Genomic DNA, 46310 nt, shown 5'->3' on the forward strand with positions numbered 1-46310 from the left:
CTTCAATGTAATTCAGTATATTGCTCATGCTTCTGTGTAAAAATAACTCTTTAATCTTCTTTTATCACAGAATAATACTATTTTGGAGATGTCTACTAGTTTCGATGTAGACAGTTTCACTCATACGAAATAGGTTAGGAGCCTTCCTAATAAGACTTGATTTTATATGAATTTCTGTGATAATCTGCCTTCATATATAAATTACAGTTAATTGATAAACTAACCGTAGTTTGTAATTACACAGTGTGCATCAAACGGGAATCACGCATTATGCCAAAAGATTGGTATGAATGGCACGACCTATACGACACTGAGCTAAAATTGCAGCAGCGTCTAGAAATCGTGCGGGAATATATTGCTTATAGCTTGAATGCCTCACCAGATGGCGCTATCCGAATAGTGAGTGTTTGCGCGGGTGATGGACGAGATTTATTAGGAACTTTAAAAAATCACCCCCGTGCAAAGCATGTTTCTGCACGACTGGTTGAAATAAATTCAAATCTAGTTGAGCGTGGACGAGCAACTATAGAGTCTTTGGGTTTAGCCAAGCAAATTGAGATTATCAATGGTGATGCAACTCTTGCTACTAACTATGTAGGAGCAGTACCAGCAGATATCGTGATTGTGTGTGGTGTCTTTGGCAATCTGGCTGATGAGGCTGAACTCAATCGCTTACTAGATAACCTAAGTTTTCTGAGTAAACCAGGTGCTTTTGTCATTTGGACTCGTGGACACTCCAACGGTATTACCTACTCTGACAATGTGCGGAAAATTTTAAGTGCATCTGGATTTGAAGAAGTAAACTTCAAGCTTACCGCCACGGGAGATATGGGTGTTGGTCTTCATCGATACCTTGGTGAAAACTTGGCTGCACCTAAAGAACAACAGTTATTTGTGTTTTCCGGCATTCCTAGTAAAGCGAGGTAAAAAATGTCTATTCAAAACACAGTGTCAACTTGGGAAGAAGTTTTAGAGACTGCTAGAAAAAATACCTCTGCGCGTAGGGTAAAGAGGACAGGACAATCTCCTTCTACTGCACCAATACCCAGCAGTTTACATAAACTTCCTCCAAACACAGAACCGCCAGTCTTGCTTTATCGAGATACTAATTCCTGGTGTCCTTTCTGCGAGAGAGTTTGGTTTGCTCTGGAAGAAAAGGAAATTCCCTTTGCAACGGAGTTTATTGATTTAAGTAATAAACCTAAATGGTACACTGACCTAGTTCCCACAACCCTTGTCCCAGCAGCAAAAATTGAGGGAAAGTTAGTATATGAATCCAAAGATATTCTCTTAGCTTTAGAAGAAAGGTTTCCACATCCAGCATTATTGCCGGAAAATCCAGAGGAAAATGCTGTTGCTAGGCAGTTAGTTGAAGAAGCTGAGACTAACGGTTTTAGAGAGATTGCTTACAAATTCCTGAGAGAAGCACCTGTAGATGCTGATGAGTTGGCAAACTTACAAGCAGTATTTGAGGCAAAGTTAGATGAACTTGAGCAAGCTTTAGCTAAATACCCTGGCCCCTACTTTGTAAGTACGTTTAGCTTAATTGACATTCTGTATAGCCCCCATCTAGATAGATTGGCGGCTAATTTACCTGTGTATCGAGGATATCACCTCAAAGGAAATCCTCGTTTTCCTCGTATCAATGCTTGGTTTGATGCACTTAATCAGCGTCCTGCTTATCACAGGGTGAAGTCGGATAATACTACCAACAATTTACTGTTGCGTCGTAGATGGGGTGTTGAACCGATTGGAAATCCTTTACCTCTGGATGTGGCAGATAGTGAGCAAATTCAATATCGAGCCGAAGCAGCTGAGAGATTGAGCGATAATCGGGAAGTTGCGATCGCAGATGTTATCAAAAATTCTGGAGTCCAAGCTTTAGCCGCAGATGGTGATTTTACCACAATTAAGGACGCTGTTGATTTTCACCTGCGACAACTAGCTGATTATCTCATTCATGGCAATGGTGCAACTTTACCGGGTGGAAGGACTGGTGGTAAAAATAGCAACGTTGATCCTATCTTCGCTGCTGTGGGTGCGATCGCTTTCGCATATTTGAGAAATCGCATCTGCGCCCCCCGTGACATGAGTGCTGGTGCAGCAACGGCGTTTCGGGCTGCGATCGATAAATTGTTGACTTCTGTTTATTAATTGGCGTTGCTGATTGAATGGATCTGCCTCCTGCCTTGTTTCTTAGAAGAGGGATAACACAAATCTATATCTCCCTCATTCTTATTGCTACTTATTGAGAATAGCTTTTGATGTCATTGTTGATTATTCATGGCTACTCAAATGTCTATTTTTATTCTTGCTTGGCTTTTTTATCTCAGTAATTACCGCTTGTGACATCTCAACATATTTTGCACCTTCTAAATACTGAGAATTTTTAATTTGGTTTAAGATGATGCCTAACACAGGTAAGTACGCTATCTGATGCCATTTTTTACTCAAGCCTCTGCCAATGCAAGAAGAATTTACTGATTTACCAATTAGTATAAAATTGTTTTGGCAGTAGCGATCGCCCGCTCCACACTCTCCACAATATAAACATTTTCTGGCGACAATTTTTTAAAGAAAAGTTTACTTTCTTCATCATTATTCAACAAAATTACTTGCTTATTTGCTTTCAAAGCTAAAGCGATTTCTGAAGCGGTTCCTGCACCCATACCGCAAGCAATGACCAAATCGCTACTAAGAACATTAATATTGTTTCTAGAATTACCCATGTCTGTGAAAATAGCAATATCCACGTAAGAGGACATACCATCCTGATTCTTACCTGGAAGAATACCAATAGTTAAACCATCAGCAGATTTTGCACCTTTACTTACTGCATCCATTACGCCTACATTTCTACCACCAGTGAGTAAAATCCATCCTTGTTTGGCAATTAGTTGACCTAGTATATAAGCATTTTGTAAATCATTTGCTGTCGCATTTTCTCCCCTACCCATAACCCCAATAACAATTCTTCGCATAAAATTTCGGATGATACTGGTTTTCAACGACAGTTGAAAGCGGTTTCTCTGAAAGGGCGATTGCCGGAGTGAGACTTTGGGAAGATAGCGATCGCCTCTATTGACAGTGACAGCGTTTATCATCTGTAACTTTTGCGATTCAACACTCACCGCTTAAGGAGCTACTTTTTCCCGAAACTGCAAGCTTCTTAGTTCCTCTGCACTCTTTTGATCCTGTGTTCGCCTCACTTTAATAGTTTTTTGCCTGCTCATCCAAAAAACACCATAACCACTGTTCTCCTAACTCAGCCGAGCTAATTACTGAATGTCCAGTTTCTTCATAATGCCGTCGGGCATGTTGATGAACAGAAGAATCACAGCACAGCATCTTGCCGCAACTTTGACAAATACGGAGATGCACCCAGCGACTGTTTATCTGGATACATTCTTCACAACGAAATACTGGGTAGTTTGCTTTAGAAATCAGAGTCTCCGCAGTCAGATTATCTAAATGTTCGCAGCTCATAGAGGTTTGAATGAGACGTTAATCAGAGTATATATTAGTGCAGGGAAACACAGATCATTTTGTCAGTTAAGCATTAGAGTTCATATCTCAATGGCAAGCTTGATAAGGTGAAATGCATTATTTTTAGGGCTTTTGGGTGCAAGGTGTAGTAAAGATTCAGTAGCAGCGATCGCAAAAGATGACTAATCTAAATGCTATTGCTCAAAGTTTTGTAGGAATCCTCCCCCCTGCCTTTGGGTGAACAACAGTAATCAACCTGGCAACCTCCGACATCACCAGCCAGTATTCGGTCATGCCATTTGTAGTTCCAGTAGTACTCAGTAGCTTCAGGTAATTATTAACAAAAATTAGTATTGTACAAAGGTCGAAGAATGAAAAATTTTGTCAGAGTAGAAGCAAGGCTTTTGATATTTACTTGTCTGTAAATTAAATGACTCAAATATTTAAAGAAACGACCAAGAAAGACAATTATACCCGTGTTGCTCAACTTATAGATGTTCAGGCAGCAGGCAGTTTGTTAATCCACAGGGGAAAGCAGACTATTGTCTTGTTTTACTCAGACAATAAAGTTTATGCAATTGATAACCGTTGTCCCCACATGGGTTTTCCCCTGCAAGGTAGCACTTGCAAAGATGGTATTGTTACCTGCCCTTGGCATTACGCCCGCTTTGATATAGCTAGTGGTGGAACCTTCGACTCTTGGGCAGATGATGTTCCGGCATTTCCTGTAGAAATCCGTGATGGTGAAGTTTGGGTGAATTTAGCACCGCCAGTTAATCCTCATGCCCACCACCGCCAACGCCTTGAAGATGGTTTAGAGCAGAGTATTTCCTTAGTGATTGCCAAATCAACGATCGCATTGTTAGATATCGGAGTAAATCCGGCGGAACCATTTCAAATCGGGCTACAATTTGGCACTCGTTACAACAAAACAGGTTGGAGTACAGGTTTAACTATCCATACCTGCACGATCAATCTCCTACCTTATCTGGATGAAGAAGACAAACCCCGTGCTTTATTCCACGGACTTTCGGCAGTCGCTAATGATAGTGCAGGTGCGCCGCCTCTGTTTGTCGTTCAGCCATTGCCTAACTCTACAGTTGATTTTCCGACTCTTAAAAGCTGGTTTTGCCAGTTTATTGAGGTACGGGATAGTGAAGCTGCACAAAGATGTCTGGTATCTGCGATTCGCTCAGGGGCTAATTTAGAGCAAGTTGCAGATATGCTGTTTTCATCGGCTACAGATCATCGTTATCTCGACATTGGACATACCCTTGATTTTATTAACAAAGCACTGGAAGCACTTGATGTTGTTGGTTGGCAAGCAGCAGAATCTGTTCTACCTAGCTTAGTTTCGGGTTTAGCTAGTGCATCCCGGATGGAAGAATCTAATTCCTGGCGCTACCCTGTAGACTTGGTGGCAATATTAGAGTCAGCTTTTGAGCAATTACCCAGTGTTTTAAGTGCGGGAAAATCTCAACGAGGAACTTGGTCAAACTCGGAGCAATTAATACCAATTTTATTAGGTGAAGACCCACAAGCGATCGCCGACTCGCTACTAAATGCCCTACAAGCTGGTTGTACAGAAGAACAATTAGCAAGTGTAGTTACTTATACGGCAGCACTGCGTGTAGCTCGTTTTAATACCAACAATGACTTTGGAGATTGGAATTCAGCACATCATCCATTTACTTTTGCTAACGCTGTGCATCAAGGCTTACGACGAGTGCCAACAGTGGAACTACTTAGAGGCGTGTTTGATGCGGCCATGAGTGTTTATTTGAATCGTTTTTTGAATGTACCACCAGCACGACTTCCAGAACCCAAAGACTCCGTTCCAAATCCCGAAGAATTACTCCAGCAGCTACCTGATTTATTAAATCGTCAACAGCAAGTTAACCAGACAGGTCAATTAGTGGCTAATTATTTATATAGTGGTGGCAAGCCTGAAAAACTGATGGCGATGCTAGGGAAAATGATGCTCAGAGAAAACCGTGATTTTCATGTTATTCAAGAAATAGAAGCCGCTTTTCGACAGTATTCTCTATTAGGTGACACTCCTGCTGGGGTTCATGTATTGGTTGCTGCTGCTCGGTATCTAGCAGCCCATTCTCCCACAATGCGATCGCAAGCCCAAACCTATCAAATCGCTTATCGGTTACATAAAGGCGATCGCCTATTTGAGGAATATTGACTGTGGAGAAATAGCGAGTATTGGCGATCGCGCCAAGGGGCTTTGCAAATACAAGCCCCCTGGCGCGATTAATAAAAAATCTTTGGTTTAACTCGCTGTGGGGTAGACAAATATTTGATACACTACTACAAACTTTTCAAACATCCTCTAAGAGAATTAAACCCTATCTCAAACCAAAACAAAGCCTGCATAGACAGGCCTTGTTTTGGTAGCACCAGACTATAAGTCTGTGGGCGCTTTCAAATTTTTACAAGAAATTAAATGACTAATTTCAATCAACTGCCTTCTTCACTGCATTGCTTGCATCGTCAGCTGTACGTCGAACATTTCTACCAGCATCCTCAGCCCCACGCTGAACATTTGTTGTCACATCTTCAGCAGCATTCTGGGTATTACCCTTAAGATTTTCAATTCCTCGCTGAGTTCCCTTGACAAGACCTTTGCGAACTTCTTCAGCTGAACTGCCGATATCTTCACCCAGATTCTTTACTCTTTCACCAAGGGGTGTACCTTGTTTGTAATTTTCGCCATATTGCCCTGGGCTGTCAATTCCCTTGCGATCGATATTACTTTGAGCATTTTTCACTAACGCCTTAGCTCTGTCATTAGCTGCCTTTTCATCTATCGCTCTAGGATCTACATCACTAAAGTTATTCATCCCACCAGCAGGAGAATTCAGAGGATAATCTTTAGTGGAATCAGATCGCTCGACATTAGGTGCTTGATAACCAGGCTGTGGTGGCTGTGATGCTACTCCTGGAGCACCACAAGCCTGAGTCAAAAATAGGAATATCCCTGCTAAAAAAACAGTTAAAATTTTCAAAGGACGAATATTTCTCAGCCAAGTCATTGCCTTTTTCATAGTTTTCACTCCTTGCATTTTTGTGATTAGTTAAACTTCAACCAAGATAGCATTTGGAATTACTTTTGTATCCCAAGCATTCAGAAAGAATAATAACTTTATTTAATGATATTAATAATTAAATAAGTATTACCTCTAGCGCAAGTCACATTTTAATTAGCGCAAAAGGAATAATTTTATCTAACTCTAGGGAGATATAAACTAAAATAATATGATTGTTGTCAAAAGAGCTAGATCAACCTGTTTGATACTTCAAAAGCTTTGGATATATAGCTGATGTCCCATAATATTTGAGTATTTAGCCTTTGTTGCTCTACCATTAAATGACTAAATTCATGAAGCAATTTTTACGCTGGATAATTTTGGGAGGGACGCTGTTTTTTTTAGGAAAAGCTCTGAAGGATAATTGGATTGAGGTGACAGCTATCCGCCTTGATGATGTAGGATGGGCAATTATGGCGATCGCTTGTGGCGTAACTTTACTAGCTCATACTTGGGCAGGCTGGATCTGGACTTGGATATTGCAAGAGTTAAATCAACCTGTATCATCTCCTCAATTCATCCAAGTTTACCTAAAAACGAACATCGCTAAATATTTACCAGGTAATATCTGGCATCACTACGGGCGAATTGTCGCCGCCAAAAATGCCAATATTCCTACAGGTGCAGCCACTTTAAGCGTTTTGCTAGAACCCCTACTCATGTTAGCGGCTGCTTTAATCATTATTGTCTTATGTAGTAGCCAATTTGCAGCAGCAAATACTACCTTTGTTATACAAATACTACAATTTCTGAGTTTAGCTGTAGTCCTTGGTGCGATTCATCCGTGGTTTTTGAACCCCGTTATTCGTTTTTTGTATAAATTAAAAGCAAAAAAGTCTGCTGCTACCACTCAACCAACTATTCCCTTCAGTGTTAAAAGCTACCCTTTGCGCCCTTTGTTAGGAGAAGTGGGTTTTATGGGACTACGCGCCACTGGTTTTATACTAACTATGTTCGCCTTGGGTTCGTTGAATGCGAATCAAATTCCTTTGTTATTCGGGGCTTTTAGTTGCGCTTGGTTGTTGGGGTTTGTTATACCTGGTGCGCCTGGTGGGTTAGGTGTGTTTGAAGCGACTGCGTATGAACTTTTACGACACCACTTTCCAGCTGCCTTAGTATTTAGTGCGATCGCTCTATATCGCCTCATTAGTATTCTAGCTGAAACTGCGGGTGCTGCCTTAGCTTGGTTAGATGAACGCCTTGCGAAATCCTGAATCAAGCAAAACTCATTTTTATCTATCTACTTTCATCTGTGAAAACACACGATAACTATCCAGATTGAATTGCTGATCGCTGCTTTGTTGTTCTTCCATCTTAATCAAGTTATATTCTACATTTTCTGCATAAATGGCAAACGTGATATTAAAAATCTCAATAAAATTTATGACTCCTTTGCATTCTTCTTCGGAATATTTTTCGTAATAACGAATCAGATGAGCAATCCGAGTTTCTAAATGTCTCCGAGAATTTCTACAAATTAAAATAACCTTTAATAATATAATTACCAGGGTTAGAGCATGACCTTGACCAATTAATGAAATAAATAATTGCGAAGGTTCTTTAGCATTTTCTGTTGTCAAGTAATCAATTACTCGATTGCAAGTTCTCAAGAAAAATTCTTTAGTGATAATTTCTTGATTATGATCTGCCTTCCATAACGATAAACTATGTGCAAACTGCTGCCGCCAATTTGCAACTAATTCTTGATTTTCTACAGAAAAAAATAGATATTTTTCTAGATTTGTTTTAAATTCTTTTAAAGTTTGATTTTCAGTTTGCTTGATAAATATATGGGCAATATTATCATGGCTAAATACGCCTTTCTTTAAGACAATTGCTTTTATTAAGCGCAGAGCTTGATCTCCCAAAATACTGGGATTTTTATAGCGTGTTGTGCTTGAGACGGCAGATTGAGAGCGAGCAATATACATTGCTAGCTCAAACTTAAATTTGTCTTTTATCTGTTTAGAAAGTCTTCTAGCAGCCTCTTGTTGCTCTTTAGGGTTCTTATTATTAACAGATTGATCGATCAATAAATAGGAAGTGTAGCGATTAGCCCAATGACCTTTAAATGATTCTTCATATTTAGTAGCAAATAATTTCAGATCCTTGTAATCTTTGCTATTGGCAAACTTCTCTAACCAGATTTTACAAGTTTTGACTAATGGAGGATTATCGTCTTTGATTTTCAGATTTTCATGAACAAATAAATTAACTAAGTCTTGGATATATTTGTCTTTTCGGTTGGTTTTCCAATTATTAATTATGATGTAGCAACACCGCTTAATTGTATTGTATAATTCTTCCTCGTTCTCATCTAAAAAAACACTATATATTCCCGGTATAGAATCGGAATCTTCGGAATCCAGACCGTCTATAAATAAACCTTTGAATTCTCGTAAAACATCTTCTGGTGGCAATTTATTGACAATTTCCACAAAGAAGCTATAAATCTCTTCTTGGGCAGTTTGCACATCTAGTTGTCTAGAGTTAGACGTAACACAATGGGGATTTTCCTGACTAATTGATAAACGATTAGCGGTCATTTCAGTTATCAGGACAAAAAGGCTTCCTGTTCATATTATTACCAGCTTAACCTTGGCAAACAGGAGCATCAATCTATTCTTCAGAAATTCAGTCATCTTTTTACATAAATTTGATTAACTAGGGCTATAAATAAAGTATTAAAGAGAAATTGTTTAATTCTTCATCAAATATTTCAGTAAAATTACTTATTTATCGCCAGAAAAGACCATACATAAATATATGGATATGGGCAAGTTTATCTATAAATTTAGATACAACTCGCCCATACTTTCTATCGATGTGACTTTACCCATAACTTTGCCGCTACTGGAACCATAACTTTGCCGTCAACAAGACTATAACCCCCATTCTAGCGTTAGCTAATTTTGGATGAAATTGACAGTTTGGAACCATAAGTTTGCCGCTAGTCCAAATTGGAAGGATAAGCTTGCCGTGAGTCCAATCAAGCATAGAAAGCAGAAAAGCACCGAATTTTTTTATAATGGAGCAGAAGCGGTTCATGCTGGTATGAGATAGAAAGCTTCAGCTATCCATCTGTTCTGAGTAACTACTGGAGTATTAGAAGATCCTCCTAACCAGTGAGAATATTGCGAACAATAGCCTAAACTGGATTGCCACTCTAACCAAAGTAGTCGGCGATGACAATGAGGACAATTTTGCGAGGATGTTGATGTATTAAACAAACTCTGACATCTCAAAATTTCCATCTATGGCAGCCATATTAATTCAAAGCGAGGAATATGTAGATTTAACGTTTAAGCTGAGAGGCGCACCGATTCCTCTTGACAACGGTTATCTTACCTACGCTGCCTTATCCCGTATTTGTCCCCCACTACATGAACTAAACAATATTGGGATTCATCCGATTGCTGGAATACCGACCAGAAACAATTTGCTTGAACTCACTGCTCAATCTCGTCTAAAAATTCGGATTTATCATCAACAAATTCCTTTAATTTATCCTTATTTAGCGGGTCAAGCTTTTCATATAGGTCAAAATTTTTATCAACTAGATATTCCCGACTACCAACCTTTAATTTCTTCAGAAAGTGTCTATTCCAGATTAGTGGTAATTAAAGGGTTTCAAGACTCTACTAGCTTTATTGAAGCTGTTCAACGGCAACTGGATAATTTAGGAATACAAGGAAAAATTGAACTTCTTACCCGACAAGATGGAACACCTCAACGAAGACAATTAACCATCAATAAAGAAGGAAAACAATTTAAAGTTAGAGGATTTGGCGTAAAAATCAGCGAACTCAACCCAGAAGATTCCTTAATCCTGCAAGAACAGGGGATTGGCGGGAAACGAAAGATGATGTGTGGAATATTTGTCCCAGCGACTCGCAGCAAGGAAGAAGAGGAAACCTGATCATGCTTGCTACCCAACCCAAAATTTCCCTATCTCTTGATGCTGCGGATACGACAATAATGCACCGCGTCGGTATGACGGGACTTTACATGACGTTAAAGCGATTAGAAAAGCAATATCCCTCATCTCGTCAACGGGGAGGACATATATCATGGTTTTTGACTGCTGGTACTATTGAATTATTCTGGGAAGGAAGTGATTTCGTTGCCCTATCTTGGTTAATTAATGAGTCTTTTCAATTAGATGATACAGGTTTAATTCATTTAGCTGGATTAGACAATGATGCAATAGATTTAAGTCAGAAAATCTATATTCATGAGGGAATGTGTGCTGTTTTTCTGCGTCATAATCAGTTTTATCAAGCGATCGCTATGTTATCTAGCCGGCGTTGTTGCATGAATACGGAAAAATGGTAAATTTTACTTATTCCTTTCTACCTCTACTAATCCCCTCCTAGTTTCTTAGTTGGACTATGAAGACGAAAGCCAAAACTAACTACAGAGTCCGTAACTGGCAGGAATACGATGCGGCGCTCAAGCAGCGAGGAAGTCTGACTTTCTGGGTGAGTGAAGAAGTAATCGAACAATGGCGCAACGAAAAGAAAACAGGACGGAAAGGAGCCTCCAATTATTACAGTGACGTGGCGATGCCTTCGGCAACCCGAAGCGGGAACGCTACGATGGGAACAGTACAATCGGTATTTAACTTAGCAGGGCGGCAGACAGAAGGATTTCTGGAATCACTGTTTACAGTAATGGGAATTGAGTTGAAAGTACCAGATCACTCCACTCTATGCCGTCGTTTGAGCAAATTATCGGTGGAACTGCCCGTAATCCCAAAGGATGAGGCAATCCACGTTGTAGTGGATTCAACTGGGGTAAAAGTGTATGGTGAAGGAGAATGGAAAGTTCGCACACATGGGGTAGGTAAACGACGGACGTGGCGGAAGTTGCATCTGGAAGTTGATCAAGGAAGCGGAGAGATTTTGGCTGCGGTGGTGACTACTAATGATGTAGCTGATTGCGAGGTACTACCCGACTTGTTGGAGCAGATTGACTCCAATATTGAACAAGTATCTGGTGATGGCGGTTATGACACATTCAACTGTTACGATACAATCACTCAACGCCAAGCCAAAGCAGTGATTCCACCTCGCACTAACGCTCAGATTCAACAGTCTAATAACTCTAAACTACTTCCACATCAAAGAGATGAAAATTTGCGTCGGATACATCAAATTGGTCGCCAGCAATGGAAGGAAGAAAGCAGATATCATCGACGTTCTTTGTCTGAAACAGCTATGTTTCGACTCAAAATTATTTTTGGGGGTAAGCTAAAACGACGCTTTTTTGACAATCAAGCTGTTGAGTTATTCCTGCAATGTGCTGCACTTAATCGCATGATTCAATTAGGTAAACCAGATAGCTACAAAGTGGAAAAATAATTATTAACTCTGCTAAGAGTTGGTGTATCTTTTTCCTGTTTCATGCAACAAAGCCGTTTCAATATGCAGATGTTGAGCGTGCTTGTCCCGGAATCAGTCGTCCTACCATTAACCGAGCTTTGGGAGAAATGCGAGAGTCTGGAGTGATTCAATGTATCAAGCCAGGTCGAGATGCTATTTGGGAGAAAACATGATCAATGATTGATTAATATGATCTTTTAGCTAATTATGATCATATTCTTCGACATGATATTGCCGTTATAAGCGCACTGTAATGCTACTACATTGCCGTTATAGGTCTATTACAGTGCCACAGCATTGCCGTTATAAGCACACTGTGATGGCATCATAATCACGTTATAAGTCCACTGTAATGGCATCATAATGGCGTTATAAGTCTATTACAGTGCCACTCTATTGCCGTTATAAGTACACTGTAATGGCATCATAATGGCGTATCCGCTTGCTTATAATCCACAAAAGATCCAAGCAATACAGGCGATACAGTCTTAAAGAGTGACTTTTTCAGCTTTGGTTCTGAAAAATTTTTCACATTCCCGCCGCCATGACTTGACCTCGTGAAAAATTATTCATGATCTTCGCTGCATCATCCACAGGATTAGCTGCAGAAACGCTAAGAGAGCGCGGTGTATTAGCCAATGTAATAATCGCACCTCTTAAAGCATCTAGCCTTTGCTCAATCCCCTGATTTGCCATTTTTAACGCCTCTACAAACTGATTGCCTCCAGCAGACTCACGCGGTTGAATGCTAGCCGAATTTAAAGCAAGAGCCGTTTTATCCATTGGCGGAATATCAGCTTTAGTGGATGAGGGGAATTTCGCTGATTCACTTGGTAGCTTTATCCCCTCCCGTTGCCTTTGGTAAGCGTCAAACAGGTTTTCTCCCGGCTTGAGGTCGAGTTTGGGCATCTGGTTGATATCAATTCTAGTCGGAAGTGCCAACTCTGGACTAGATCGGTTTTTCTCAGCTTCTGACAAGTTTATTAACTTGCCTGCTTGGGCGCTGGATTCTACTAAATTCAAGGCATTGGCGCGATCGCTTCTGTTGATACTGGCTTTCAGACTTGAAGTTTCCGCACCTTGTGGGGGAATATAAGGGATAAGAAGAAAAGAAAAAACCACCCGACGACTGTCAAGTGGTTCAATGGTAGAAAAATGTTCTTAATTCTTGCTTCGGTTTGTCGTTAGCTCGTGCAGTTGTGATGCTGCATCCTCCAAGTACCTAATCACCTCATCAGGAGGCGATTGTTGACGATATCCCCAGCCTGCAAGCGCTTCTAAGAGGTCTTGGAATGAGTAGCCCTCTTGAGCCAACAGGGTGATAAATTCTTCCACAAAGTTAATCAGCCCCTCCCTGCGGGAATCTCGTAAAGCAGTACGAATTGAGGCTTGTTGCTCAGAATCAATCATGATTGTTGACCTCAAGAAGTTGTTCGGTTAAAACGGCTTTGTTGCTTTGATGGATTTCGACAAGGGATTTTTCGTAATCAATTTCGGCTTGCAAGTCCTCTAATGACGGCGGTTTAATCTCTGACTCTTTTAGTTGGTCGGCATCATACCCCTGGTCATCAATCAGCACAGCGTAAATCCATCCTTCTCCTAAGTCGTAAGCCCTTCTTGTTCCTGGTGACTGATATTCAATCCCAATAATTCGACCTTGTTTAACTAACTGCCCGAAATGGTATTTGGGCTGTGGCCAGTGGCTAGGAAAGCGAATGCATGATTTCTGGGCAATCATTTCTGGTGTTTCTTCTGGCATAGCGTCACCTCGTTTGTTATTACAACTTTTGCAAGCTAGTCGCAGGTTTTTAAATTTGTTGTTACCGCCCTTGGATAGTGGAATCTAATGGTCGATGGTTAGCGTTTCAGGCGTGAGTTCATGCCCACACCAGAAACATTTCATCCCGTATCGCTCAATCAGAAGTGCTTTCTTATATCGCATCTGCCTGGGGGAACGCCGTTTACGTCGGCGCAAGAAGCAGCGGTTATACATCTCATCAGCCATGCTTCTTTCTCGCCGATAAAGAGGCTTTAACAAGGTCACAAACCGTATCCACAGAGTAAGAATTTACCCAAGCGTAATTAACCAAGCCGTCTAGCACTTCATCAAATGTGAGACCTTGTGCTTCAAGGAAGGTCATGACTTGCGCCAAGCTGCTGCACACAAAATCATGTCTCTGCTCTTTGAGTGTTATTTCAAGCCTCCAATGCTTCCAAGACTGACAAATGCCACTGCAAGGACTGAACTGTTTTATCCCGTCCTTTGGCAGTGTCTAGCACCAGTTGGCTGTACTCAGAGCCTTTTTCAGTAGGCAGGTAGGCGGGGTTTTTACCATCTGGGTTAGGGATTTGAAAACCAAGATCCGTCAGTAGCTTGTTAACCTTGATAGCGCTCCACTTTTCACCTGTTTTGGCTTCGAGTTTTTCACCTAACTGTGTTGGTCTGACCAATCCTTGCTCGATTGGAATTGATAAGGCTGACTTTGCTATCTCTGCTGCTTCTAATAGGGCCGGGTTGTAAGAGGCGATCGCATTCAACTTCACTCCCGCTATCAGCTTTGAATCTAATCCCGCACCACCCAAGGTCAAATCAAATAAATCTGAGATTTCTTGAGGTGTGGGGACTGAGGACTGGAGACTCTTAACTTGGGATTCTGGAGTTGGGACAATTGATGAAGCTGTCTCGGTAGAGGCTAGAGCATAGCTTCCTGTTTTGCGGATGCTAGGAAGTACAACTGAAGTCACCCACTTTTTGAACCGTTTCGCTTGCGCTTTACGACTAGTGAATATGAGAGAGTAGAATCCAGACTCGCTGATTGCCCAAAATTCCTGATTTGAGGATGACCCTAAGTATTGTTTAGGGTCAAGCAGTTTTTTCTCATCTTCATCTAGTCTTGCGATCGCTGATGATGGGTTGCTATGTTTTAGTGCTGCACACACATCCGCACCAACCCACCAAGGATCAATCGCTGTGCCAACAAACCGAACCTCATGTGACTCAAACTGAAATACTGTTAAGTTGCTCATTTTGGTTTCACCGTAAATGCATAAAACAAGGAAGAGGCACTGGTTTAAGTGCCTCAAAAGGTGATAGGAGTTTATGTTTTATGCCGCAGACGGGACTACTAAACCTTGAATCGCCAGAATGACGAGTTGTGCTTGATATTCGGTATCGCACTCTGAACGGCAATCACTATTGGCTGGTTGTGCAATCTATTTACCATCTAGCTTTTGGTAGAAAGAGCCGAGGAAGTGATAGGTTTTCCACAGCCTGTAGAGAGTGCCAAAATCTTCATCTTCTACGCTGTCAATTTCGTAATTTGGAGCAAGATCGACGTGAAGATTTGATTGAGATTGCGCGATCGCTTGAGCGTCGATGGTCGCTTGTGTCATGATAATGATCTGCATGAATAACGTGGATAGAGAGGCGCTTGAAGTTGTCCAGACCGTGGGCGCTTTCTCTATATCCTTAATGTAGACTAATGCACGACACTTGTCAACTGATGCACGACGCCTTATATTGAGTGTAGGACGACGATTTACATTTAAGGAGGTGCTTGAGGTGGATACGGTGAAAATCAGACGCTACACAGACATTGAAGTTGAAGGATTGGGAGCAAAAATTAGACAAGCTAGAAAAGCTGATGGGCGTTCAGTTGAGATTTTGGCAGGAGAGGCTGAAATGAGCCGTTCTTACTGGCACGACATTGAGGCAGAACGGATACGAGATGCTTTACCTGAAGACACTCTTAGAAAGATTGAGCGAGTCCTTGGTGTTGATTTAGGAGCAAAATTCGATGATTAATGCCTCAAGGATCAGGAGTAAGCGATCGCCACACAAAGCCACCAAAAGCCTTCAATGCCAAAGCGTAAAACTCAAGAAGAATTCATCCAAGAAGCCCAAGCCAAGCACGAAGCCTTCTACGATTACAGCTTGGTAAGTTATTTAAACTCAAGCACTAAAGTTAAGGTTATTTGCCCACATCATGGGGAATTCAACATCACTCCTAGTCATCATCTCCAAGGTGTAGGTTGTCGGAAATGCTTTGATAAACGCCAGACTAATAGCCAAGAAAATATCATTGCCAGATTTCGACAAGCACATGGCGATCGCTATGGCTATGACTTGGTTATTTATAAGCAAATCACTATTAGGGTGACAATTACTTGCTCTGTTCACGGCGACTTTGAGCAAGCTCCTATTGCTCATATAAATGGCTCTGGATGCCTTAAGTGTTTCAATAAAAGGCAAACTTCAACAGCAGAAGAATTTCTCGAAAAAGCCCGTACCAAGCATGGTGATAAATATGATTACAGTCAAGTGAAGCGTTATTTGCTCCCTCCAAATTAAGTTACAGCAATGGTGCCATTTACCTAATAACCAATCTCATAGATGGCAAGCAATATGTAGGACTGACGACAACATCTTAGAGGTGGGCTGGAAAGCCTGCTTTTTCGGACTACCTCACAATAAATAATTGGATATTTTTTATTTGAAAGTCCCTTATTTAATTGTCTTCACCTGCAAAAGATGCAACTTGTGATGTTCGCTATAAAGCCGAGCGGTGGCAATGACAACTTGGACGTATACTGAAAAGAGCTAGAGCAAGTAACACCGCTACTTGCTAGCGATGAATAGTCAGGAGCGATTGTAAGCGATCGCACACACTGGATTACAACCCAGGGCTAGTAAAACTATGGTGTAATTTCGCAGCAATGTGACTAATGTGCCTGTGAAATGCTTATAAGGTTTCAAGACAGCTAATCATAGTAAAATCCCAAAAGGGCTGAAAAAGGTTTCTTCTCCTACTTCTCACTAGCTTTTTCAAGCTAGCGATCGAAAAGTATTGCTATCACTTTGGCTGAAAGCTAGATAACATTAATTCGGCGTGTTTACTGTTCGGGAGTGCCAAAATGTCTAAACAGCTGGGTCAAAAAATTGCACCTACACCGATATCAAATGATATCAGTGTAGTGGATTTGATCGATCGATACTTCACCGCTTACAACTCAGCGCGGTTGCGGGAAATCTGCCAACTACTGAGTCGTGATGTCCTAACAGAAGGTGTCACGGTGGGAGTTAGCCTTTCCGGTGCGATGACGCCAGCAGGATTTGGGGTTTCAGCGCTTGCACCCTTAATTCGCAACGGCTTTATTGACTGGATGATTAGCACTGGTGCAAATCTTTATCACGATATGCACTACGGCTTGGGTTTTGAACTCTTTGCTGGTAATCCGTTTTTGGATGATGTGAAACTGCGCCAAGAAGGCACGATCCGCATTTATGACATTATCTTTGGTTACGATGTGCTGCTAGAAACTGATGCGTTTATCCGCAAGATTCTCCAAGGAGAAGCGTTTCAGAAGCGGATGGGAACGGCTGAGTTTCACCATTTACTAGGTAAATATGTCCGAGAAGTAGAAAAGCAATTGGGTGTGCAGCATTCCTGCTTGCTAGCTACAGCTTATGAATATGGAGTACCGATTTATACGTCTTCTCCAGGAGATAGCTCAATTGGGATGAACGTGGCGGCTTTAGCATTGGAAGGTTCGCAGTTGGTAATAGATCCATCAATTGACGTGAATGAGACAGCAGCGATCGCATATAATGCCCGTGAATCAGGAGGTAAAAGTGCGGCTGTAATTCTCGGTGGCGGTAGTCCTAAAAACTTTTTGCTACAAACTCAACCGCAACTTCACGAGGTCTTAGGATTAGAAGAACGAGGACACGATTACTTTGTGCAGTTTACCGATGCGCGTCCAGATACAGGCGGTTTATCTGGAGCAACCCCATCGGAAGCTGTCAGTTGGGGTAAAATTGACCCGGATGAGTTACCTAACACAATCGTTTGTTATACCGATAACACGATCGCTCTACCACTAGTGAGTGCGTATGTTCTTAACAAATGCCAACCTCGTCCCCTGAAGCGTATATACGACAGGCGAGAAGCCATTTTAGATAAACTGCAAAAAGACTATCTAGCAGCCAAAACCCAACCATCAGATCGGGTTCCAGCAGCAGTGGCTGAAAGTGCTTCACAGCAAACAGCGACTTATCCCTGTGGGCGGATGATTCCGAATACTCACTAGGGGAATAGGCAGGGAGCAGGGGAGCAGGAGGTGTGGGAAGAGAAGAAGATGGGGAAGCATAAATTCTCTTTCCCCCCACACTCCCCACACTCCCCATCCCCTCTGCCCCCCTGCCTCTTTCCCAATGCCCTCATCCCTTCCGTCCAATCAACAAATAAGTTGTCATCTTCCCTTTGCCTTTAACTTCAATTTCGCCTCGTTTTTCAAATACAAATTCATCACATAAGCACTTATAAGTATTTTGTGTCACTTGGATTTTACCAGCAATACCTTGGGATTCCATAGAGCGAGCGATGTTCGCTGTGTCTTTATAGAGTTCATAAGTAAACTTATTCAGATCGACGGCCTCCCCCACTACCGAACCGCTATGGATGCCGATACGGATGTTGAAATTTTGGTTATTCTCAATATTAAATAGAGCGATCGCAGTTTGCATATCCAGTGCCATCAGAGCGATCGCTTGAGCGCGATCTTGGCGGCGTGTAGATAAGCCACTAACCACCACATAAGCATCGTTAATGGTTATGATTCTCTCTAAACTATATCGTTCGGTAAGGCGATCGAAAACTGAGAAAATTGGGTTGAGTAGGTTCAGCAGTTGAATTGCACTCATAGAAGTAGCAATTTCAGCAAAGCCGATGATATCTGCAAATAAAACTGTGACATCAGCAAAGTCTTGGTTAATGCTAGCTGGTTGTTCTTTCAGTTCTTTAGAGGTTGCCCCTGGCAAAATATTCAGCAATAAACGTTCGGTTTCTTTCTGCTGATTCCGAAGTGCTTCTTCTGCTGCTATTCGCTGGGTTACATTGCGAAAAATCCCGCGAATCGCAACTGGATGACCTTCAACAAATTTACAATTAATATTACCTTCTAGAAAGATTGTTTGACCGTCTTTAGTAACGAATATGGCTGTTACTTGCCCAAGCTTTTCTCCTGATAGTACGCGATAAAACCTTTGCAAACAGCTTTGTTTAAACTCTGGATGTATAATATCGAAAACACTCATATTTTTGATTTCAGCTTCGCTATATCCCAAAGTTTCTCGCCATGCCCGATTGACATACAAAAAACGACCAGATGGATTGACACATTGAATCAAGTCATTAGCATTTTCAAATAAATCTCGATATCGTTCTTCACTTTCTACAAGAGCATCTTCTGCTTGTTTGCGTTTGATAAATTGGGCAATCTGGCTACCAATAGAACCCATCATTTGCAATAGGTCTTTATCTTTTGGTAGTAACTCTCGGCTAAAGAAAACCATTACTCCTAAGATTTCACTATCGTCTAAAATAGGGAAGCCAAAAGCTGCATGTAATCCAGCCTCCACAGCAGGTAGCGATCGCCTTTGATCTCCATCTACTGTGATATCTTTAATCCACAAAGGCAAACGCCCGATCCAAATTCGACCAGGTAAGCCAACACTAGGTGTATAAGTAGTTTGCCAGGTGATTGCTTTAAACTCTCGCACAGAAACTAATCGACTTGACCAAATTTCTACACACCTTAGTACCGCATTGAGACTATCTCCTTGTAGTGAAGTGCCAATATATTGGCTGGGTGTCCAAAGTTCGCCTAAATCCCATCCCAAATTTTGACAAATCGACTGCAAAATTTGGGGAATCCCCTGCTTTATGCTCTGTGATTCTGATAATATACGAGTAATAGAATACTGGGCACTTGTACGTTGTTCCCGGCGTTGCCAAGCAGTAATATCCCGACCAATATAAACAATATCTTCTAGTCCTTCTGTCTTTTTGGGAATCACTGAGCAAGAAAAAGCAATCAACAGTTTCTCTCTAGTTTTAGTTCGACAAACCACTTCTAGATTTTGGGTATTACGCTTTAAATAAGAATGTTGACAAATAGTTTTAATTAAAAATTGATCTTCATCAATGATTAATGATATGGGTTGATTGATTAATTCTTCTTCTTGAAAACCAAATAATTCTTGAGCAGCATGATTTACTTTTTTTATTTTTCCTGAATTACTGGTTACTAACAAAGCATCTGCCATTGAAGTAATGACTTGTTCCATGTAATTAATGTTTGATTAATATACAAGCCTGTTTTTCCAAAATTTATATAATTTACTATTACTCATTTTTTTACTAAGTTTATAGTACTTAATTAAACGTGCTATTTTTTCACCTCAATCGAGTATAGTTGAGCAAAAACGACTAGTTCGCTGTGGCGGAAATTTGCCTACCTTTAATAACCTGTTCAGAGCAACTTATCTAGTTAATTGAGATAGTAGCTAGATTTCTGTTGTGCTGTACTAGTCAATGTCTCAGCTAGTGCAAGAGGTTTTGTTAATAAGCACTTTAGTCCTTAATACAAACTTGCTTACCCAATTTAAACTAAATAAGCTTGATTAATATTTTAAATATACTTCTTTTAGGAGATTGACAATTTAATAAAATATTGCTGCGTGAGTAGCTTATCATTAACAGTTGGTTTCATGTTTAATTTTAATCCTATGTGGTATTTTACAAAACGGCGAATTAGATAAGTATTTCAACCAAATATTGCCGTAAACACCCAATACGGTTCGGATAAGCATTTTGAATTCAGAATAGGGTTTGGGGAAAAGGGGAATGGGTTTGCGGTTACGTCACTTTATAAGAAAGTGGCGACTCTGTAGCCATTGGTGTCAACTTAACGTGAAACCGCTCGTCCGCCGGAATTGAAATTCCCGTCTCATATCTAAAGTCATCTTCAGATGACTAAAATATTGCCAAAAATCTCCAGTCTACTTCAGTAGACTTAAGCTATTAGCCTGAAAATTTATTGACGGGCGGGCATCGAAGCTAACAGATAAGCTATTTCCAGCTTAAGTTGACACCTATGCTCTGTAGCTAGGTTCCCACCACTCTCTTATTCTTCAATTCCATCAATGAAGTTTATGATTGTGCGCTGGCTATAATTTGATTCCAGACTTTGACTGCTGTCTGTAAATTCTTTGGCAGGTTATTTTGAGAAATATCGTTGTACTGAACCGTACCTTCTTGGCTGGTGAGGGTGTAGGTGATATAATCAGCAGCACCACTGGGGGCTGGGTAACTCAAATTCCGAAATTTACTAAACTGAGAACGTTGTAGCGATCGCACAAATTGTTGTACCTGTTGCACAGAAACGCGGCGAACACTACGTTCAGAATCATTAGCATCGCCAATCCGCACGCGAATCAGTCGCCCATCTTTGAGTAAAACAGTCTCGTAGGTTCTGCCAGCAAAACCCCCACTGGAGATTTGGCGAAATACTATATCTCGATCTAACGGTGGTGGTAATTCACTAGCTGGAATTTGCACAGGCCCCAGTGTAGTTTCGTTAGCCTTTTGATTTAGCCTAAGTGCGGAACCTGTTTGATTAGTATGATAAACCAAGGTTTGACCGACTCCGCCGACAACCACCCGCCAGCCTGATACCAAAGCTTGGGTACAGAATTCATCAGCATTAGCTAATTCTAAACAGCCATCTCTCCAAGTTTGCTGTTGAGCCTCAATAATAGTTAACTGAGAAATTGGCTGTTGCAAACGTTTGGATGCGGCTTGTAAAACAGCATTTTTTACAGATGTGGGTAATTTATTTGGCAGATTTTCTGAGGGAGCGTTTGCCGAAGCTAAACGTAGCGATCGCCCATTATTATTGGTATGATAAACCCAGTTTTGCTTGCCATTAGATACCACAATCCGCCAACCAGGAACTAAGGCTTGGGTACAGAATTCATCAGCTTGAGGCAGTTCCAAGCAACCATTGCGCCAAGTCTGTTGATTGTAGTCAATAATTTGCAGTTGTCTAGTAAAAATTCCCTGCCTGCGGGCTAAATCGCGCAGTACCGCATTAGCTACTGGACGTGGCAAACGGTTTGGTTTAATATTCTCTTTGAGAACTTCATTACTTGTTTCTAGCGATAAATTTGTAGAAGCCCCCGTCGCACCTTTTACAAGTGTTAAACCGCTAGCAACAGACAAAATTCCAGTCAAAATCAAAGCAGTGAAAATTCGCCCTTGATTGGTGTTAAAGTAGTTTTTCAGCATGATTTTCCTAGTAAAATATAAATAAAAAATAGTATCCAGCCACTAAGTAGACAATAAAGCATATAATTCCAGAATTTCAGCACTTGGAATTAGTTTAGTATTTGTGTTTTAAGAGAGATATAAAGACAGACGCTGATATACTGATTGTTTGTTCCTTATATAAATTCTGGTTGAAGAATTCACAAGTCAGAACAATCAGTGAGGGATACCCTGCGGGATCTTGCTACAGACTTGCCACTGATTGAAAAGCACTAAATCTTCTTTTTCAGAGACGTTATACCAATTAAAAAAAAGAATGCGACAAATAGACCATTTGTACAGACGCGATTCATCACGTCTTTACTCAAGGATGTGTTGCGATCGTTAATTGAATTGGTATTACGCGAATGATTTAGTGAGGGTTTTAAACCTTCTTGTTCGCACGCGACGCTCGAATACTCGCTATCGCGGACTCTCGTAGAGAAGCCATACCGTTGGCGTCGCGTAGCGTGTCGCAGACAGACGCTACGCGAACCTAGAGAAGTGTCGTACAGAATTAATTCTGTTAGCGGATAGCTAAGGTTTAGCCCATTCTGAATCCTGACTCCTGAATCCTGTTTGATAAATCCATCAAATTTGCCAGTTTGTAAACTACCCGCGCTCCAACATTACCATCCCACTCTGCATCACCAACTTCGCAGATATCAAAACCAATAATTTTTCTTCCACTATTGACCAATTCTCGGAACAGACAAAAAGTTTGCTCTAATTCTAACCCACCTGGAACAGGAGTACCCGTACTCGGACATAGTTTTGGATCTAAGCCATCTACATCAAAGCTAATATAAACATACTCAGGTAAATGACTGATAATTTCTCGGCATAAATCAATCCAAGTTGTGCCAGAGTAAAGCTTTTGCTTAATAGCGGGATCGTAATAAGCAATAATGCGACTATCAGATTGGTCAATCATTTGCACTTCATCATGACTAATATCACGCAAACCTACCTGCACTAATTTAGTAATTTGCGGTATTTTCATCGCATTAAACATAATCGACGCATGGGAGAACTCAAATCCCTCATAAGCATCGCGTAAATCTGCGTGGGCATCAATGTGCAAAATGCCATAGTTTGGATATTTAGCTGCTAATGCTTGAAAATAACCTAAAGGCGAACTGTGATCTCCACCTATGACTGCAACTCGCTTTCCATTATTAATTGCTGCCTGACAATTTTCAAACAGCCATTGATTAACCTGTTGACCAGCCTGATTAATTTCTGTGAGGACAGATATTAAATCTGGTGTATCTGAAAGTTGTTTACCTTCGGCTAATCGCCCGATAATTTTTGCTGCCAAAGCGCGGTAGTATGTGTTCTTCTCTAAAATATCTTGGGGAATTTCTTCCATAAAAATTCCTTGCTTCCAACCATCAGGATGATCGAAATCGAACAAATCCAATTGAGTCGAAGCATCTAGAATTCGCTGTGGGCCATTAGCAGTGCCAGCACCATAAGAAACAGTGACTTCCCACGGCACACCAAAAACAATTAAGTTTGCAGACTCATAATCGCAGGGCAAACCTAAGAGGTTGCCATTTATTTCACCTACGCCGCTGGGATTGTAGTCTTTTAATTGATTACTCATTGAGTATCTTCTGGATTTACGTGGATAGACAGCACGCCGCCTAGTGGACATCTGCATTGTAATCAAAATTTTTCACAGGCGGTATAGCGGTCTGTCAAGTTGAAATTGATGGTTAAACAAGCTTGTAGTAAGGACTTTAGTCCTTATTTTTAAGCACTGAAGTGCTTACTACAAACCCTCTTACACTAGCTTAGACATTACACTAGGATATTTATTTGTATTTAACCAATGACCAATCGACAAGCGGTAATTGAGTGGACTCGAAACTCAGTACAAGTGACCAATGACCAACTATTTACTCAACCCGCTTTACTTCAAATCCCCGTAACCCTTCCGGTTCCTCATATTCAACCACAACATCTTTAACTACAGCAGCAGGTGGCCCGGAGTGACACCAGCGAACCATGTTCTCTACAACCTCTCGCACCCCTTCAAAAACTGCCTCTACTCGATTATCGGGGAGATTCCGCACCCAACCGGTTAATCCTAATTGCCTAGCTGTATCGACGGTGGAATAGCGATAACCCACTCCCTGGACTCGCCCAGAAATGAATACATGGGCGCGGATAATCTTTGGCAGTGCTGTAGAATTCTGCATAGACTGGTCTAATCTTTACGATTTCCAGTCTACCTACTTTGTGTATACACAATCTGTTTTTAACTCCAACTCGCGAAATTAATTCCAGTCTTTCTTAATACCTACTAGTTTTTGTATATTTCCAGCGCTTTTTAAGTAATTAAACTACCCAACTCCTAATTTAAGTCCTAGTCTAAATACCTGAAAACTGCTGTAATTTAAACAGTAGTCAGTTATTCCACTTGGAATTTTAAATTGTTTATGTCTAACCTGCCACCACTTAATACAGAAACAATTTGGGCAATTCTTGACGATAAACTTGATGATGCCACAGTCAACCAGTTGCTATGGCATTATTTAGGCTATCGCTATGACTCCTCAACTGCACAATGGGATACTAACCAAGTTGCACCAGAATGGCATAATGAGTACCCACAACCACCAGATTTCATTGCATCTCGCCCTGCAACTGTCAAGTTGACTCGTTCCATTCCTGCTGAAAATAAACAAATGCTAAAAGAAAAACTGGGTTTCAAAGGTTATAAAATTGGAGAATTTGGGCCTCGGGAAACTCGCAGGGCGACGGCAGCAAATTGGTTATTAAGTTATTTACAACAAGCTAACAACAAAAAAGAGTAATTTTGCAGTATATATTTGGTAAAAAACATCCTAACTTTTATCAAATATATCTGCTGGATTGGAATCTCCGAAAAACAATTAGTTTTATTTAATGAGTTTTTTGCAGTTATAGTAATTTGTAAGTAAATGTAGAATTAAAAATCAGATATAAACAGTTTCTACCTCTAGCTTCTGTCTTCAAACCCATAGCTTTGTACTACATTCATATAAAATAAAACTGCTGCAAATTATGTAATAGTTTGAAAAACATATTATTTTTATAAACGAGATTTACTACATAGTAAATCTGTATTTTAGTCAAGAAATAAATACTGTAAACAGGTAAAAATCAAGAAAATATTGTTAATTTTTATAAATTATTTATAAATTATTCCTGAAGATAGAAGCACTGTCGAGTTAATTATTTCTCTAGAGCGATTTGCAAATTATATTGAGCATCAGAGAATGTGTCTATCAACCCTTGATATTACAAACACTTCTATGGCAAAGCCAATTGAATTTAATTTATTTGCACCTTATAACAAAGGAGCAGCATTAATTGGTTCTTTTTCTGATTGGCAAGAAATTCCAATGGAAAAAGGTGATGATGGTTATTTTCGTACAAGTGTTGAACTAGAAGACGGCGTTTATAAATATAAATTCCGCGTTCAATCAAATTCGTGGTTTTTTGAACCAGAGCAATGGGTTGATGTTACAGATCCTTATGCAACTGATATAGATGAACAAAGTGGAAAAGATGATGGTATTATCCGGGTCAAAGATGGGCAAAGGATTACCGATACTTATGTTTGGCAACATGATGATAAACCTTTACCTGCTGACCACGAATTAGTAATTTATGAATTGCATGTCGGTGACTTTTCTGGTGGCGAGGACGATCCTTATGCACGAGGTAAATACAAACACGTCATTGAAAAGTTAGACTATTTATGTGAACTGGGAATCAACGCTATTGAGTTGATGCCACTGAAAGAATATCCTGGTGATTATAGTTGGGGTTATAATCCCCGTCACTTCTTTGCAACAGAATCAAGTTATGGTTCGACTGCTGAGTTAAAAAATTTGATTGATGAGTGTCATGGCAGAGGCATTCGTGTAATTATTGACGGAATTTACAACCACTCAGAAGCATCTGCTCCTCTAACACAAATTGACCACGATTATTGGTATCATCACGAGCCTCGTGACCCGGACAATAATTGGGGGCCTGAGTTTAATTACGAACATTATGATGAAAAATTAGATATTAAACCAGCCTGGAAATTTATTGGTGAGACAATTCGTTTTTGGATTGGAGAATATCATCTTGATGGTATTCGCTATGATGCGGCGCGGCAAATTGCTAACTATGACTTCATGCACTGGATTGTTCAGGAAGCCAAAAAAACTGCTAGCATGAAGCCTTTTTATAATGTTGCCGAACACATTCCTGAAACTACCAGCATTACCAATGTAGATGGGCCAATGGATGGTTGCTGGCATGATAGTTTTTATCACTGCATTCTAGAACACATTTGCGGTGATACGTTTGATTTAGAGCGTCTCAAAGATGTGATTGACTGCAAGCGCCAAGGCTTTTTGGGTGCTACCAATGTAGTAAATTATCTCACCAACCACGACCATAATCATGTCATGGTTGAACTGGGGAACCGTGAGATTTTTGACGAAGAAGCATTTCGGCGGGTCAAATTAGGAGTAGCCATCCTAATGACTGCTGTTGGTGTGCCTTTGATTTGGATGGGAGAAGAATTTGGCGAGTATAAACCTAAACAACCTGAATCATCCAAAATCGATTGGACGCTGTTAGGTAACGATTTAAATCGTAGTTTATTTGAATCATACAAAGGCTTAACCAACCTGCGTAAAAGCAATCATGCTCTCTACACAGAAAATATCGATTTTATCCACGAAAATCCTGAAGCAAAAGTATTAGCTTATACTCGTTGGAATGATGAAGGTTCTCGTGTAGTCGTAATTGCAAATTTCTCAGAAAACTTCCTAGCTGACTATCACGTTCCCAACTTTCCTAGTGCTGGTACATGGCACGAGTGGACAGGCAATTATGATGTCGAAGCTGGTGATGATGGTATCATAACTGACTTAGGACCATACGAAGCCAAAGTGTTTGTATGGCAGTAACAATCTATATTACTGCTTAGTCGGTAGTCTAATATCAAACAAAAGGGGGAAAATATTTCCCCTTTTTCATTTAGAATTTTACTCATTTACAGTTTAATTAGAAATTTGTCAAGCAGAAAATAAGCTATTTTAAAATTTCATCAGTTTATGTTACACTTTTGAGTTGAAGTGCGTCTATAGAATTGCCAAAGCATCCCCCATGCACAACAACTTATTTAATAGTAATATCGATAATGCTAACATTGAGAACGATCGCATTTTATTAACTCCCAATGAAGTAAAGTCAAAATTACCTTTAACACAATTAGCCGAACAAAGAGTTTTAGCTTATAGACAGGAAATAGAAGATATCCTGGATTTTCAAGATCGCAGGAAATTTATAGTGGTTGGGCCATGCTCAATTCACGACCCAAAAGCAGCGCTCGAATACTCTCAGAGATTGAAAATATTGGCCGAGCAAGTCAAGGATAACTTGCTACTAATTATGCGAGTGTATTTTGAAAAACCCAGAACAACTGTAGGCTGGAAAGGGTTAATTAACGATCCAGATATGGATGATTCTTTCCATGTAGAGAAAGGTTTATTAATTGCACGGGAGCTACTATTAAAAATTACAGAGTTGGGATTACCTGCTGGCACAGAAGCGCTAGATCCAATCATCCCTCAATATATCAGCGAACTTATTACATGGTCTGCCATTGGCGCACGCACAACTGAATCACAAACTCACCGCGAAATGGCAAGTGGGCTTTCGATGCCTGTGGGTTTTAAAAATGGTACTGATGGCAATATTCAAGTAGCTTTGAATGCCCTACAATCTGCTGGAAACCCGCATAATTTTCTGGGAATTAATCAAAATGGTCAAGTCAGCGTCTTTCAAACTAAAGGTAATGGCTACGGTCACGTAATTTTAAGGGGTGGTAGTCAACCCAACTTCGATCCAGCAAATGTCAAGCTGGTAGAAGAGAAATTAAAACAGGCAAATTTACCACCGAGAATTGTTATCGACTGTAGCCACGGGAATACCAATAAAGATTACAAATTACAAGGTGCTGTCTTAGAAAATATTATTCAGCAAATAGTGGATGGTAATACATCAATTGTTGGCATGATGCTGGAATCGCATTTGTATGAAGGTAGTCAACCAATTACTGGTAAAGAAGAATTAAAATATGGTGTTTCTGTAACTGACAAATGTATTAGCTGGGAAGAAACCGAAAAAATTATTTTGGCTGCTCACGAAAAACTTAAACGATAAGTCAGAATTCAGAATGCGATCGATGGGAGATTTAGAGGATGTTTGTCAAGTCTGAAAGTATACTAAAAACCCTGCTTTCATTCCTCTCCAATTTCGGCTACGGTGTACACACAAATCAAAAAACCTGCTCCACATTAGCTATTAATTTGTTAGGCTGTGTTATGGCGTTATGCTAACGCCATAACACAGCCTACAAAACTGGAAAAAACCCCAAGTGGTTGTGACGAGTTCTATCTATAGCAATCCTATTGGAGATCCGAACAGGGTTAATACTGATGCAGCTTAGAAAAATCAAATTCTTGATGATTAGTAAAGAACTTCAAGTTGGTATAGATGTACCATTAGTTTCTGTTTCATTTGGGATTACTATATTTGAGAGAAGATTCTACTAACGATCGCACTATCGGACTAGTTGTAAATCGGGATTGCCAGTGGATTCCGCTGAGAAACCTACGGCTGGCCAAAATATGAGAGTGCTGCGTTTGCTTGCGAGTTCTAAGACGTAGGTTTTGCTACTTGGATCGAAGAGTGACCACGAGCCTGTAGATCCTGTCTCGCTGAGGATTTTACCATCTGCCATAAGCTTAATCAGCTTATTGGATTCATTGTCACCGAGTATATAACTATGAACGCGATAGGTTCCTACTACCTGTGCTTGGCTGGAATCTATTGGGGCAAATTTCACGGCACCAGTGGCCTTTATGTTGTAGCGACCTGCGGCTACAATCAGTCCTGACGAAGGAGGGTCGATACGCAAAATCACCTGACTTGCCTGTTTGACATCAAACGGGATGGTCACTTGTCCAGTCTGTGCTGCATCTGAACCAAAGACGGCTTTTGTTGATTTTACGGCTACGCTGTAGTTTTTATTACTACCCTTCTTCAGCAAGCTAACTCGGATCTCCCCCCCAGCCCCAGGAAATCCATTCGCGGAAAATTCAACAGTCAATGTCCCCTTACCTGGCCCAAGAGTTACATAGTAGTACTGTGGAATCTGAACTGTGCTGCTGATTACGGCGATGTTATCGTCAGGTTGCAGTGGAGCTGGGTGTTTAGGATCTGCGGATTGGGCAGTAGCTGCACCTATGTATGTAGTAAGTGACAAGAGCGCACTAACCGTTGTTGCTGTTAGGTAATTGCGAACTAGACCTGTTTGTAATTTATTGGTTTTCATGTTAGATTCCTCAATTAATTGTTGTGGTTGCTATTTATTAATCTGGTGATTTGCTTGGCTCTATCTATATCTGTTGGAGAACGAACATAATTTAGCCATTCCTGCTCACAAGCTCCAAAATTGAGAAAGTTTTTTTGTGCGTTTCCCGCAGGGTACGAGAGTTCAGTGGTATCAAATCAGTGGGAGTCGAATCCCCAACAGAAGGATACCTCTTACCATCTTTTAAAAGATACCCAAGATAGATGTAATAGAATTTAAGATGTGCTAATTACTCAATACTACCAACTGAAGGATTGAAAATGAGTATTTTTCTACATAAAATAAAAAATCTAAAATTAAAAATTGGTAACACTGATGGTTAGGAGTGTTAGAGTTTCAAGAAATTCACCGAAACTTTTCAGCGGGTATTCATGCTGAAGAAACTACAGAAAAAGCAAATTTCGATAATTGTGGGTGCGGCACTGTTTGCCTTTTTAGCTGGGGCAATGGTATCCGCACCTCAGATTGGCAAGTCTCTAGGGAAATGGCTCAAACTGAGTCAAAATCAAACAGAGCAAACATCAGAGCGTAGCATTGCTCAATCAGCCGTCTTTCCACTGATATCACAATCTCTGCCAGAACGGGCGGCAAAACTAGCAGAGATTGCTGGGCAGTCGCGATCGCCAGATCGGAATCGCGCTCGTTATCTTTTGGCAAGTGATTATATTGAAAGAACCCAAGGGCAAAAAGCTCTGGTTTTACTCCAAGGACTAGAGAAAGACTATCCCATCCTCGCGCCTTACATTTTGCTGAAACAAGCTCAAGCAGAGGATATGCTGGGCGAGGACGGCAAAGCCTCGGATCTTAGGCAAAGGGTGCTGAAACAGTATCCCAAAGAAGCGGCCAGCGTGAAAGCCTTATATCTGATTGCTCAACCAAAGCAACAAGAAACTGCGATCGCGCAATTTCCTTCCAATCCTCTAACTTGGGAAATTATCCGCAAACGCTTGCAAGAAAATCCCAATCAGCCACAATTGCAATTGATTTTGGCTAAGTATGCCTACGATCAACCAGGCATAGTGGGCGTTTTGGATCAGCTAGTAAAACAGCCAAACCTCAAACCCGAAGATTGGGAACTCATTGGTACTAGCTATTGGGAAAATAGTCAATTTCCGAAAGCGGCGAATGCTTACGCCAAAGCACCCAAAACATCGCGCAACCTCTACCGTACTGCACGCGGGTTACAGGTGGGAGGTAAAGATAAAGAAAAAGCGATCGCCACCTATAAACAATTAGTGCAGCAATTTCCCAATAGTGAGGAAACTGGGACGGCACTACTGAGATTAACAGAAACCGCAAAAACACCTCAAGACGGCTTACCCTATCTTGACCAGGTAATTAATAAATTCCCCAAACAAGCTGGTACTGCACTAGCGCAAAAAGCCAAAATCCAAACTCTCAAGGATCAAAAATCAGCTAGCGCAGCGTGGCAATTACTCATAAGTAAATACGGTAACTCTGACGAAGCAGCAGAATACCGTTGGAAAATCGCCCAAGATAAAGCCAATGCCAAAGATTACGTCGGTGCTTGGCAATGGGCAGAACCAATTGTCACTAATAACCCCAATAGCATTTTGGCTCCAAGAGCAGGCTTTTGGGTAGGTAAATGGGCAGCTGCACTGGGGAAACAGCAAGAATCTAAAACTGCTTATGAATATGTGGTTAGCCAGTTTCCCTACTCTTACTATGCATGGCGAGCTGCGACAATGTTGGGGCTAAATGTCGGCAACTTTGACAACGTGCGCGTCATGAACCCGGAAGTAATCGCACCCCAGCGTCCATTACCGCCTGCTGGTTCTGAAACTTTCAAAGAATTGTATCTGCTAGGTCAAGACCGCGATGCCTGGTTGCAATGGCAAACAGAATTTCAGAACAAAATTCAGCCAACAGTAGCAGAGCAATTTACTGAAGGGTTGATGCGGCAGGCTAAAGGAGAAAATCTCATCGGAATTGATGAAATTTCTAAATTAGAAGACCGAGAAATACCAGCCGAACTTGCCCAATATCAGACTTTGAGTAAACAAATCACCTACTGGCAAGCGCGTTATCCATTTCCCTATCAGCGAGAGATTGAAAAGTGGTCTATTGAGCGTAAACTTAATCCTCTCCTAGTAACTGCTTTGATGCGTCAAGAGTCACGATTTGAACCAAAAATCAAATCTGTCGCTGAAGCCACTGGTTTGATGCAACTGTTGCCGAGTACAGCTAAATGGATCGCACCACAAATTAAGGTGGATTTCAAAACAATCAACTTAGAAAATCCCAACGATAATATCATGCTGGGTACATGGTATTTGGGTCATACCCACGATCAATATAACAATAACTCTTTGCTGGCGATCGCTAGTTACAATGCTGGCCCCGGCAATGTCTCCAAATGGTTGCAAACTCTAACGACAAAAGATCCAGATGAGTTTGTTGAACAAATTCCCTTTGATGAAACTAAAAACTATGTGCGGCAAGTATTTGGCAACTACTGGAATTATCTAAGGCTTTACAACCCGGAAATTTCTGGCGTAGTGACAAAGTACTCGACCACACACCCACAACTACCAGCGCGATAATCTTAGAAAGTTATGAGTTGTGAGTATGGAGTTAAAGCAATTTTTTAATTCAAAGTTCACAACTCTATACTTACATATTGACAGTGTTTGCTTCATGATTCACAAGGGCTGAAACCCCCATTATTACTTGCGGTTTGGAACGTTTGTGGTTTACTGGGTATGGATCTTGAAGAATTTTTCAGTCGGTTGAATGCTGGAGAGACTAACTTTGCCGATGTTGACTTGAGAGGTGCTTGCTTGATCAGATCCGACCTGAGAGATATCAACCTTAGTGGATCTGACCTGAGAAATGCCGACCTGACTGATGTAGATTTGGCTCGTGTCAACTTGATGGGTGCTAACCTCAGTGGTGCTATTTTGCTGAATGCCAACTTGGAATACGCTATTTTGATAGGGGCTGACCTCAGTGGTGCTGATTTGGACGGTACTAACTTTGAGAATGCCGACCTCAGTAATGCCAATCTCAGAAATGCCATTATCGGGAACGTTCGTGATGCCATTCTCTGCAATACCATTTTGCCAAATGGAAGAATTAGCGTGGACGTGGATGAACAGTAAACCAAAAACTTTTTCTTCAAAGAGCGATACCTGTGGCGGGCTACGCCTATGCTCAAATATTTGTAGCGCTTTCTGTTGAGAGGGTGAAGCGATCGCTAATAGCTTGAGTTGATTACACCTGTGGCGTTAATATATCTTAATGTATTCAGTATTGCTTTTTTAGCGCCCCAATGGAGTTAACCTCAAAAGAATTTAAGTCAGAACTGATATTAGAAGTCCAAGCTTGCTTGCAATTAGCAGTACCTTTGGTAATTACTCAAATATTAGAAGCGGGCATTCCTTTATTGGATGGGGTGATGATGGGGTTACTTAACAGCCAAGCTTTAGCTGCGGGTGCTTTAGGTGCTGTTACCTTTTCTACCTTAGCTTCCGTTTGTCGTTCTGTTCTTTCATCTGCGGGTGTCAGTGTCGCCAATGCTTTTGGTGCAGGAAAGATAGACCAAGTTAATCGTGCTACTGGTCAAGGAATTTGGTTAGCCGTGACGATGTGCTTACCTGTAATGTTTATCATTTGGCACTTTGACTATATCCTGCTGCTAACTGGTCAAGAAGAAAGCAATGTATTATTAGCTCAAACATATTTGCGGTCTATTGTTTGGGGTTTTCCGGCCGCACTCGGTTTTTGTATCTTAAAAGAAGTTAGCTCTGCCCTCAATCGGCCCCAATTTTTAACAGTAATTACGGTAGCTGGACTATTATTAAATGCGGTTGCTAATTACGTGCTAATGTTCGGTAAATTTGGTTTACCAGCCCTTGGTTTAGCCGGTATCGGTTGGGGAAGCACACTCATTTTTTGGCTAAATTTTATCGCTGCCGCCAGTTGGATTTGCTTTGATAACTACTTTAAAGACTATCAGCTTGATTGTGCTTTGCATCAGTTTGATAAAGATATGTTTATAGATATCTTCCAAACTGGGTGGTTTTTGGGATTGCAGTATGGAGCAGAAATTGGAGTATTTACTGCCACTGCTTTAATGATGGGGTGGTTTGGAACAGAGACGTTAGCAGCACATGAAATTACCGTCGAGACAGAAAGTTTTGTCGAAACAGTGTCTATAGGTATTTCCTATGCCGTCACGATGAGAGTAGGACAGTTGAGGGGACAAAACGATCTCAAGGGTGCAAGCACAGCAGGATTAGTCTGCATTGCGCTTGTTACTCCTTTTGTAAGTATTGTGGCACTAATTTTTTGGCTGTTTCCCAACTATATTGTGGCAATGTATTTGGACACCAGTAATCTAGATAATATCGAGATAGTTAAAACGGCAACTTCTTTCCTGGCTGCGGGGGCAATAGTCCAAATATTTTATTCTGTTCAGACTATTGCTGCTGGTGCTTTAATCGGCTTGAAAGACACTAAAGTGCCAGTGTTAATTACTATGTTCGCTTACTGGATAGTAGGTCTAGGTGGGGGCTATTTGATGGCATTCACTTTCGACTGGGGTGCTATAGGTTTATGGTTGGGTTTAGTACTAGGGCTACTTATGGGTGCAGTGCTTTTAACTGGGCGTTTTTATCTTTTGACTTCTGAGATTGAGTCTGGTTGACTAAAGAGGACTTGGGGACAAGGAGAATTGGGGACAAGGGGAAAGACTTGTTGTAAGTTCTCACCTTTTGTCAGCTTGTCTCCCTGCCCCTACTTTAAAAAGTATTTTTTGTTACATAGTGATAGATAACTAAAGCATAGAAGTAAGTGGGATACGTAACTCAAGCACTAGTCGTGCATAGTATTAACAATGCCCACTTCTTATTGCTGTTGAGAAGGTCTAAGTCTATCCCGCCAAGATGGTTGTGACGATGAAGAACCTGAAGAACCAGAACTATTTGCAGGAGACGACTCTCGCCGACTTCTTCGAGGCGGGGGTGAATCAGATTCTACTCTTCTAGAGCGTCGCCGTGGAGTAGATGATTCTGAGGAGGAGTTACTAGAACTTGATTCGGTGCGATCGCGTCTTCTCCGTCTTGGAGTATAATCGCTCGATTGCTGTTCTTCTTGAGAATAGCTTCTTTTTCTTCTACGTCTGCGAGATGAACCACTCTCTTCAGAATCAGAATTTCTTGCTCTTTCCCCTTCTGAGTCATCATCATCAGAGGCAATAGAACGATTCAGCACTTGTTTGGGCTTGATAGACTGGGCTTTAATAGTGCCTTTGCGACCTTCTAACTTGGGTCGTTTGGGAAACTTTTCTACAGGCATCCCCTCTACCGCTTTTTCCATAAATTCGTGCCAAGTGTAAGCGGCACTACTACTACTGCCATAAGTAGGGTGGTTGTCATCGTTACCTAGCCATACTCCTGTCACCATCTGAGGAATGTAGCCAATAAACCATAAATCGCGGGCTTCGTCGGAGGTGCCTGTTTTGCCTGCAACTGGTCTATTATCTAATTGGGCAGCACCACCAGTTCCCGCTTCGACGACGTTGCGTAGCATCCAAGTCATGATGGCGGCACTGTCAGCGTCAAGGGCGCGTTTTGACTTGAAATTAGCTGACCAGATGACTTTGCCTTGGCGGTTGAGGATACGGGTAATACCATGAGGTTCTGCGTGCAATCCCTGAGTTGCAAAACTACCATAAGCGCTGGTTAACTCTAGCAGATTGACTTCATTTGAACCAAGAGCCAAGGAGTAGGTGGGTTTAAGTTCAGATTTTATCCCCATATCATGGGCAAGTTTAATCGTTGGTGTAAATCCCACGTCAATCAACACCTTAACCGCAACAATATTAACAGAGCGGGTCAGGGCATCTCGGATGTTCATTGAACCGTGGAAGTTTTCACTATAGTTTTTCGGTTCATAGCCGTCTACGACAAAGGGCGCATCCTCGTAGCTATCGTAGGGGCTTTTGCCGGTAGCGATCGCAGTGGCATATACAAACCCTTTAAATGTCGATCCTGGCTGCCGTTGTGCTTGGGTAACTCGATTAAACTGGTTTTTACCAAAGTCTCTTCCCCCCACCATTGCCTTAATTTCACCATTTCGGGGGTCTATGGCCACCATTGCCGCTTGCTTAAAGTTTTCCCAGCGTCCTTGATTTCGCAATGTTTTCGCAACTGCCTCTTCTGCCACCTTCTGCCAACTTGGATTCAGCGTGGTTTCTACTACTAGACCTCCATTTTTTAGCACGTTAGGAGAAACATACTTGGGCAATTCTTTTTGGATGTAGCTGGTAAAGTAGGGTGATTCTACTTGGACTCGCTTGGGTAAACTGCTTTTGAGGGTTAATGGCTCCTGAACGGCTGCTTGCCTTTGCTCTGGTGTAATAACTCCATCTTCTTGCATCCGTTGTAATACTAAGTCCCGCCGCCGTTTTGCAGCTTCGGGATTCTTGTCTGGGGCGTACAAGCTAGGAGCAGGAGCTAATCCAGCAATAGTTGCCATTTCTGCAAGAGAAAGTTGGTCTGGCGTTTTACTAAAGTATACCCAGGCTGCATCTGCCACACCGTAAGCTCCACCTCCCAAATAAACCAGATTCAGGTAACGCTCTAGAATCTGATCTTTGGTTAATTCTTGCTCCATTTTTTGAGCTAGGCGGACTTCCTTGAGTTTGCGCCAGATTGTCTGCTCTTGTTTCAAAAACAGAATCCGCGTTAGCTGTTGGGTGATGGTGCTACCACCTTCTACCACACCTTGCGATCGCAAATTATTCAAACCCGCTCTGACAATCCCTTGTGGATCGAATCCATTGTGTTGCCTAAATCTTCTATCTTCTGAGGCGATGAAAGCTTTTTTTAAATTATCTGGTATTTGTTCTAGCTTTAGCTGTTCTCTGGTCGCTTCACCTTGTTGTTGTAATATAGTGCCATCAGCAGCTTTAATGGTCAGTGTTTGCTCTCGAAACACAGCATTCAGCTCAGACTGATCTGGCAAAGTCCGATCTATTAAACTGATGCCGTAGATCGAGGCAGCTATCCCACCACTAATACCTAAACCTGCCCAAAACCAGAAGCGGCGATAGAGTGGTTTAGCGCCAGTTGCCCGATTGACCCTTATCTTAGATGGTAAAATTTTCATTTTGCTCAGTAACTGCCTCGTCTGCGCCAGATGTGCTGGTGGTAAGCTCTCATTCGTTCCTCCTCGTCCAGAGTCACTCAAATTAGTTGGTCTTCGCTTGAACCAGGAGGTAAACTTCCCCACGTCAGTTCCTCGCTCAAAGTAGTAAGCAATTATATAACCACCATCAATCAACTTTGGGGTTATAGCACTACCATTGTGTTAGTATAATATCCTATAAATAATTAACTGAATTCACTATAAAATAATGTTTTTTAAATTTGGTTAATTTAGTTTTGTAAAAAATGCGGTAATTTTGATAACTACTGCGAATATAAAAGCTATTGACAAGTATCCGCAAAGACAGCCCGAAAACGGCTGATTTCAGGAAAGTATAATGTCTACATCGGGCTACGACGAAGCAGAGCTAAGACGAAGCGCCGTTGCTCTTGGTAGTAATATTGGCGATTCCCAAACCATTTTAGAAGCAGCTATAGAGACTTTAGCCCACACGCCAGGTATTGTTTTAGAAGCCAGATCCCATTGGTATCAAACCAAAGCTGTCGGGCCACCACAGCCAGATTACCTCAACGGCTGCGTCACCTTGCAGGTAGAAATACTCCCCCAGCAGTTATTAGAAATTTTGTTAGGAATTGAACAACAATTTGGGCGCGTGCGTCAGGAACGCTGGGGACCACGAACCCTAGATTTGGATTTGTTATTATATGATGACATTACTTTGGATACACCAAATCTCCAGATTCCTCATCCGCGAATGCGGGATCGCGCCTTTGTGTTAGTCCCACTGGCTGAAATTGCCCCGGATTGGATAGAACCAGTTTCCGGTTGTGTCATTAAAGAGCTGCTGAAGGAGGTAGACTGTTCTGATGTACATTTATGGATGGACAATTAAAATTACCATCCTTAAAAGCAGAAGAACACTGATTTTGGCTCTGTATTCACAGATAATCAGATTTTACTATGCCATTAGGTAGAGAATTACCACAACTGCTAAGACAACGCCTGTTTCATAAAGGACGCAAGTTTGATTTTGAAGTTAATCGCTTGCGTTTGCCGAATAAATCGGAAGGAGAATGGGAATGTATTCGTCACCCTGGCGGTGCTCTAGCTGTGCCAGTGACAGCGGAAGGTAAACTTATACTGGTGCGCCAGTATCGTTTTGCAATTCAGGGAAGGATATTAGAATTTCCGGCGGGAACATTGGAAGGAACTGAGCAGCCCTTAGAAACAATACAACGTGAAATTGCCGAAGAAACTGGCTATAGTGCCCAAAAATGGGACAAATTAGGCGAATTTTTCCTAGCTCCTGGCTATTCTGATGAAATTATCTATGCTTTTCTGGCGCGAGATTTAGAAAAGCTGGAGACACCACCACCACAAGATGGAGACGAGGATATCGAAACTGTGTTTATGACTCCTGAAGAATTAGAAAAAGCTATTCTGGAGGGAGAGCCGGTAGATGCTAAATCAGTTTCTAGCTTTTTTCTGGCGCGTCCGTTTTTAGTTTAATACCCTTATGCTGCTAGAGTTAGCGATCGCAGATGCCTACGGTGCAGGTTTTGAATATGCAGACGAAGCGATCGCTAACAACGATTTGAGTCGATACGTCGAACATCTGCGGTTTCGACTCAATCCTGGCAGCTACACCGACGACACCCAGATGAGTATTGCCATTGCGGAAGCGATCGTCGCTCAAGCACCGTGGACGCCAGAAGTTTTAGCCGATAGTTTTGTTAGAGCTTTTAAACGCGATCGCAGAGAAGGTTATGCTCGAAACTTCTACCATTTTCTACTAGAAATTCAAGATGGGGAAGAGTTTTTAACCAAAATTAACCCTGATAGTGACAAAAGTGGGGGAGCAATGCGTGCAGCACCCATTGGCATCTATCCCACACCAGAAAAAGTCATTGAGGCGGCAACAATTCAAGCGGCAATTACTCACAATACAACCGATGGGATCAATGCTGCCGTTGCGGCTGCCTTAATGTCGCATTATTTTATCTATCGACTGGGAGCAAAACGCAAATTAGGACGGTTTCTGGAAAGTTATGTATCTGGAGAGTGGAATAAACCGTGGGAAGGTAAAGTCAAGTCCAAAGGCTGGATGAGTGTCAGAGCGGCGATTACTGCGGTGATGCGAAATGACAGCATGAGCGAACTTTTACAAGATTGTATCGCTTTTACTGGGGATGTAGATACAGTAGCCGCGATCGCACTGGCCGCTGGTTCTTGTAGCGAGGAAATTACTCAAGACATTCCCAATCATCTTGTCACAGGGTTAGAGAATGGAGCTTACGGTAGAGATTACCTCATCGAACTGGATAAGCAGTTAATGAGTTTGGTGGGTAAAAAGATTGGCTAAATCTAATACATCAGAGTAGCACTAGGTAATCTGATTTTTCTAATTTTGGAGCGAGTTGAGTTCAGATGCTCAAAAGGCTAGATTTTAGTGTTTAATTTTAAGTTAGATAATCGAAAGCAATAGGCAAAGGTCATAATTTGCGCGACATAGAAATCACTTAAAAAAACGCTACAAAATATTGGATGCAATTATTGAAATGTAATGTTACCAAATATCCATATTTAGGTTAATTTGGTGTTTTGTAAAATATTTAAAGAAGCAACGCATAGCATCTCGTAGAGAAAGCGATTTGATAAATTAAGCTTTTTAGTGAATTGCGCGTAAATCGTGGTTTTGTTTGTATCGTTGCAGTTGATAAACCAATACAGTTCAGTTAATAAAAATTGTAGGTTGGGTTAAGCAAAGCGCAACCCAACAAAGCCCAGGAAATTTTGGGTTCCGTTCCTCAACCCAACCTACACAGGTTAATATTTTTGGCGCTAACTGAACCGTATTGGTTGATAACCACTGTTGTAAGTTTCTTACTCATTCCCTATGCAATACGGTTCGGTTAAAGGGGAATAAAAAACCTTTAACCGCAAACCCATTCCCTTTTCCCCAAACCCTATTCTGAGTTCAAAATGCTTATCCGAACCGTATTGATTCCCTACGTAGTCAAGAAAGCTGAAAATTACTGTAATCCTCAAAGACTCAGCTAGTTTTAGTATCAAATAGCTATTTGTTTAGTATTTAGCCGTCCTTCTATATTTGCAGATATATATCGAGATAAACACTCTTATACATAGAAACATATATTTCTTATATAGCCTAGTTTAAATATCAATTTATACCTTGTGTTCTTTCCAAAAAAGCTCCATGATTGATTTAGAAAGCCCATAACTATAGGTTGGTTAGTTAATAAGTATGCCAAGATTCTCCATAAATATTTTCAATTCATAACAAGAAAATATCTGATATTTATCTCAAATTTACTTAGATTGGAGTTTGATTAACTCATGCTAGAAGGATGGATTCAAATTATATTAACGCTACTAATTGTAGTAGCGATTACTCCTGTATTTGGGCGCTATATGGCGCGGGTATACCTAGATCAAAGTACTTTTCTCGATCCGATTTTGAATCCGGTTGAGCGAGTGCTTTATGCTTTGGTTGGCGTTAAAACCAAAGAAAATATGACTGGCTGGCAGTATGGGCGGGCAATCTTATACAGTAACGTCGCAATGGGGTTACTCGTTTTCTTCATCATCATTAATCAAGGATGGTTGCCATTAAATCCAACCAAGATAAATGCCCCAACTTGGGATACAGTGCTGCATACGACTATTTCTTTTATTACTAACACCAACCAGCAGCACTATTCTGGTGAAACCTACATGAGCTATGGTAGCCAAATGTGGGGACTTGGTTATCACATGTTCACCTCTGCTGCTACTGGTTTAGCAGTAGGGATTGCCTTTATTCGGGGATTGACTGGTAGCTCGTTGGGCAACTTTTATGTAGATTTAATTCGCTCGATTACCCGAATTTTACTGCCTATTTGTATTCTTGGCGGTATTGTCTTGATGGCAGCTGGCGTTCCCGAAACGCTGGGGGGTGCGGTTGTATTCCCTACCTTGGAAGATGCGAATATTAGTCAGGCGATCGCTCGTGGCCCTGTTGCTCATTTTGAAATTATCAAACAATTAGGAGAAAACGGCGGCGGCTTTTTCGGCATCAACTCGGCACACCCCTTTGAAAATCCCAACGGATTTTCTAACTTGATTCAGATTGTCGCTATGCTTTCGATTCCAACTTCCCTAATCTACACTTACGGGTTGTTTGCGAATAACACTAAGCAAGCTTGGTTAGTCTACGGCATGGTAGGCGTTCTCTATTTAGTATTTATCATCGTCACTGCCATTGGTGAATACAACGGCAATCCGGCTGTGAATGGACTACTGGGTAGTCAGCAACCGAATTTAGAGGGTAAAGAAGTCCGGTTTGGTTGGGCGCAATCTGTGCTGTTTGCCGTAAGTACAACTGGCACGATGTGCGGCGCAGTCAACAGTTTACACGACTCCTTCATGCCCAACGGTGGTTTTATTACCCTTTCCAATATGTTCCTGCAAATTATTTGGGGTGGACAGGGTACGGGAACCGCTTATTTGTTTGCTTACCTGATTCTAGCTGTGTTCGCCACAGGGTTGATGGTGGGACGTACACCCGAATTTTTGGGACGCAAGATTGAGAAGCGCGAGGTTGTACTTGCAAGTTTTCTGATTCTGCTGGTTCACCCGATCGCAATTATGATTCCCGCAGGTATCGCCTTGGCGTTTCCCGATCAATTATCAGGAATTAGCAATCCCGGCTTTCACGGCTTTGCTCAAGTTATCTATGAATACGCCTCGGCTGCTGCTAACAACGGTTCTGGCTTTGAAGGTTTGGGAGATTCACAACCTTCACCTTTGGCGATTGCTACAGGCGCAAAAACCACTGCAACTGCTTTGTGGTGGAACCTGAGTACCTGCTTCAGTTTAATTGCTGGACGTTATATTCCCATCATCGGTTTGCTGTTTTTGGCAGATAGTATGTCTCGTAAGCAAGCTGTTCCATACACGACTGGTACATTGCGAACCGATACCGGACTATTTACAGGCGTTACCGCAGGCGTGATTTTAATCCTGGGCGCACTTACATTCTTCCCTGTGCTGGCATTGGGTCCGATTGGTGAAGCTTTCTTTATTGCCAAAGGTATTGGTTAGGGATTGGGGAGTGGAGGTGCATACTTCGACTGCGCTCAGTAACCAGGGGAGCAGGGGAGCAGAGGAGCAGAGGAGCAGGGGAGCAAAGGAGCAGAGGAGAGTTAGAACACCATTCATCGACTTCGGAACACCATTCATCATCCTCGGAACACCATTCATCGACTTTGGAACTCCGTTCATCGTCCTCGGAACACCATTTATCGACTTCGGAACTCCATTCATCGTCTTCGGAACTCCGTTCATCGTCCTCGGAACTCTGTTCATCGTCCTCGGAACACCATTCATCGACCTCGGAACACCATTCATCGTCCTCGGAACACTATTCATCGACTTCGGAACTCCATTCATCGTTCTCGGAACACCATTCATCGTCTTTGGAACACCATTCATCGTCTTCAAAGACTCATGCTCAAAATTTAATGTATGCCAATTACTACTGATTCTCCCTCCCCCCGTATTCCATCTGGAACTCGTGACTCACGCAAGCACACCCCTAAAACAAATATGCGGGGACTTTACCAAAGAGCAATCCACGAGTCATTTATCAAGCTCGATCCGCGAATTACTGTTAGAAACCCAGTTATGTTTGTTGTTTGGGTAGGGACAATTGTCACCTTGCTTGTTACCCTAAACCCAAATTTGTTTGGCACAATCCAGGCAGATGTTAACCAACAACGCGTCTTAAACGGGTTGATTACCTTTATTCTCTTTTTCACCCTCGTTTTTGCCAACTTTGCCGAAGCTGTGGCTGAAGGACGCGGGAAAGCACAAGCTGATTCACTGCGATCGACGCGATCGGATACTGTTGCCAACAAAATCCTCCCTGATGGTTCGATAGTAAAAGTCAATTCTACAGAACTGCGACGGGGCGATTTGGTAAAAGTCAGTGCCAATAATATGATTCCCGCCGATGGGGATGTTATTAAAGGTATTGGCTCAGTGGATGAGTCGGCAATCACTGGGGAATCTGCCCCGGTATTAAAGCAACCAGGTACAGATATTGCCAGTTCGGTAACGGGAGGTACACGCCTACTCTCAGATGAGTTGACAATTCGCATTAGTGCCGATCCTGGTCAAGGCTTTATCGATCGCATGATTGCCCTGGTAGAAGGAGCAGAACGCAGCAAAACTCCCAATGAGATTGCTTTGACGGTATTGTTGGCAGTGTTAACGCAGGTGTTCCTGATTGTGGTAGCGACAATGCCCCCATTCGTCGGCTACATCGCCAGCTTTATCAGCACAGCCTTTGGTGTTGAGGCGGGAAACAGTTTGCGGGCGGGTGCTAGCGTTGCTATTCTCATCTCGCTACTGGTAGCTTTAATTCCCACAACTATCGGTGGTTTGCTCAGTGCGATCGGTATCGCAGGGATGGATAGAGTTGCTAAATTTAACGTCATTGCGACCTCTGGTCGAGCGGTAGAAGCTTGCGGTGACATCAACACCTTGGTGCTGGATAAGACAGGCACGATCACCTTGGGGAACCGGATGGCTGACGAGTTTATTCCCTTGGATAATCACTCAATAATAGACGTGGCGCGAGTCTCTTTAGCTGCTAGCTTGTTTGACGAAACGCCAGAAGGCAAATCGATTGTGACTTTAGCAGAAAAGTCCCAGGCTGGGGTAGACTTTAACATTGATAAAGCCGAAGGTGTAGAATTTTCCGCCAAAACCCGGATGAGTGGCACGAATTTACCCGATGGCAAACAAATCCGCAAAGGTGCGGTAGATGCGATTAAGGGATTTGTCCGTTCCCGTGGTGGTAACGTTCCTGATGATATAGATGCAGCTTATGAGCGAGTTTCCCGGTTGGGCGGTACACCCTTAGCTGTTTGCCAAGATGACAAAATTTATGGTGTTATCTATCTCAAAGATATTGTCAAACCCGGTTTGCGGGAACGATTTGACCAACTCCGCCGCATGGGTGTTCGCACGATCATGCTCACGGGTGACAATCGGATTACCGCTTCGGTAATTGCCGAGGAGGCTGGGGTGGATGATTTCATTGCCGAAGCAACTCCAGAAGACAAAATTGAGGTGATTCGCTCGGAACAATCTCAAGGTAAATTGGTGGCAATGACCGGGGATGGTACGAACGATGCACCTGCTTTGGCTCAAGCAAACGTGGGTGTGGCGATGAATTCTGGGACGCAAGCTGCCAAAGAAGCTGCTAACATGGTGGACTTAGACTCAGATCCCACGAAGCTAATTGACTTAGTAACCATCGGTAAACAGTTGCTGATTACTCGTGGGGCGTTGACAACATTCTCCATCGCTAACGATATTGCTAAGTATTTTGCGATCATTCCCACAATCTTTGCCGCTGCTGGAATCGGCGCACTTAATATTATGGGATTAAAGAGTGCCCAATCTGCGATCGTCTCGGCGCTGATTTACAATGCCTTAATTATTCCGGCACTAATTCCGCTAGCACTTAGAGGGGTGAAGTTCTTACCTTTAACAGCAGATCAACTGCTACGTCGCAACATCTTCATCTTTGGTCTTGGCGGTATCGTTGCTCCCTTCATTGCCATCAAACTGATAGATATTATCTTACCTTTGTCTTAATTTACTATGAAACCTATTCAGATCCGCCGCACTATTCTTGCATCCCAAGTATTAGAAGAAATAACTGAAATCTGGTGTCAATGGCGTAGACAAAAGCTGCCACTGTATTTGTTTTTGGCGATGTGCTTCAACCTAGTGGTTGCACCTATGGTCTATGCCGCTACTGGCGAACAACTTTCCCGCAGTCAATCTTGGGGATTGGGACTGTTAGGACTGGTAACACTAGGACTTTCCATCTATTTATTTTTTGTAATGTTTGTACCGGAGAAATTCTAATGAGTTTTGCACGCGAAGCCGGTAGAGCCGTTCGTTCTACCTTAGTACTCTGGGTTATTGGAGCGATTATTTATCCTTTTGCGATGATTGCCATTGGGCAGATTGTGTTTCCCTTTCAAGCAAACGGCAGTTTACTGAAAAATAGCACAGGTCAAGTTGTGGGTTCTGCTTTGATTGGTCAACCTTTTAGTAGCGATCGCTATTTTAACAGCCGTCCCAGTACCACCAGCTACAGCACAGCCGATCCCAAAAAAGATGATGCGGGAGTTTTGCAAACTGGGGTTTCTGGCGCTAGTAACTTGGCTCCCAGTAATCCCGCATTAATGGAACGCATTAAGGGTAAAGATGACCCAGACCCCAGCAAAAAGGTAGAGGGTGACTTCAATCGTTTGAAAAAAGCAGGTGTGCAGCCGACTGGCGATTTAGTCTACACCTCTGGTTCCAGCCTTGACCCTCACATTACTCCTGAAGCTGCGATCGCACAAGTTGCACGAGTAGCCAAGGCGCGGGGAGTTCAATCGAACCAACTCGAAACTTTAATTTCTCAAAACACCGATGGACGCTTTCTCGGCATCTTTGGCGAGCCTGGAGTTAATGTGTTAAAGCTGAATTTAGCTCTGGATAAAATTAAGGGATAAGGGCTTGAGGAATAGTAAATATGCCTCGTATTCGGAATAGTTATCTATAGTAATCTTTAATGATTACTTAGAATTTAAAGGCTTAGATTCTCGATTTATTAAATAAATCGAGAATCTTGTTTTTAGTAGGGATAAATAAAGTCTATACCTCTAAATATATACTTATTTATCTAATTAATAAATACATATATTGTTTAGTTAATACATTCTATATATCTTCAAAATATATCCGAAGAACAGCATGTTTTTTATGCAAATTATTGCACAATACTATTAGAGTTAAAAAACATTTTGTCTTGAGAAACAAAAAAGCTTTAGAACTAAGCCCATTTGGTGTTTTTATCGAAGATAATAGCGTTTACTGTGGCATTCATTTCAGTGATATTAAGTTACCGGATAAATGCGCTTTCCTAGGGGTTTTAAGAGAAACTCAAGTCATTTTGGCAATAGATAATCCTAGTATTTTTGCCGGAGATTAAATTTTAGCAATAGCAACCCATTCTATGATGATTCCCGCTCTTAAAGTTATTCTTAAAAAAATCCATTCTGTTTACTATTCCCTCAACAGTTGCTTATTGGAATCTAGACCAACAGACAGCCAATCTCTTAATTCAGATTACTCAGACCTATCAAGTACTTTCAATTCCACATCTTATTAAAAAGATGAATATTTACCGAAGAAAAACAGAGAAAAGTTCGAGCTTGCGGCAGTACAAAGAAAATATGTTTTTACCTCCTGCTTCCTGCCTTCTGCCCCCTGCCTCCTTAACTTTATACTGAACCTGATTTCGACTAACTAAAGGTTTTTAATATGCATACTTCGGAGCTTTTCCGACTTTATGTATCCGCCCAAAAAAGTGTTCATCAGTCCACCCTGATTGAAGCTAACCTGGCTAAGGCAATACATAGTGATACCAAACCACATGACGGAGACATTCCCTTTATAGCACAATACGGTTCAGTTAAGGCTGAAAGACTGATTAGTGATATGAAATTTAGGAGCTTCAACTCGTTGTCCAGTACCTCTATGTTTTGGCTTTTTA

The 46310-nt window shown here is 41.6% G+C and carries 41 protein-coding genes and 1 pseudogene; 26 read left to right on the plus strand and 16 right to left on the minus strand.

Annotated elements, in window-relative coordinates; all coding sequences use genetic code 11:
* The first annotated feature begins 270 nt into the window (after nt 1-270).
* Both V7K45_RS31990 and V7K45_RS31995 read left to right on the plus strand, forming a co-directional pair.
* Complete coding sequence (locus tag V7K45_RS31990) at nt 271-927, plus strand: class I SAM-dependent methyltransferase family protein (protein WP_335009876.1); 657 nt, start codon at nt 271-273, stop codon at nt 925-927.
* A 3-nt stretch (nt 928-930) separates the two neighbouring features.
* Nucleotides 931-2154 carry a glutathione S-transferase family protein gene (locus V7K45_RS31995; RefSeq protein WP_335009878.1) on the plus strand — a complete coding sequence of 408 codons (1224 nt, stop codon included), beginning with the start codon at nt 931-933 and terminating at the stop codon, nt 2152-2154.
* A gap of 338 nt (nt 2155-2492) precedes the next feature.
* Here the strand turns inward: V7K45_RS31995 and V7K45_RS32000 are convergent, their stop codons facing one another.
* Together V7K45_RS32000 and V7K45_RS32005 are read right to left on the minus strand one after the other, a co-directional pair.
* Entirely contained in the window at nt 2493-3104 is a 612-nt protein-coding gene (locus V7K45_RS32000) for a TIGR00725 family protein (RefSeq protein WP_335009880.1), read from the minus strand.
* Between the two features lie 106 nt (nt 3105-3210).
* Nucleotides 3211-3486: a UBP-type zinc finger domain-containing protein gene (locus V7K45_RS32005; protein ID WP_335009882.1), complete on the minus strand. Its 276-nt coding sequence runs from the start codon at nt 3484-3486 to the stop codon at nt 3211-3213.
* Between the two features lie 430 nt (nt 3487-3916).
* Between V7K45_RS32005 and V7K45_RS32010 the strand changes: the two genes are divergently transcribed.
* Entirely contained in the window at nt 3917-5680 is a 1764-nt protein-coding gene (locus tag V7K45_RS32010; RefSeq protein WP_335009884.1) for a Rieske (2Fe-2S) protein, read from the plus strand.
* A gap of 271 nt (nt 5681-5951) precedes the next feature.
* On the opposite strand, the gene V7K45_RS32015 is transcribed toward V7K45_RS32010, so the two are convergent.
* Nucleotides 5952-6542 carry a hypothetical protein gene (locus V7K45_RS32015; protein ID WP_335009886.1) on the minus strand — a complete coding sequence of 197 codons (591 nt, stop codon included), beginning with the start codon at nt 6540-6542 and terminating at the stop codon, nt 5952-5954.
* Between the two features lie 335 nt (nt 6543-6877).
* Here V7K45_RS32015 and V7K45_RS32020 point away from each other — a divergent pair, with 335 nt between their 5' ends.
* Nucleotides 6878-7798: a lysylphosphatidylglycerol synthase domain-containing protein gene (locus V7K45_RS32020; protein WP_335009888.1), complete on the plus strand. Its 921-nt coding sequence runs from the start codon at nt 6878-6880 to the stop codon at nt 7796-7798.
* A gap of 18 nt (nt 7799-7816) precedes the next feature.
* On the opposite strand, the gene V7K45_RS32025 is transcribed toward V7K45_RS32020, so the two are convergent.
* Complete coding sequence (locus tag V7K45_RS32025; protein ID WP_335009890.1) at nt 7817-9130, minus strand: hypothetical protein; 1314 nt, start codon at nt 9128-9130, stop codon at nt 7817-7819.
* Nucleotides 9131-9840: 710 nt separating this feature from the next.
* Here V7K45_RS32025 and cas6 point away from each other — a divergent pair.
* Genes cas6 through V7K45_RS32040 form a run of 3 tightly spaced genes read left to right on the plus strand, consistent with a single transcriptional unit; the run spans nt 9841 to nt 11947 of the window.
* A complete protein-coding gene (gene cas6 / locus V7K45_RS32030) occupies nt 9841-10503 on the plus strand; it encodes a type I-MYXAN CRISPR-associated protein Cas6/Cmx6 (RefSeq protein WP_335009892.1) in 663 nt (220 codons plus the stop codon).
* A gap of 2 nt (nt 10504-10505) precedes the next feature.
* Entirely contained in the window at nt 10506-10919 is a 414-nt protein-coding gene (gene cas8a1, locus V7K45_RS32035) for a type I-MYXAN CRISPR-associated Cas8a1/Cmx1 (protein ID WP_335009894.1), read from the plus strand.
* 56 nt (nt 10920-10975) lie between these two features.
* Nucleotides 10976-11947, plus strand: coding sequence for an IS5 family transposase (locus tag V7K45_RS32040; RefSeq protein WP_335009896.1), 972 nt, complete (start codon nt 10976-10978; stop codon nt 11945-11947).
* Nucleotides 11948-12496: 549 nt separating this feature from the next.
* Here V7K45_RS32040 and V7K45_RS32045 read toward each other — a convergent pair.
* From V7K45_RS32045 to V7K45_RS32065, 6 genes and pseudogenes are all read right to left on the minus strand, one after another.
* Complete coding sequence (locus tag V7K45_RS32045) at nt 12497-13090, minus strand: hypothetical protein (RefSeq protein ID WP_335009898.1); 594 nt, start codon at nt 13088-13090, stop codon at nt 12497-12499.
* A gap of 39 nt (nt 13091-13129) precedes the next feature.
* A complete protein-coding gene (locus V7K45_RS32050; RefSeq protein WP_335009900.1) occupies nt 13130-13378 on the minus strand; it encodes a hypothetical protein in 249 nt (82 codons plus the stop codon).
* Nucleotides 13371-13727 (minus strand): hypothetical protein, encoded by a 357-nt coding sequence (locus tag V7K45_RS32055; RefSeq protein ID WP_335009902.1) that lies wholly within the window; start codon nt 13725-13727, stop codon nt 13371-13373. Before V7K45_RS32055 ends, V7K45_RS32050 begins: the two co-directional genes overlap by 8 nt.
* Nucleotides 13728-13811: pseudogene (locus V7K45_RS33150) on the minus strand (HNH endonuclease); the annotation flags it as partial. It abuts the gene before it with no gap.
* A 353-nt stretch (nt 13812-14164) separates the two neighbouring features.
* Nucleotides 14165-14995 (minus strand): BRO-N domain-containing protein, encoded by an 831-nt coding sequence (locus V7K45_RS32060; RefSeq protein ID WP_335009904.1) that lies wholly within the window; start codon nt 14993-14995, stop codon nt 14165-14167.
* Nucleotides 14996-15181: 186 nt separating this feature from the next.
* Nucleotides 15182-15361: a hypothetical protein gene (locus V7K45_RS32065; protein ID WP_335009906.1), complete on the minus strand. Its 180-nt coding sequence runs from the start codon at nt 15359-15361 to the stop codon at nt 15182-15184.
* A gap of 178 nt (nt 15362-15539) precedes the next feature.
* On the opposite strand from V7K45_RS32065, the gene V7K45_RS32070 reads away from it, so the two are divergent.
* From V7K45_RS32070 to V7K45_RS32080, 3 genes are all read left to right on the plus strand, one after another.
* A complete protein-coding gene (locus tag V7K45_RS32070) occupies nt 15540-15773 on the plus strand; it encodes a helix-turn-helix domain-containing protein (protein WP_335009957.1) in 234 nt (77 codons plus the stop codon).
* A gap of 54 nt (nt 15774-15827) precedes the next feature.
* Nucleotides 15828-16319, plus strand: a complete 492-nt coding sequence (locus V7K45_RS32075; protein ID WP_335009908.1) for a hypothetical protein — start codon at nt 15828-15830, stop codon at nt 16317-16319.
* Between the two features lie 563 nt (nt 16320-16882).
* Nucleotides 16883-18058 (plus strand): homospermidine biosynthesis protein, encoded by a 1176-nt coding sequence (locus V7K45_RS32080; protein WP_335009910.1) that lies wholly within the window; start codon nt 16883-16885, stop codon nt 18056-18058.
* 130 nt (nt 18059-18188) lie between these two features.
* Here the strand turns inward: V7K45_RS32080 and V7K45_RS32085 are convergent, their stop codons facing one another.
* The 4 genes from V7K45_RS32085 to V7K45_RS32100 form a co-directional block, all read right to left on the minus strand.
* Nucleotides 18189-20096, minus strand: coding sequence for an adenylate/guanylate cyclase domain-containing protein (locus tag V7K45_RS32085; RefSeq protein WP_335009912.1), 1908 nt, complete (start codon nt 20094-20096; stop codon nt 18189-18191).
* A gap of 865 nt (nt 20097-20961) precedes the next feature.
* The gene (locus V7K45_RS32090) at nt 20962-22098 is read right to left on the minus strand and encodes a hypothetical protein (protein ID WP_335009914.1); all 1137 of its coding nucleotides are present in this window, start codon (nt 22096-22098) and stop codon (nt 20962-20964) included.
* Nucleotides 22099-22660: 562 nt separating this feature from the next.
* Nucleotides 22661-23725: an agmatinase SpeB gene (gene speB, locus V7K45_RS32095; protein ID WP_335009916.1), complete on the minus strand. Its 1065-nt coding sequence runs from the start codon at nt 23723-23725 to the stop codon at nt 22661-22663.
* Nucleotides 23726-24020: 295 nt separating this feature from the next.
* Nucleotides 24021-24323: an acylphosphatase gene (locus tag V7K45_RS32100; protein ID WP_335009918.1), complete on the minus strand. Its 303-nt coding sequence runs from the start codon at nt 24321-24323 to the stop codon at nt 24021-24023.
* A 240-nt stretch (nt 24324-24563) separates the two neighbouring features.
* On the opposite strand from V7K45_RS32100, the gene V7K45_RS32105 reads away from it, so the two are divergent.
* The 3 genes from V7K45_RS32105 (at nt 24564) to V7K45_RS32115 (ending at nt 28338) form a co-directional block, all read left to right on the plus strand.
* Nucleotides 24564-24941: a DUF1823 family protein gene (locus V7K45_RS32105; protein WP_335009920.1), complete on the plus strand. Its 378-nt coding sequence runs from the start codon at nt 24564-24566 to the stop codon at nt 24939-24941.
* Nucleotides 24942-25421: 480 nt separating this feature from the next.
* Nucleotides 25422-27080 carry an alpha-amylase family glycosyl hydrolase gene (locus V7K45_RS32110; protein WP_335009922.1) on the plus strand — a complete coding sequence of 553 codons (1659 nt, stop codon included), beginning with the start codon at nt 25422-25424 and terminating at the stop codon, nt 27078-27080.
* 199 nt (nt 27081-27279) lie between these two features.
* The gene (locus V7K45_RS32115) at nt 27280-28338 is read left to right on the plus strand and encodes a 3-deoxy-7-phosphoheptulonate synthase (RefSeq protein ID WP_335009924.1); all 1059 of its coding nucleotides are present in this window, start codon (nt 27280-27282) and stop codon (nt 28336-28338) included.
* A gap of 400 nt (nt 28339-28738) precedes the next feature.
* On the opposite strand, the gene V7K45_RS32120 is transcribed toward V7K45_RS32115, so the two are convergent.
* Nucleotides 28739-29512, minus strand: a complete 774-nt coding sequence (locus V7K45_RS32120) for a hypothetical protein (protein WP_335009926.1) — start codon at nt 29510-29512, stop codon at nt 28739-28741.
* A gap of 410 nt (nt 29513-29922) precedes the next feature.
* Here V7K45_RS32120 and V7K45_RS32125 point away from each other — a divergent pair, with 410 nt between their 5' ends.
* The 3 genes from V7K45_RS32125 to V7K45_RS32135 all read left to right on the plus strand — a co-directional run bounded on the left by V7K45_RS32125 (nt 29923) and on the right by V7K45_RS32135 (nt 34220).
* Nucleotides 29923-32115 carry a lytic transglycosylase domain-containing protein gene (locus V7K45_RS32125; RefSeq protein WP_335009928.1) on the plus strand — a complete coding sequence of 731 codons (2193 nt, stop codon included), beginning with the start codon at nt 29923-29925 and terminating at the stop codon, nt 32113-32115.
* Nucleotides 32116-32274: 159 nt separating this feature from the next.
* Entirely contained in the window at nt 32275-32673 is a 399-nt protein-coding gene (locus tag V7K45_RS32130) for a pentapeptide repeat-containing protein (protein WP_335009930.1), read from the plus strand.
* A gap of 170 nt (nt 32674-32843) precedes the next feature.
* Complete coding sequence (locus V7K45_RS32135) at nt 32844-34220, plus strand: MATE family efflux transporter (protein ID WP_335009932.1); 1377 nt, start codon at nt 32844-32846, stop codon at nt 34218-34220.
* Nucleotides 34221-34420: 200 nt separating this feature from the next.
* Here V7K45_RS32135 and V7K45_RS32140 read toward each other — a convergent pair whose 3' ends face one another.
* On the minus strand, nt 34421-36808 hold the full coding sequence (locus V7K45_RS32140; protein ID WP_335009934.1) for a transglycosylase domain-containing protein: 2388 nt from the start codon (nt 36806-36808) through the stop codon (nt 34421-34423).
* A gap of 253 nt (nt 36809-37061) precedes the next feature.
* On the opposite strand from V7K45_RS32140, the gene folK reads away from it, so the two are divergent.
* From folK to V7K45_RS32190, 10 genes are all read left to right on the plus strand, one after another.
* On the plus strand, nt 37062-37577 hold the full coding sequence (gene folK / locus V7K45_RS32145; protein ID WP_335009936.1) for a 2-amino-4-hydroxy-6-hydroxymethyldihydropteridine diphosphokinase: 516 nt from the start codon (nt 37062-37064) through the stop codon (nt 37575-37577).
* A 68-nt stretch (nt 37578-37645) separates the two neighbouring features.
* Entirely contained in the window at nt 37646-38194 is a 549-nt protein-coding gene (locus V7K45_RS32150) for an NUDIX hydrolase (protein ID WP_322638555.1), read from the plus strand.
* Nucleotides 38195-38201: 7 nt separating this feature from the next.
* The gene (locus tag V7K45_RS32155; protein ID WP_335009941.1) at nt 38202-39047 is read left to right on the plus strand and encodes an ADP-ribosylglycohydrolase family protein; all 846 of its coding nucleotides are present in this window, start codon (nt 38202-38204) and stop codon (nt 39045-39047) included.
* A gap of 995 nt (nt 39048-40042) precedes the next feature.
* On the plus strand, nt 40043-41788 hold the full coding sequence (gene kdpA, locus V7K45_RS32160; protein ID WP_335009943.1) for a potassium-transporting ATPase subunit KdpA: 1746 nt from the start codon (nt 40043-40045) through the stop codon (nt 41786-41788).
* Nucleotides 41751-42389: a hypothetical protein gene (locus V7K45_RS32165; protein ID WP_335009945.1), complete on the plus strand. Its 639-nt coding sequence runs from the start codon at nt 41751-41753 to the stop codon at nt 42387-42389. Before kdpA ends, V7K45_RS32165 begins: the two co-directional genes overlap by 38 nt.
* Nucleotides 42293-44353: a potassium-transporting ATPase subunit KdpB gene (kdpB, locus tag V7K45_RS32170; protein ID WP_335009947.1), complete on the plus strand. Its 2061-nt coding sequence runs from the start codon at nt 42293-42295 to the stop codon at nt 44351-44353. Before V7K45_RS32165 ends, kdpB begins: the two co-directional genes overlap by 97 nt.
* A gap of 6 nt (nt 44354-44359) precedes the next feature.
* Entirely contained in the window at nt 44360-44629 is a 270-nt protein-coding gene (locus V7K45_RS32175; protein ID WP_335009949.1) for a potassium-transporting ATPase subunit F, read from the plus strand.
* Complete coding sequence (gene kdpC, locus V7K45_RS32180) at nt 44629-45267, plus strand: K(+)-transporting ATPase subunit C (protein ID WP_335009951.1); 639 nt, start codon at nt 44629-44631, stop codon at nt 45265-45267. Before V7K45_RS32175 ends, kdpC begins: the two co-directional genes overlap by 1 nt.
* 260 nt (nt 45268-45527) lie before the next feature.
* A complete protein-coding gene (locus tag V7K45_RS32185; RefSeq protein ID WP_335009953.1) occupies nt 45528-45746 on the plus strand; it encodes a hypothetical protein in 219 nt (72 codons plus the stop codon).
* A 332-nt stretch (nt 45747-46078) separates the two neighbouring features.
* Nucleotides 46079-46310: hypothetical protein (locus V7K45_RS32190; RefSeq protein WP_335009955.1), on the plus strand; the 232-nt coding region annotated here is incomplete at its 3' end.

Origin of the sequence: Nostoc sp. (assembly GCF_036917375.1) — a bacterium.
Classification (GTDB): Bacteria; Cyanobacteriota; Cyanobacteriia; order Cyanobacteriales; family Nostocaceae; genus Nostoc.

Bases quoted from the DNA above. Each gene is read 5' to 3' on its own strand.
- cas6 (WP_335009892.1), top strand. From the start codon at position 9,841: ATGGCAGCCATATTAATTCAAAGCGAGGAATATGTAGATTTAACGTTT.
- V7K45_RS32015 (WP_335009886.1), bottom strand. From the start codon at position 6,542: ATGAAAAAGGCAATGACTTGGCTGAGAAATATTCGTCCTTTGAAAATT.
- kdpC (WP_335009951.1), top strand. From the start codon at position 44,629: ATGAGTTTTGCACGCGAAGCCGGTAGAGCCGTTCGTTCTACCTTAGTA.
- V7K45_RS32150 (WP_322638555.1), top strand. From the start codon at position 37,646: ATGCCATTAGGTAGAGAATTACCACAACTGCTAAGACAACGCCTGTTT.
- V7K45_RS32110 (WP_335009922.1), top strand. From the start codon at position 25,422: ATGGCAAAGCCAATTGAATTTAATTTATTTGCACCTTATAACAAAGGA.
- V7K45_RS32130 (WP_335009930.1), top strand. From the start codon at position 32,275: ATGGATCTTGAAGAATTTTTCAGTCGGTTGAATGCTGGAGAGACTAAC.
- V7K45_RS32005 (WP_335009882.1), bottom strand. From the start codon at position 3,486: ATGAGCTGCGAACATTTAGATAATCTGACTGCGGAGACTCTGATTTCT.
- V7K45_RS32125 (WP_335009928.1), top strand. From the start codon at position 29,923: ATGCTGAAGAAACTACAGAAAAAGCAAATTTCGATAATTGTGGGTGCG.
- V7K45_RS32135 (WP_335009932.1), top strand. From the start codon at position 32,844: ATGGAGTTAACCTCAAAAGAATTTAAGTCAGAACTGATATTAGAAGTC.
- V7K45_RS32065 (WP_335009906.1), bottom strand. From the start codon at position 15,361: ATGACACAAGCGACCATCGACGCTCAAGCGATCGCGCAATCTCAATCA.
- folK (WP_335009936.1), top strand. From the start codon at position 37,062: ATGTCTACATCGGGCTACGACGAAGCAGAGCTAAGACGAAGCGCCGTT.
- V7K45_RS32090 (WP_335009914.1), bottom strand. From the start codon at position 22,098: ATGCTGAAAAACTACTTTAACACCAATCAAGGGCGAATTTTCACTGCT.
- V7K45_RS31990 (WP_335009876.1), top strand. From the start codon at position 271: ATGCCAAAAGATTGGTATGAATGGCACGACCTATACGACACTGAGCTA.
- V7K45_RS32155 (WP_335009941.1), top strand. From the start codon at position 38,202: ATGCTGCTAGAGTTAGCGATCGCAGATGCCTACGGTGCAGGTTTTGAA.
- kdpA (WP_335009943.1), top strand. From the start codon at position 40,043: ATGCTAGAAGGATGGATTCAAATTATATTAACGCTACTAATTGTAGTA.
- V7K45_RS32105 (WP_335009920.1), top strand. From the start codon at position 24,564: ATGTCTAACCTGCCACCACTTAATACAGAAACAATTTGGGCAATTCTT.
- V7K45_RS32060 (WP_335009904.1), bottom strand. From the start codon at position 14,995: ATGAGCAACTTAACAGTATTTCAGTTTGAGTCACATGAGGTTCGGTTT.
- V7K45_RS32020 (WP_335009888.1), top strand. From the start codon at position 6,878: ATGAAGCAATTTTTACGCTGGATAATTTTGGGAGGGACGCTGTTTTTT.
- kdpB (WP_335009947.1), top strand. From the start codon at position 42,293: ATGCGGGGACTTTACCAAAGAGCAATCCACGAGTCATTTATCAAGCTC.
- cas8a1 (WP_335009894.1), top strand. From the start codon at position 10,506: ATGCTTGCTACCCAACCCAAAATTTCCCTATCTCTTGATGCTGCGGAT.
- V7K45_RS32075 (WP_335009908.1), top strand. From the start codon at position 15,828: ATGCCAAAGCGTAAAACTCAAGAAGAATTCATCCAAGAAGCCCAAGCC.
- V7K45_RS32085 (WP_335009912.1), bottom strand. From the start codon at position 20,096: ATGGAACAAGTCATTACTTCAATGGCAGATGCTTTGTTAGTAACCAGT.
- V7K45_RS32115 (WP_335009924.1), top strand. From the start codon at position 27,280: ATGCACAACAACTTATTTAATAGTAATATCGATAATGCTAACATTGAG.
- V7K45_RS32080 (WP_335009910.1), top strand. From the start codon at position 16,883: ATGTCTAAACAGCTGGGTCAAAAAATTGCACCTACACCGATATCAAAT.
- V7K45_RS32025 (WP_335009890.1), bottom strand. From the start codon at position 9,130: ATGACCGCTAATCGTTTATCAATTAGTCAGGAAAATCCCCATTGTGTT.
- speB (WP_335009916.1), bottom strand. From the start codon at position 23,725: ATGAGTAATCAATTAAAAGACTACAATCCCAGCGGCGTAGGTGAAATA.
- V7K45_RS32010 (WP_335009884.1), top strand. From the start codon at position 3,917: ATGACTCAAATATTTAAAGAAACGACCAAGAAAGACAATTATACCCGT.
- V7K45_RS32050 (WP_335009900.1), bottom strand. From the start codon at position 13,378: ATGATTGATTCTGAGCAACAAGCCTCAATTCGTACTGCTTTACGAGAT.
- V7K45_RS31995 (WP_335009878.1), top strand. From the start codon at position 931: ATGTCTATTCAAAACACAGTGTCAACTTGGGAAGAAGTTTTAGAGACT.
- V7K45_RS32000 (WP_335009880.1), bottom strand. From the start codon at position 3,104: ATGATAAACGCTGTCACTGTCAATAGAGGCGATCGCTATCTTCCCAAA.
- V7K45_RS32055 (WP_335009902.1), bottom strand. From the start codon at position 13,727: ATGCCAGAAGAAACACCAGAAATGATTGCCCAGAAATCATGCATTCGC.
- V7K45_RS32040 (WP_335009896.1), top strand. From the start codon at position 10,976: ATGAAGACGAAAGCCAAAACTAACTACAGAGTCCGTAACTGGCAGGAA.
- V7K45_RS32175 (WP_335009949.1), top strand. From the start codon at position 44,360: ATGAAACCTATTCAGATCCGCCGCACTATTCTTGCATCCCAAGTATTA.
- V7K45_RS32100 (WP_335009918.1), bottom strand. From the start codon at position 24,323: ATGCAGAATTCTACAGCACTGCCAAAGATTATCCGCGCCCATGTATTC.
- V7K45_RS32120 (WP_335009926.1), bottom strand. From the start codon at position 29,512: ATGAAAACCAATAAATTACAAACAGGTCTAGTTCGCAATTACCTAACA.